General features: G+C 37.4%; 67 protein-coding genes and 1 pseudogene (2 of these 68 only partly in view). 13 read left to right on the top strand and 55 right to left on the bottom strand.

Annotation, left to right across the window (positions count from 1 at the left end):
* From CCC20_RS08930 to CCC20_RS08820, 23 genes are all read right to left on the bottom strand, one after another.
* Positions 1–818: the 5' portion of a phage portal protein gene (locus tag CCC20_RS08930; RefSeq protein ID WP_058692245.1), read on the bottom strand. Its footprint begins 565 nt before the window's first position; 818 of the gene's 1,383 nt are visible here — the first part of the coding sequence; its start codon is at positions 816–818; the stop codon falls past the left edge of the window.
* Between the two features lie 11 nt (positions 819–829).
* Complete coding sequence (gene terL / locus CCC20_RS08925; RefSeq protein WP_058692244.1) at positions 830–2,251, bottom strand: phage terminase large subunit; 1,422 nt, start codon at positions 2,249–2,251, stop codon at positions 830–832.
* Positions 2,241–2,654, bottom strand: a complete 414-nt coding sequence (locus tag CCC20_RS08920) for a terminase small subunit (RefSeq protein ID WP_058692243.1) — start codon at positions 2,652–2,654, stop codon at positions 2,241–2,243. Before CCC20_RS08920 ends, terL begins: the two co-directional genes overlap by 11 nt.
* A 391-nt stretch (positions 2,655–3,045) precedes the next feature.
* Positions 3,046–3,459, bottom strand: a complete 414-nt coding sequence (locus CCC20_RS08915) for a DUF722 domain-containing protein (protein ID WP_287180044.1) — start codon at positions 3,457–3,459, stop codon at positions 3,046–3,048.
* Positions 3,460–4,273: 814 nt separating this feature from the next.
* Positions 4,274–4,507 (bottom strand): hypothetical protein, encoded by a 234-nt coding sequence (locus CCC20_RS08910; RefSeq protein ID WP_117575070.1) that lies wholly within the window; start codon positions 4,505–4,507, stop codon positions 4,274–4,276.
* Positions 4,497–4,736, bottom strand: a complete 240-nt coding sequence (locus CCC20_RS08905) for a hypothetical protein (RefSeq protein ID WP_117567239.1) — start codon at positions 4,734–4,736, stop codon at positions 4,497–4,499. Before CCC20_RS08905 ends, CCC20_RS08910 begins: the two co-directional genes overlap by 11 nt.
* 8 nt (positions 4,737–4,744) lie before the next feature.
* Positions 4,745–5,140, bottom strand: coding sequence for a RusA family crossover junction endodeoxyribonuclease (locus CCC20_RS08900; RefSeq protein WP_287180039.1), 396 nt, complete (start codon positions 5,138–5,140; stop codon positions 4,745–4,747).
* Positions 5,133–5,306, bottom strand: a complete 174-nt coding sequence (locus CCC20_RS08895) for a hypothetical protein (RefSeq protein ID WP_195990910.1) — start codon at positions 5,304–5,306, stop codon at positions 5,133–5,135. The genes CCC20_RS08900 and CCC20_RS08895 overlap by 8 nt, the downstream gene beginning before the upstream one ends.
* 176 nt (positions 5,307–5,482) lie before the next feature.
* Positions 5,483–5,734: a crAss001_48 related protein gene (locus tag CCC20_RS08890; protein WP_287180036.1), complete on the bottom strand. Its 252-nt coding sequence runs from the start codon at positions 5,732–5,734 to the stop codon at positions 5,483–5,485.
* A gap of 2 nt (positions 5,735–5,736) precedes the next feature.
* Complete coding sequence (locus CCC20_RS08885; RefSeq protein ID WP_287180034.1) at positions 5,737–5,973, bottom strand: hypothetical protein; 237 nt, start codon at positions 5,971–5,973, stop codon at positions 5,737–5,739.
* Between the two features lie 319 nt (positions 5,974–6,292).
* Positions 6,293–8,551 (bottom strand): AAA family ATPase, encoded by a 2,259-nt coding sequence (locus tag CCC20_RS08880; RefSeq protein WP_287180032.1) that lies wholly within the window; start codon positions 8,549–8,551, stop codon positions 6,293–6,295.
* 16 nt (positions 8,552–8,567) lie between these two features.
* Positions 8,568–10,151, bottom strand: coding sequence for a DEAD/DEAH box helicase (locus tag CCC20_RS08875; protein WP_287180030.1), 1,584 nt, complete (start codon positions 10,149–10,151; stop codon positions 8,568–8,570).
* Position 10,152: 1 nt separating this feature from the next.
* Positions 10,153–10,776 carry a hypothetical protein gene (locus CCC20_RS08870; protein WP_077496289.1) on the bottom strand — a complete coding sequence of 208 codons (624 nt, stop codon included), beginning with the start codon at positions 10,774–10,776 and terminating at the stop codon, positions 10,153–10,155.
* A 13-nt stretch (positions 10,777–10,789) separates the two neighbouring features.
* Positions 10,790–11,371, bottom strand: coding sequence for a hypothetical protein (locus CCC20_RS08865; protein WP_287180027.1), 582 nt, complete (start codon positions 11,369–11,371; stop codon positions 10,790–10,792).
* A gap of 19 nt (positions 11,372–11,390) precedes the next feature.
* Complete coding sequence (locus CCC20_RS08860; RefSeq protein ID WP_117575056.1) at positions 11,391–12,122, bottom strand: hypothetical protein; 732 nt, start codon at positions 12,120–12,122, stop codon at positions 11,391–11,393.
* 2 nt (positions 12,123–12,124) lie between these two features.
* Positions 12,125–12,544 carry a hypothetical protein gene (locus CCC20_RS08855; protein WP_144356663.1) on the bottom strand — a complete coding sequence of 140 codons (420 nt, stop codon included), beginning with the start codon at positions 12,542–12,544 and terminating at the stop codon, positions 12,125–12,127.
* Between the two features lie 12 nt (positions 12,545–12,556).
* Complete coding sequence (locus CCC20_RS08850; protein ID WP_287180023.1) at positions 12,557–13,696, bottom strand: ATP-binding protein; 1,140 nt, start codon at positions 13,694–13,696, stop codon at positions 12,557–12,559.
* Complete coding sequence (locus tag CCC20_RS08845) at positions 13,696–14,031, bottom strand: hypothetical protein (protein WP_287180021.1); 336 nt, start codon at positions 14,029–14,031, stop codon at positions 13,696–13,698. The genes CCC20_RS08850 and CCC20_RS08845 overlap by 1 nt, the downstream gene beginning before the upstream one ends.
* A gap of 18 nt (positions 14,032–14,049) precedes the next feature.
* Positions 14,050–15,375, bottom strand: a complete 1,326-nt coding sequence (locus CCC20_RS08840) for an AAA family ATPase (protein ID WP_287180020.1) — start codon at positions 15,373–15,375, stop codon at positions 14,050–14,052.
* Complete coding sequence (locus CCC20_RS08835) at positions 15,356–15,598, bottom strand: hypothetical protein (protein ID WP_058692231.1); 243 nt, start codon at positions 15,596–15,598, stop codon at positions 15,356–15,358. The genes CCC20_RS08840 and CCC20_RS08835 overlap by 20 nt, the downstream gene beginning before the upstream one ends.
* The gene (locus CCC20_RS08830; RefSeq protein WP_058692230.1) at positions 15,595–15,813 is read right to left on the bottom strand and encodes a hypothetical protein; all 219 of its coding nucleotides are present in this window, start codon (positions 15,811–15,813) and stop codon (positions 15,595–15,597) included. Before CCC20_RS08830 ends, CCC20_RS08835 begins: the two co-directional genes overlap by 4 nt.
* A gap of 1 nt (position 15,814) precedes the next feature.
* Positions 15,815–15,967: a hypothetical protein gene (locus CCC20_RS08825; protein WP_162261893.1), complete on the bottom strand. Its 153-nt coding sequence runs from the start codon at positions 15,965–15,967 to the stop codon at positions 15,815–15,817.
* Positions 15,964–16,275 carry a hypothetical protein gene (locus CCC20_RS08820; RefSeq protein ID WP_058692229.1) on the bottom strand — a complete coding sequence of 104 codons (312 nt, stop codon included), beginning with the start codon at positions 16,273–16,275 and terminating at the stop codon, positions 15,964–15,966. Before CCC20_RS08820 ends, CCC20_RS08825 begins: the two co-directional genes overlap by 4 nt.
* A 158-nt stretch (positions 16,276–16,433) precedes the next feature.
* Here CCC20_RS08820 and CCC20_RS08815 point away from each other — a divergent pair, with 158 nt between their 5' ends.
* On the top strand, positions 16,434–16,685 hold the full coding sequence (locus tag CCC20_RS08815; RefSeq protein WP_058692228.1) for a hypothetical protein: 252 nt from the start codon (positions 16,434–16,436) through the stop codon (positions 16,683–16,685).
* Here the strand turns inward: CCC20_RS08815 and CCC20_RS08810 are convergent.
* Positions 16,646–17,113: a hypothetical protein gene (locus CCC20_RS08810; RefSeq protein ID WP_238374688.1), complete on the bottom strand. Its 468-nt coding sequence runs from the start codon at positions 17,111–17,113 to the stop codon at positions 16,646–16,648. The genes CCC20_RS08815 and CCC20_RS08810 overlap by 40 nt on opposite strands.
* Before the next feature lie 52 nt (positions 17,114–17,165).
* On the opposite strand from CCC20_RS08810, the gene CCC20_RS08805 reads away from it, so the two are divergent.
* Positions 17,166–17,711 (top strand): hypothetical protein, encoded by a 546-nt coding sequence (locus tag CCC20_RS08805; protein ID WP_058692227.1) that lies wholly within the window; start codon positions 17,166–17,168, stop codon positions 17,709–17,711.
* A gap of 174 nt (positions 17,712–17,885) precedes the next feature.
* On the opposite strand, the gene CCC20_RS08800 is transcribed toward CCC20_RS08805, so the two are convergent.
* The gene (locus CCC20_RS08800; protein WP_058692225.1) at positions 17,886–18,095 is read right to left on the bottom strand and encodes a MurR/RpiR family transcriptional regulator; all 210 of its coding nucleotides are present in this window, start codon (positions 18,093–18,095) and stop codon (positions 17,886–17,888) included.
* Positions 18,096–18,403: 308 nt separating this feature from the next.
* On the opposite strand from CCC20_RS08800, the gene CCC20_RS08795 reads away from it, so the two are divergent.
* The 5 genes from CCC20_RS08795 (at position 18,404) to CCC20_RS08775 (ending at position 22,857) form a co-directional block, all read left to right on the top strand.
* Complete coding sequence (locus tag CCC20_RS08795) at positions 18,404–18,784, top strand: helix-turn-helix domain-containing protein (protein WP_058692224.1); 381 nt, start codon at positions 18,404–18,406, stop codon at positions 18,782–18,784.
* A 9-nt stretch (positions 18,785–18,793) separates the two neighbouring features.
* Entirely contained in the window at positions 18,794–19,555 is a 762-nt protein-coding gene (locus tag CCC20_RS08790) for an ImmA/IrrE family metallo-endopeptidase (protein ID WP_144356668.1), read from the top strand.
* 55 nt (positions 19,556–19,610) lie between these two features.
* Positions 19,611–20,162 (top strand): hypothetical protein, encoded by a 552-nt coding sequence (locus tag CCC20_RS08785; protein WP_058692222.1) that lies wholly within the window; start codon positions 19,611–19,613, stop codon positions 20,160–20,162.
* Positions 20,163–20,187: 25 nt separating this feature from the next.
* Positions 20,188–21,585 carry an SNIPE associated domain-containing protein gene (locus tag CCC20_RS08780; protein WP_058692221.1) on the top strand — a complete coding sequence of 466 codons (1,398 nt, stop codon included), beginning with the start codon at positions 20,188–20,190 and terminating at the stop codon, positions 21,583–21,585.
* A 129-nt stretch (positions 21,586–21,714) separates the two neighbouring features.
* Entirely contained in the window at positions 21,715–22,857 is a 1,143-nt protein-coding gene (locus tag CCC20_RS08775; RefSeq protein WP_287180011.1) for a tyrosine-type recombinase/integrase, read from the top strand.
* An 87-nt stretch (positions 22,858–22,944) separates the two neighbouring features.
* On the opposite strand, the gene hbs is transcribed toward CCC20_RS08775, so the two are convergent.
* The 19 genes from hbs to argF all read right to left on the bottom strand — a co-directional run bounded on the left by hbs (position 22,945) and on the right by argF (position 39,234).
* Complete coding sequence (gene hbs, locus CCC20_RS08770) at positions 22,945–23,220, bottom strand: non-specific DNA-binding protein Hbs (RefSeq protein ID WP_003063767.1); 276 nt, start codon at positions 23,218–23,220, stop codon at positions 22,945–22,947.
* A 93-nt stretch (positions 23,221–23,313) separates the two neighbouring features.
* The gene (locus tag CCC20_RS08765; RefSeq protein ID WP_117479325.1) at positions 23,314–23,916 is read right to left on the bottom strand and encodes a YpmS family protein; all 603 of its coding nucleotides are present in this window, start codon (positions 23,914–23,916) and stop codon (positions 23,314–23,316) included.
* A complete protein-coding gene (locus CCC20_RS08760; RefSeq protein WP_003063748.1) occupies positions 23,885–24,733 on the bottom strand; it encodes an SGNH/GDSL hydrolase family protein in 849 nt (282 codons plus the stop codon). The genes CCC20_RS08765 and CCC20_RS08760 overlap by 32 nt, the downstream gene beginning before the upstream one ends.
* Positions 24,726–25,562, bottom strand: a complete 837-nt coding sequence (locus CCC20_RS08755; RefSeq protein WP_013851580.1) for a DegV family protein — start codon at positions 25,560–25,562, stop codon at positions 24,726–24,728. The genes CCC20_RS08760 and CCC20_RS08755 overlap by 8 nt, the downstream gene beginning before the upstream one ends.
* A gap of 137 nt (positions 25,563–25,699) precedes the next feature.
* Complete coding sequence (gene recN, locus CCC20_RS08750) at positions 25,700–27,358, bottom strand: DNA repair protein RecN (RefSeq protein WP_003063744.1); 1,659 nt, start codon at positions 27,356–27,358, stop codon at positions 25,700–25,702.
* A gap of 13 nt (positions 27,359–27,371) precedes the next feature.
* Positions 27,372–27,842 carry an arginine repressor gene (locus CCC20_RS08745; protein ID WP_003063742.1) on the bottom strand — a complete coding sequence of 157 codons (471 nt, stop codon included), beginning with the start codon at positions 27,840–27,842 and terminating at the stop codon, positions 27,372–27,374.
* Positions 27,829–28,653: a TlyA family RNA methyltransferase gene (locus CCC20_RS08740; RefSeq protein ID WP_003063741.1), complete on the bottom strand. Its 825-nt coding sequence runs from the start codon at positions 28,651–28,653 to the stop codon at positions 27,829–27,831. The genes CCC20_RS08745 and CCC20_RS08740 overlap by 14 nt, the downstream gene beginning before the upstream one ends.
* The gene (locus CCC20_RS08735) at positions 28,646–29,515 is read right to left on the bottom strand and encodes a polyprenyl synthetase family protein (RefSeq protein WP_058692787.1); all 870 of its coding nucleotides are present in this window, start codon (positions 29,513–29,515) and stop codon (positions 28,646–28,648) included. Before CCC20_RS08735 ends, CCC20_RS08740 begins: the two co-directional genes overlap by 8 nt.
* On the bottom strand, positions 29,515–29,730 hold the full coding sequence (locus tag CCC20_RS08730) for an exodeoxyribonuclease VII small subunit (protein WP_058692786.1): 216 nt from the start codon (positions 29,728–29,730) through the stop codon (positions 29,515–29,517). Before CCC20_RS08730 ends, CCC20_RS08735 begins: the two co-directional genes overlap by 1 nt.
* Positions 29,720–31,048 (bottom strand): exodeoxyribonuclease VII large subunit, encoded by a 1,329-nt coding sequence (xseA, locus tag CCC20_RS08725; RefSeq protein ID WP_058692785.1) that lies wholly within the window; start codon positions 31,046–31,048, stop codon positions 29,720–29,722. The genes CCC20_RS08730 and xseA overlap by 11 nt, the downstream gene beginning before the upstream one ends.
* A gap of 201 nt (positions 31,049–31,249) precedes the next feature.
* Positions 31,250–32,086 carry an NAD(P)H-hydrate dehydratase gene (locus CCC20_RS08720; RefSeq protein ID WP_003063733.1) on the bottom strand — a complete coding sequence of 279 codons (837 nt, stop codon included), beginning with the start codon at positions 32,084–32,086 and terminating at the stop codon, positions 31,250–31,252.
* Positions 32,083–32,937 (bottom strand): bifunctional methylenetetrahydrofolate dehydrogenase/methenyltetrahydrofolate cyclohydrolase, encoded by an 855-nt coding sequence (locus CCC20_RS08715; RefSeq protein ID WP_003063732.1) that lies wholly within the window; start codon positions 32,935–32,937, stop codon positions 32,083–32,085. The genes CCC20_RS08720 and CCC20_RS08715 overlap by 4 nt, the downstream gene beginning before the upstream one ends.
* Before the next feature lie 153 nt (positions 32,938–33,090).
* On the bottom strand, positions 33,091–33,231 hold the full coding sequence (locus CCC20_RS08710) for a FeoB-associated Cys-rich membrane protein (protein ID WP_003063731.1): 141 nt from the start codon (positions 33,229–33,231) through the stop codon (positions 33,091–33,093).
* A 4-nt stretch (positions 33,232–33,235) separates the two neighbouring features.
* The gene (feoB, locus tag CCC20_RS08705; RefSeq protein ID WP_058692784.1) at positions 33,236–35,374 is read right to left on the bottom strand and encodes a ferrous iron transport protein B; all 2,139 of its coding nucleotides are present in this window, start codon (positions 35,372–35,374) and stop codon (positions 33,236–33,238) included.
* Entirely contained in the window at positions 35,371–35,847 is a 477-nt protein-coding gene (locus CCC20_RS08700; RefSeq protein WP_013851576.1) for a ferrous iron transport protein A, read from the bottom strand. The genes feoB and CCC20_RS08700 overlap by 4 nt, the downstream gene beginning before the upstream one ends.
* A 366-nt stretch (positions 35,848–36,213) precedes the next feature.
* Positions 36,214–36,948, bottom strand: a complete 735-nt coding sequence (locus tag CCC20_RS08695) for an amino acid ABC transporter ATP-binding protein (RefSeq protein WP_003063728.1) — start codon at positions 36,946–36,948, stop codon at positions 36,214–36,216.
* A complete protein-coding gene (locus CCC20_RS08690; protein ID WP_003063727.1) occupies positions 36,948–37,634 on the bottom strand; it encodes an amino acid ABC transporter permease in 687 nt (228 codons plus the stop codon). The genes CCC20_RS08695 and CCC20_RS08690 overlap by 1 nt, the downstream gene beginning before the upstream one ends.
* Positions 37,635–37,888: 254 nt before the next feature.
* Positions 37,889–38,119, bottom strand: a complete 231-nt coding sequence (locus CCC20_RS08685) for a DUF1797 family protein (RefSeq protein ID WP_003063726.1) — start codon at positions 38,117–38,119, stop codon at positions 37,889–37,891.
* Between the two features lie 134 nt (positions 38,120–38,253).
* Positions 38,254–39,234: an ornithine carbamoyltransferase gene (gene argF / locus CCC20_RS08680; RefSeq protein WP_048791204.1), complete on the bottom strand. Its 981-nt coding sequence runs from the start codon at positions 39,232–39,234 to the stop codon at positions 38,254–38,256.
* Between the two features lie 418 nt (positions 39,235–39,652).
* Between argF and CCC20_RS08675 the strand changes: the two genes are divergently transcribed.
* The 6 genes and pseudogenes from CCC20_RS08675 to CCC20_RS08650 all read left to right on the top strand — a co-directional run.
* Positions 39,653–39,835, top strand: a complete 183-nt coding sequence (locus CCC20_RS08675) for a helix-turn-helix transcriptional regulator (protein ID WP_080543619.1) — start codon at positions 39,653–39,655, stop codon at positions 39,833–39,835.
* Positions 39,836–39,862: 27 nt separating this feature from the next.
* Positions 39,863–40,390 (top strand): DUF3278 domain-containing protein, encoded by a 528-nt coding sequence (locus tag CCC20_RS08670; protein WP_058692783.1) that lies wholly within the window; start codon positions 39,863–39,865, stop codon positions 40,388–40,390.
* Between the two features lie 141 nt (positions 40,391–40,531).
* Positions 40,532–42,820 carry an ATP-dependent Clp protease ATP-binding subunit gene (locus CCC20_RS08665; RefSeq protein WP_003063723.1) on the top strand — a complete coding sequence of 763 codons (2,289 nt, stop codon included), beginning with the start codon at positions 40,532–40,534 and terminating at the stop codon, positions 42,818–42,820.
* A 287-nt stretch (positions 42,821–43,107) separates the two neighbouring features.
* Positions 43,108–43,554, top strand: a complete 447-nt coding sequence (locus CCC20_RS08660) for an NUDIX hydrolase (RefSeq protein WP_058692782.1) — start codon at positions 43,108–43,110, stop codon at positions 43,552–43,554.
* A 71-nt stretch (positions 43,555–43,625) separates the two neighbouring features.
* The gene (locus tag CCC20_RS08655; protein ID WP_003063719.1) at positions 43,626–43,928 is read left to right on the top strand and encodes a DUF1827 family protein; all 303 of its coding nucleotides are present in this window, start codon (positions 43,626–43,628) and stop codon (positions 43,926–43,928) included.
* Between the two features lie 101 nt (positions 43,929–44,029).
* Positions 44,030–44,722, top strand: a pseudogene (locus CCC20_RS08650) (transposase); the annotation flags it as partial.
* A 59-nt stretch (positions 44,723–44,781) separates the two neighbouring features.
* Here CCC20_RS08650 and ileS read toward each other — a convergent pair.
* The 11 genes from ileS to murD form a co-directional block, all read right to left on the bottom strand.
* Complete coding sequence (ileS, locus tag CCC20_RS08645; protein ID WP_058692780.1) at positions 44,782–47,580, bottom strand: isoleucine--tRNA ligase; 2,799 nt, start codon at positions 47,578–47,580, stop codon at positions 44,782–44,784.
* Between the two features lie 310 nt (positions 47,581–47,890).
* A complete protein-coding gene (locus tag CCC20_RS08640; protein WP_003063713.1) occupies positions 47,891–48,658 on the bottom strand; it encodes a DivIVA domain-containing protein in 768 nt (255 codons plus the stop codon).
* 10 nt (positions 48,659–48,668) lie between these two features.
* Positions 48,669–49,460 (bottom strand): YlmH family RNA-binding protein, encoded by a 792-nt coding sequence (locus CCC20_RS08635; protein ID WP_058692779.1) that lies wholly within the window; start codon positions 49,458–49,460, stop codon positions 48,669–48,671.
* A gap of 1 nt (position 49,461) precedes the next feature.
* Positions 49,462–49,716, bottom strand: coding sequence for a YggT family protein (locus tag CCC20_RS08630; protein ID WP_003063710.1), 255 nt, complete (start codon positions 49,714–49,716; stop codon positions 49,462–49,464).
* 3 nt (positions 49,717–49,719) lie between these two features.
* Positions 49,720–50,328 (bottom strand): cell division protein SepF, encoded by a 609-nt coding sequence (locus tag CCC20_RS08625; RefSeq protein WP_003063709.1) that lies wholly within the window; start codon positions 50,326–50,328, stop codon positions 49,720–49,722.
* Positions 50,329–50,342: 14 nt separating this feature from the next.
* Positions 50,343–51,017 carry a YggS family pyridoxal phosphate-dependent enzyme gene (locus CCC20_RS08620; RefSeq protein ID WP_287179998.1) on the bottom strand — a complete coding sequence of 225 codons (675 nt, stop codon included), beginning with the start codon at positions 51,015–51,017 and terminating at the stop codon, positions 50,343–50,345.
* On the bottom strand, positions 51,017–52,339 hold the full coding sequence (gene ftsZ, locus CCC20_RS08615; RefSeq protein ID WP_003063705.1) for a cell division protein FtsZ: 1,323 nt from the start codon (positions 52,337–52,339) through the stop codon (positions 51,017–51,019). The genes CCC20_RS08620 and ftsZ overlap by 1 nt, the downstream gene beginning before the upstream one ends.
* A 20-nt stretch (positions 52,340–52,359) precedes the next feature.
* Entirely contained in the window at positions 52,360–53,727 is a 1,368-nt protein-coding gene (gene ftsA / locus CCC20_RS08610; RefSeq protein WP_003063703.1) for a cell division protein FtsA, read from the bottom strand.
* Positions 53,728–53,862: 135 nt separating this feature from the next.
* Positions 53,863–55,143, bottom strand: a complete 1,281-nt coding sequence (locus CCC20_RS08605) for a cell division protein FtsQ/DivIB (RefSeq protein WP_013851572.1) — start codon at positions 55,141–55,143, stop codon at positions 53,863–53,865.
* On the bottom strand, positions 55,144–56,220 hold the full coding sequence (locus CCC20_RS08600) for a UDP-N-acetylglucosamine--N-acetylmuramyl-(pentapeptide) pyrophosphoryl-undecaprenol N-acetylglucosamine transferase (RefSeq protein WP_048791229.1): 1,077 nt from the start codon (positions 56,218–56,220) through the stop codon (positions 55,144–55,146). It abuts the gene before it with no gap.
* A gap of 2 nt (positions 56,221–56,222) precedes the next feature.
* On the bottom strand, positions 56,223–57,113 hold the 3' portion of the coding sequence (gene murD / locus CCC20_RS08595) for a UDP-N-acetylmuramoyl-L-alanine--D-glutamate ligase (protein WP_013851570.1). The gene runs 465 nt beyond the window's last position; only the last 891 of its 1,356 coding nucleotides appear in the window; the start codon falls outside the window, past its right edge; it ends in the stop codon at positions 56,223–56,225.

Raw genomic sequence — 57,113 nt, 5'->3', positions numbered from 1 at the left:
CGTGCTTCCTCTGCACTATCTGCTAAACTAGCACCGTAAAGCACCAAAATAGAATTGATAGCTTGTTCTTTATCGTTCACACGATTAGCAGTCAATGAATTATAGGCATCAATCAAACCTAGCTGTTGCTCATAATCACCAATCATTAAACTATTGTTTCGATACTCAACGATAGGAATAGCGCCCATATGATGTTCTTCTGGTGCTGATGACTTATTATTAACGTCCTCAAAACCTCGCAAAGTCATCTGATAATGGTAATTTTCCGTTAAAACCTCTGCTTTGTATGTGGTATTTTGACTAACATCATCTATAATATCATAATAATAAACAGCAAATAGAGGACATTGTTCGATAGAGTCATCATAAACAATAAATGTATTTTCTGGCTCAAGACTTCGAACGCTTAACTCTACTTCATCTTCCTTTGCATAAATAAATTCATATGCACGACCATAAATAGCCATATTTAAAGCATTTTCGTTATCTACATGGTCCACATCTGCTTTATCAAACGCATTAAGCAACGGTTCAATATCTGCTTCTGACGTATTCGTGTATGTGATACTGTTACCCATGAAATACCCAGTTGACGTGTCGGCAATATCTTTAGCGTGATTAGCAACTGTTTTAAAGTTTGGTAAATTTGACCGTCGTTTATGATTTAAAATATCATGCTTTCCAAGGTAGTAATCTTTCAACGTTTTCAGCCGTTTGCTTTCTGAAGCATGAACGGTGATAAGTTTATAAATAATGTCAAGATTTAGGTTTTCTTCGTCGTATTTGCTACGAGAATAAATCAATGTATCGTCCTGCATGTGACTCCTTTCTATAAACCATAAGCTGACTTACGTCGAACTTTAGCTTTTGTTTTAATTTTGTTATTAATACTTTCAACAATACCTGTTAGAGCATCTGCTGCGTCATCATGTGCGTTTTTACCTTCACGTTGGTAAGACATCAGTTCCTGATAAAGTTCAGGCCATTTGTGACGCCAATTCTCTGGAAAGTAAATGTGTTCAATCGCCCATGTAGCATTTGTCAAAATACGAGCTTGTTTATTTTGCGATTGATGAAACCAATTAAAAAGCGTGTAATGGTTGTTGTATTGTGTTTTAGTTAACCTTTCAACATTACGGGCAAAACCACGACCACCATTATTACTTTCAATATCGCATGTATTGACTTCATGCTTCGCTAATTTTCTGGCAAGCAATGGTTCGGTGACTTCCATTGGCTCTTTAGTAAAGACAATATCAAGAATATAAGCTTCATTGTCAGATGTCACACCGTAAATATAACTTGATAGATAGTCGCTTCCTGTATCCGCTGTATCGGTATAAGCACTAATACGTTTGAATTTAGGTCTTGTATCATAAGTTTTAAATCCAGAATACAAACGACCTTTTAAGTCAATTGGTTCTTGCTGGTAGTTAGCAGAAGCTATGTCAGCTCCCATGGTTTTAGTCTTTTGAAAATAAGCTTGTTTACTTAGGACTTCATCACAAAGCATGGTATCTGTCGCTTCATCATAAGCTTTCATGCTGATATGCTTGACCTTGTAATCAGACTTAGGAAGTTCAATCAGCGCCTTACCTGCCAAATCTTGCGAATGCCAACGTGTCATGATAATAATAATTTTCCCACCTTCTTCAAGACGAGACAGCATAGTATTTGTGAACCACTCCCAATGCTTTTCCAGGACAGTAGCGTTGTTAGCTTCTTCAGCATTTTTGATAAGGTCATCAACGATAATAATATCAGCACCAAAACCAGTCGCTGTACCAGTTGGACTGGTAGCCAGATAATTGTTATAGCCACCCTCTAAACTCCACAAGTTCATAGCGGCATCACCATATTTGATATGCGTATCTGGAAAAATGTCATTAAACACAGTAACGTCTTTATCTGCTTTCGTTTCTTGAATAGCATTTCTGACATTCTTTGAAAACACAGTTGATAACGTTTCGTTGTATGAGCCAGTCATTATCTTTTTGTTATTGTCATTTCCAAGTAACCATTGAACAAACATGCCTGCCGTCCTTGATTTTCCGTGCCTTGGCGGTTCATTGATAACCAAAACGTTATGCTCATCATCACTTAAAAAGCCTTGCAAATCATTGCAAAGCTCAACTAAGTATTTACGAGACGGCTTATAGAAATCACTTGCCATTAGATGACAATAATAAAAGAAATCACGACGAGCTAACTCAAAACGTGCTTGCTGTTTGATTGCTGTTTTATCCATCATCAATCAACTTCCTTAACTCATCTGTTGTCAGTCCCTCAAATGGATTAGACTGGTTCACATCAGCCCTAACATTAAGCTGTTTAGGTTCTTCCATACCAGCGTAATCAAGTATCATTTTAGCGGCATTTAAACGTGCTTGAGGTGATGCATCAACGTCTTGCAAAATATCAATTGTTTTATCAACTGCAATAGATGCCAAACCCGAAAAGCGCCTTTTTAACATACTCTTTTGCGCTTCGATTAATTCATCAGCAAATGCTAAAATTTCAACGTTTTTCATATTGTTGTAAGCTTGTGTATCAGCTGATTTTTCTGAATAACCAGCATAACGTGCTGCTTGACCTTGCTTCATACCTAAAGCAATCCCTTCAGCAAATTTCTTTTGCAGTTTCGTTAACGTCAATTCATCACCCCCAATCTAAAATAAAAAGCCACACAAACGTGTGACTGTCAGAGGAATAGTGGGAACTGCACCCACATATCTAAAGTAAAAAATTTAGTGCACTATCTATTTGTGCTATATTCCAACAGTTTGCCCAAAAGGCTGTACAGGCAAACACCGATATACTCAACCTGGATTGTATACCGTTTTTCAGCTATCCGCTCACGGGATATTTTTCACTTCCATTTATTTTTCAATGACAGCCGACGTGGCTCAGCTCATTTCAGGACTGTAAACCATAACAAATAAGGACGAGAAAGACCCTCAATAATCCTCGTCCTTATCTTCAAAACCTTGATGATAACATAATATCGCATTTTAGGTGACAAAAATATCGTGTTTTTTGTCATTTTTACGAAAAACCATAAAAATCAGCAAAAATTTCTAAAATTCGTTGACGTTTTCGGTAAATTGTCTTGATTGACATGTGCATTTTACCAGCAATGGCGTCCCAGGTATTCACGCTACCTCTTGCCCAACGTAACCAGAAAATGCGTTCCATATCGTCGTCTAACATATTCAACGTATTCTCCACTGCGTGTTTCTGCGCATACAAACTATTTAATCGCTGGTCACTATCCCAACGCGCTATAGTCGTTTCTGTTGGTTTAGACACAACATTGGTACGTCCACCCCCCACATTTTCGTCTATATTTGGAACGTCACTAATTTCTAGCTTTCTCACAGCAATCTTATGGTCAATGCTCACATAATCAAACAATAGCTCATCAAGTGCTTTTAATTGTGAATTACTCAATTTTCCCACTACTTCACAGCTCCTTTATGATATAATATAAACGTCATTTATATATATCTTAGGTCCTTGCGTGTGCAGGGGCTTTTTGTGTTTCCACAAAACGGGCAGGCGCACGACCCAAACATTGAATTACCATGAGGAAATATAGCAGCGCCTTGCATAATAACTAACTAGCGATAATTAGCGTTAGATTGATTTAATACAGAAAGATTTTAAGGAGTTCCTCTTTTCTATTTTTGATTTCGCTATGTTGCTAGCAAGTAACCCGATAAACTTCACTAGCGAATATACTAATTTGTGTAAGAAGGAGTTTTTTTCACCTCACAAAACCATATAAAATATTTCGGGTTATGCCTATGCGTGAAATCGAATCACGCTCAAGACCATCATAGGCACCGAATGATTATTTTAAAAAATCTGGAAAATACAAAGGAGTTCTAGACTGTCGACTGGCAAACAGTCATCATTGAACCTACTTTCTTTTTTAATTTTTAGTTACCAGTCTAATAGCAAGAGTGAGAGTTGCACTCACTCATTCAGCTTAGAACTGCATTGCTACCGAATTACCACTAGAAATTAATTATTAATGGAGTCGCTCACTTAGTCCAGCTATCAAAACTAAGGTCATAGCTCATCTTTCTAAAAATTTTTAATGATGATAGCTGTTATGCCTATTTGAGGAATGACCCTCAAATAAGCTCACAAATTTTTAATAATGAATTTGACTGTTGCAATGATGCACCAAATACATAAAATTAAAAGAAATATAAGTGCTGTAATACACACTAAGCTGAATATTAATTGTATTACTAACCACATGAAATCAATCATTATTGCCTACTCCTTTCGCTTGTTTATCTAACCAGTCCCAGATTAAGTGAAACTGACCGTTAACCAATTCATCATTACCGTATTTCTCGCAGATAGCCACAATGGACTGATTAGCCCATTCCCAGTAAGCGAGACTTCCAAAACCAACTTCTTGTGATTTCATATTGCTAGCCATCATCCATGCTGTGACTTCATTTTGAAAGAAATCAATATAATCAATCTTCATGACGCATAACCTCTTTCATTCGCTTTTCAATACGCTCATCTGGCAATTTGGCTCGTGTTAGTAATTTTTGTACCTCATTTGGTGGCACATACAGCAATTTAGCAATCTCAAGATAGCTTTTAAGCTGCTTTTCTTTCGTCCACGCAATGAACGCATCTAAGGTTTCTAGCGCATTTTCTGTGTGGTGTTCTGAAAACGTCACAGCGTGTTTAGCTCTTAAGTTATTCATATGTTTACTCATAAGTTTTCCAACCTCACGTATATTCCAACTGTGTCAGCCCAAAACTTTTCGATTATCTCACTAGCCACTCTTGAATCATTGACATAGAATCCCGTTCTTTCCATGCAATCTTTTAGCAACTTAACAAGATTATCTGTATCAGGCTTTGTATGCTTGTACTGACCGTTAGTCGTACCTTTGATTTTTGGAAACAGCCATTTAGTCGTCAACCTCAACGGACCGTCTAGCGGTTCATCTGGTGCATATGGTGCTAACAATTCCATGAACATTGCCCGCGTTTCCATTAGTTGGTCTGGCTCATAGAATTGTGGCTTACCATGTATAACACGAACTTTCTTTTGCTGGTGAGTGACTGTTGGAATTTCTTTCATAGGTAAGAAAAATTCAATCATCAGATAGCTCCCTAGAAACTGCACCAAGTGTCGCACTGGCACTCATAAGCAATCCAAATGTGTAATCTGGATTAAGTGCCATTTCTTCAAAATCCTCTTCACATTTATCCAATAAACAATCAATTTTATTTTTTAGATTGTCAATAGCTTTTTTGTTTAATGTCATTTTGTCAACTTCTTTCTCTTAAAAAAACTTCATACATCGCCATTTCTTTTAGCTTATCGCCAATACATTGAATTTCAATCAATTCTCTATCAGTATATCCATCCAATTTTCTTGATTACTTTAACAAGCATTTCTCTTAGATCTTCAATTGGTATCCTTTGCATCTCAACTGCACCTCAATAATCTTCCTCGCTTCGGTTACTAACCAAGTCATAATCAAGGTCAATATTTTCAATTTCAGCACGTTGTTTCAAAATACTGAGATAAGTTTGCATAGTATAATATTGACTTTCAAGTAATGCCACTGGACAATTTAACTCAAAGTCTAATTCTCCATAAAGATGCTTATCTAATAATTTACCTAACCTTTCAGTGCGCTTTTTTAGTTCTTGATATTCAATAATCATTCTAAGTTTATAAATTTCCATTTTTACACCTCCCAATCTTTAACTCCAGACCATATTCCAGTTTCTGGATCATATTCAACATAACCTGCACTTTTTAGTTGTGAAAAAGTCCATTCTAACAAATTAGGTTGTTTCGCAATCCATTGAAGCACTTCTGAGTTTTCAGCAAAGTATTCTTCGTTAGGTAATTTATGATAAAGCGGAGGCATATATTTTCCGACTTCTAATTTCTTAGATCTTACTTTTTTATGTCTAGCCATTTTTACCTTCTTTACAATTTTTACGTTTCCATGTGCGCCTTTGTCAAAGTTTAGACAAAGGATAAAGGGGCAGAGCTTACAGCCCCTTTTCCTTTTCTCTTTGACTTTTGACGAAGGAAAAACAATCTATTACGACTTTTAAGTCTATTGCTTTTCTTTTTCCGAAAATAACATGTTTTTTTCGCGTTTTTTTCCTAGCTAGAAATACTTGAAAAAAACATTATTTTTCGTACTAGGAAATGAAAAAAACGTACTCTTTCACGTTGTTTTCAACATGTTTTTTTCTTTCTTTCGTAAAATGCAGTTTTTGAAAAAAACGTTATTTTTCATTTTTTTCTACATTAGCAACTTGATAAATTATTCCTTTTTGAGCGATAAAATCTTCATGTTCTTTCACATAATTCAGCACGGTTCTCTCTGTAGTGTCCAGATACTCAGCTAATTCTTTTTGAGTTACTGGAGTCGAACCGTCAGATAATGCACTATAAGCTGTTTCTAATTTTTCTTGTCTTTCTTTGAGTTTTTCTTTCTTAGACTTTCTACTATCCTTAGCTTTCTGCCATGCAGGTTTACTGTCTTCCAATTGAATATCTGCAAGAACACCTGTTGTATCCACAGAGTGAACTGGATAGCTGAACCACATATTGACTGGTGGGAACTTCGCAAATTCACGAAGCGTACCCTCAACACGCCACGCAGTAGAAATCTTGATAGATTCTTCGACTTGCTGGATTTCGTGCAAGTATGGCTTTCTGACCATGATGTCGTCAAGTGCTTTGTCAAAATGTTTACTCATCTGTGCGACACTTTGCAAGTCATCAAGTGTGATTTCATGCTGGTAATAGTCTAGGTTCTTTTCTTGGATAGCACGTTTAAACACGTCGCATTTCGCTTTGTCAGTACGTTGTTTAAACAGATTGTCGTTTAGTTCAAGTTCGACTAAGTCAATCAACGCGTCTGGATCACGAGCAAACACTCCCGAACCGCTAGCACGGTCCATTGATTTCTTGCCACCTTGAGCCCCTTTTGAATGGTGGTGACAGTAAATCACACTACAACCTAGCTCAGTTGCTACTTTGTCAAACTGATTGGTAAAGTGTGCCATTTGGTCTGCGCTGTTCTCATCCCCAGTCAGCACCTTATAAATCGGGTCAATGATGACCGCTTGATAATTTTTCTTAAGTGAACGTCTGATCAGCTTAGGTGCTAACTTATCCATTGGCACAGTCTTACCACGCAAATTCCAGACGTCGATATTTTGAACATTATTTGCTTGAAGTCCCATAGCGTCGTACACGTCTTTAAAACGGTGCAATGCTGACGGTCTATCAAGTTCCAGATTGACATATAAGACACGTCCTTGTTCACATTGCCAACCTAACCACTTGCTGCCCTCTGCAATCGCAATTGATAGCTCAATCAAGGCGAATGATTTTCCAGCTTTGGAAGGACCAGCGATAAGCATCTTATGTCCTTGACGCAACACGCCGTGAATCAATTCTGGTGCTAAGTCTGGCATGTCGTTCCAGCTGTCTAACAGTCCTTCAGGGTCTGGTAAGTCGTCGTTTAAATCTTCGACCCACTGATACCATTCATCATAATTTGCTTTACCAATGTTGGTGTCAATCAAAAATTGTTTGTGTCCGTTACGTGTGACACCTGGCATGCGTGATAGACGGCTAGGATTGCGGTTCTGCGTATCAATATCAAGCCCATTCTTCTTACAGATTTGATATATGTAATCAACACGTTTCCTGTACTCTTGATAATCACGCGCATCTACTTTCACGACTGCGTGCAATGATTTCTTACCAGAATGGACAAGCGTTGCAATTGGTAACTCTAACTCTTTAAACAGCGCATATTGCTTACCAATGTCTAATGTATCTGATTCGACTAGCGCATAGCGATAATCTGTGACGTTGTCGTTCTTAACGCCTTTCCCGTCAAGTGGATTGAAACGAATCCACGCACCTGCTTCTTCCTTATAATCACCAAAGACAGCTCCAATATCGTCAGGTGTTTTTTGCAACAATTGGATAAGCTCACCAGCTGTCCTATCAAAATTCCCTTGTGTTGGCTTATAAATCGTGCCATTGTCTGTTTCAATTGGATATGTCGCAGTCACGTAGCCGACTAGATCCGTTGAATCAAACAAGGTTTCTAGATATCTAATCAAATCTTGTGCAGGTTGCCAATTTAATGGCTCTCTGATTTCTTTGGATTCAATCCAGTTCTTATCAACGATTTGATAGTCACGGTCAATGGTATCTTCCCAATCCAGCTCATGGAAATCACCACGACCACTTGACGCAGGTTGCCAGCCATTATCCTTTGCTAGCTGCGTGATAGTAGCTCCTGTTACGACACTACCTGCTTCTTCGTTGAAAGTATCCCATTTTTTGAAACACTCTCCACGTTTATAACGTGTATCAGCTTGTGACCAGTTATCCCAGTCCATAGCGGTATAACCTTCGTGTTTCAAAGCCATACCAATTTGGCACCAAGTCGCATAATCTACCATGGCAGGATTGATATAATCCAGCAATGGTAGCAGTTCAAAATCTCTCTCTGCCATGTTTATCCTTTCTTATTTATTCTGGTTTAAATTCCGCTGGTCGAATACCACGAGGAACACGCCAACCGTTTGCAGCAATGCGATTGATTAGGCTACTTGCGCTGTCGAATGTCCACATACCAACATTTTTAAACCCGTAGCGTTCAAGCAAACGAATTTGTTTAGGTGTGGTTAGCCCTTCTGTTTGACGTTTCTTAAGTCGGTCTAACAGCTTGCTAGCCTTACCAAAATTGCCAATATCATCAGTAAAGATACCGAACTTCTCTAATGCTTTTAGTTGTTTGTCTGTTGGCGGTGTCATCTCAATGCCAAACGCTGGAACATAGTCCGCTAAGTCCTCGGCTTGGATAGACATTTCAAATTGTAGTGGGTCAACTAATCGACGTTTACGCTTGCGCATTTCTGACAATTGTTTTGCAAGTGCTTCTTCACGTTTAGCCACAACGTCCTTGCTAGCTGTTTCTTCAGCTTCCAGCAATTCAAATTGTTGGTTCGTCTGTTCAGCCATGTTTTCAACCATTTTCTTAGCCACTTCTGGGCTGTCAGTGATTAGATGTGCTGGTCGGCATAGTTCGTGGCGTTCTGTATGCCAAAGGAAATCCAGAATCAACAAATTCTCTTTACCTTCTGCTAAGCGCGTGCCACGTCCTACCATTTGACTATACAGCGCTCTAACCTTTGTCGGTCTAAGCACCACAACGCAGTCAACGCTCGGACAATCCCAGCCTTCAGTCAGTAACATTGAATTACACAAAACATTGTATTTACCTTCGTCAAAGTCAGCTAAAATTTCCGCACGGTCTTCTGACTCGCCATTCACTTCAGCAGCTTTAAAGCCCTTCTTGTTTAAAATGTCACGGAATTTCTTAGACGTCTTTACCAATGGTAAGAATACAACTGTTTTCCTGTCTGAACATTGCTTAACCATTTCATCTGCGATTTGTTCCAAATATGGATCTAACGCTGTTCCAACTTCGCTAGCCTTGAAATCACCCGCTTGTTGACTAACACTTGATAAATCCAACGTCAACGGGATAGTAACTGCTGTAATCTTTGATAAATAGCCAGATTTGATTGCGTCAACAATCGAATATTCATAAGCGAGACTATCGAAATATTCGCCTAGATTGCGACGATCAGATCTGTCAGCTGTAGCTGTAACTCCCAATACATCTGCGCAATCAAAGTAATTCATTACTTTTTGGTAACCATCAGCTAAAATATGGTGCGCTTCGTCTACAATAATGACATCCCAATAATCTTTTGGAAATTGTTCAAGTCGTTTATCTCTTTGAAGCGTTTGGACACTACCAACAGTTACACGATACCATGACCCTTGCGAAGTCTGCTCAGCTTTTTCGACCGAGGCACCAAGCCCAGTAACTTTTTTTAATTTATCTGCTGCTTGTTCTAGCAATTCCGAGCGGTGAGCTAAAATAAGAACACGTTTTCCTTGCCTAACCAATTCCTCGGTTAACTTAGTAAAGACTACGGTTTTCCCACACCCTGTTGGCAAAACTAATAACGTTCTTTTATGACCTTGCTCCCATTCTGACAAAATAGAGTCAATACTTTCTTGCTGATAGCTTCGTAATTCCATTTCACCAACTCCTTTGAGGTGTGTTGACGATTCTATCAATCGTCCAACCTCGCTCTACTCTGTGCTGTAATGCTGCATAAGATACCCCTAGCTTTCTGGCAAGTTCTGCCATTGTATAAGTTTTGCCTTCAAATGTAATCAAATGATTTTTACGAGTGTTGTTTGCTTGAATATAGTTATCTACCCACCTGCAATTAGAGGGTTCATAATTACCATTAACATCAATGCGGTCAATCGATAAGTTGTCGGCATATCCGTGTGATAATGACCATTCTCTGAATTTTGAATAATCCTGCCATTCGTCACAAATCTTTACCCCTCTATCACCATATCTTGCAAAATCTGGACGATTAGGATTATTACATCTTTGACGCATATTAAGCCATGTTTGGTATAAACGCTCCTTGTGTGAAAATCCATGTTTTACTTTTTTACATCCACAACTTACTGTGTGACCAGATAGTAAGGAATCTGATTTAACATGAATAGTTTTTCCGCATTTGCACTCGCAGACAAACTTAACAACAGGCTTACGACCGTTCCCGACATCTTCGGAACGGCGTAATACCCTTAGAAAACCAAAAGTCTGACCAGTTAAATCATTCTTTAATTTTCTTGTTTTCATTGTTAGCTACCTCTTAAAATTGCCCAGCTTGAAAACCTGCAGGTTGTTGTGGGGATTGTTGAGGTTGTGGTGTTGTTTGATAATTTTGTGCTGGTTGTTGATAAGTTGGCTGTTGCGGTTGTACGTTTGCGTTCAACACTTTTGTCCAATCAACGTCGTCAGCGTAAATCATGGCTCTAATATTGTCATATTCACGGTCGGCATATTGAGCAGTACCTTTACGTTTGTTTACTCGGCAAACACCTTTTGCGCCAATGACACTATTCCAATTCATACGAAGTGGTTCACCGTGTTTCTTTTGACCGATTGCGCCAAAGAACGCTGATAGCGTACCTTCTGTTGACGTGTGCAAGAATAAGTTGTGTGTTAATTGTGCAATACCTTCTGCTGTTTCAATTTGAAGGGTAAGTGTTGCTTTATTACATGCTGGAAGTTTTCCTGGCTTTTGTGGGTTTGGTGTGTGACGTCCACGTTCTAAGTTAGTGACTGTGAATTGGTAGTCACCAGGCGTGAGCTGTACGAATTCTTTTGGGTCTGTGGTAATTTCATCATCCCACCCTAATTCATGGTCAAAGTTATTGTTAAATTGTGTCATGTTAATTTCTCCTTTTTGATTAAGCTAAAATTGTAATATTGCCTTGCTCTGCAAGTTGTGCTTTCAAGTAGTTAGCAACGTTGTTGATTGCATCTAAGCGCCATTTACCACCATCTGCGCTAAATAGTGCCATTTCTGCATTTTTATCGATACGAAATACAAATTGGCTAGCTGGTTGTTCCACCTCTGCAAATGTGCGGTATGGACGTAGCATGACTGGGTTTGGTGCTTTAGCTTTTGCTAAGTTAGCTACTCCAGTTTTAACAGTCGTTGTTTGGCTAACACCGTTATCAACAATTTCTGAACCATTGTCAATTTTAAGCGCACTTGCAAAATTCAAAACAACGTCGCGGTCATCTGTATCTTCAAATTTAGATTGTAGGTAAACGTTGAAGTCAGTTGATGACATGTAGTAACCGTATTGAATACTTGGGATACGTGCTTCAACGCTAACAAGACGTGTACGTACTGCTTTTTCATCATCTTCAGTATAGACAGACACTTGAGTTGGACTTTCCACAATAACCATTAAACGTTGATAGCTAGTGTTGTTAAGTCCTGATTTAAGGTAGTCGACTAAACTATCAAGCGTGCATAATTCAAGTACATCTGGATAAAGTTTCGGTTCAAGCTCAACAAGATTAGCTTTTGAGTCATCATAGTAGTGTTTGTCATCAACTGTGATGATTTTTTCTTCACGGCTTGCTAACTCAACGCCGTATGCAATAGCTTCTTTAATGTTTTCTGACATAATTAATTACCTGCTTTCTGTTTATTAAAATCAATGACATCTTCATTAATGCCTTTTTCTAGCGCTTCGATTGGTTCGCCAATATCGGTACGCAAGACCGCTTCATTGTCGAAATAGGTTTGACCAGGAACGCTACTAAGCAATTCGTTAGCGTAGACCTTACCGTCTTTCTGACCAACAAGGACGGTTGTTGCTGCACCTTTTTGAGGTGCTAGTGTTGATTTCACTTCCATTGCTGTGCTGACAGTCTGACGACTTTCGTCAGCTTTCATTGTGAGCGTAATCGTTAACTTACGCGCTGGCTTGCTTTCAGTATTTGGATCAAGAATGTTGTCAAAGATTTTTTCAAGTTCTTTGTCTACTTTTTCTTGTAGACTCCCTTCACCGATAGCTGACAAGTCTAATTTAATTGTTTTATCCATTGTGATTCCTTTCTAAAATGGCAAGATACGATTATCTTTAATCATGCTAAACACTTGTTCCCAAGCGCCAATAAGAACACCGTCAATAAATCCTGGGTCATACATGATAACTGGCGTGTCTTCTGGATAGTAACCCTTTTGAGCAACTGCCTTTTGGACTTCAAGCTCTGTGACTTGATTTTGTATCATCAAATCACGCAGAGCTTGTGGCAAGGCTAAATTAGGCTCTTGGTAAGGTTGACGTTCTGGCGCAGGCTGCGTTAAGCTTTCAGGCGCTTGTGACGGTTGCTGTGGCGTTTCTTGCGCCTGTGGTTGAGCCTCTGGCGCTGGTTCAGCAGTTGGTGTTTGTTCCTGTGCTGGTGCTTGTGGAGCAGGTTCTGGCACTGGTTGTTGTGGTTGTGGTTGAGGTGTAGGCTGTGGTTGTACCGTTGCTTGATTAAAGATGTGTGCAATACCTGCATAATCAAACGTCATTTCCTCTGGTAAACCATGACGATTTTTAGCGTCCCAAGCTGGGTGGTGTTGCGTGTATAGAACACGTTGCCCACCAGTAGCCTTTTTCTTACCGTTATCGGCTGTCATGACGACTGTTTTATAATTGGCAAACAAAACCATATCAGCCCATTCTTTAACTAACGGTGCCGTCTGTGAACTTGTCTTTTTACCAAGTTTAAGTTCCCAACGGTCGTAAGACCCCATTTCGTCTGGCTGTTCAAATTTACGCATTTGAGCGTGCGCTGTTAACACAACGTTGATACCTAAATCGACCAATTCACCAAGTTGATTGAGCAAACGCCCCATTTCTTCCTTAGTGTATGTGTAGCCATTCCCCCAACCGAAATCCTCAATACCTTTCTTGCCATGTTGTGCGCAGACATCTGCAATGACTAAACTTTCTGCCCAGTCAATCGTATCAATGACAAGCGTCTTACAAACAGTTGGATTAGCTTTGACCCATGCAATTTCATTTTTTAGCATGGTATAGCTTGACGGTTTATTCAAGCGTGAAACGTCCATGTTGTCGGTTGATCCTTCGGTGTCAATAAATACTGCTCCTGGGAATTGTGATGCAAAGGTTGATTTACCAATACCTTCTGGACCATAGATGACTACTTTTTGGGCTCGTGCGCGTTTTCCTTTTGTGATTTGCATTAATCGTCACCCCCAAAAATATCATCAAGCGCATCAAATAGCATTTTAGCCTTGCTTTGATTGTCGGCCTTAATTTCTTCTGGTTCTTCACCGTCTAGTGTCGTGAGTGTATATTCAGTTTCAACTTTTAGTGGTTCTGCTTCAAATGCTTGCAACAAGCCTTCGTATTTTTCCTTATCTTCTTTGAAATTCTCTTCAGGAATAGAAAGCGCTGATTTAATTTCTTTGGTATAGTTAGCTGTAAATGCTAGAGCATCTTCATTGTTTTTATACGCGCTTAGAAAATAACCTTTTTCTTTGTTGCGAAATACGATAAATGTTTTAGTTTGTTTCATTGTTTTTTCTCCTATTTCTTAAAATTTGCCTGCTTGCCAGCCTTGGGCTTTGACTTTATCTAACTGCGCTCCAACTTCGCTAATTTGCTTATTTAGCGCTTTGTTTTCGATAGAGTAGCCGTCCTCGATAATTACAGCACACTCATCACCAGTTGACACTCTTGTGGCAATGGCTTGTAAGCTTTCTTGTTCTAACCAATTGCCGAACTGTTCAAGTGTGATTTGGTCCATTTGTTCTAGTTTGTCAATCAGAACAAAACCACATTCTGGTTTAAGCTTACGAACAATCGCAGTAGCCACCATAAGCTGTTGACTACCAGACATGTTATCCCATTCTTGACCTTGGTAAAGTAGCTTACCGTCGTTAACTGACAAGCCTTCAAGTGGCAAGTCTGCGTTGGTTAACAAGTCTGTTTTTTGTTGACGAACAGCTTCGATTTCGTTAGTCAATTGATTGTATTGTTCACGTTGTTGTTTAGCGTCGTCCTCAGCTTTATCTTTGTCAAGATTAGCGCGAACACGTCTGTTAGTTTCGTCAATACGCGCAATATTTTCTTCGATTTCAGCTGTTGACTCGTCGTGCAAATCCATAGCGTCAGTCTGTGCAATCTGTAAATCTTCCGTTAGCTGGTCCAATTGTTGTTCAGCCGCTCTAAGCTTCTTTTTTAGTTCATCAACTTCTTGTTGTTTGAAGTCGTAGTTTTGTTGAATGACTGTCACGTTTTGACGCTTACGAGCATTCTCACCATTCTTAGCTAAGATAGCTTGCTGTTGTTGGATAAGCTCGGAAATGCTAACCAGTTCTTTCGGTGCATCTGGATAGTATGGCTGTTCTTTGGCGAACTTTTCTTTTTGGTCAGCAATCACACCAACTGCGTGGCGTTGATTATAGATTTCCTTTTCTTTTAGCTCCAATTCAGCTAGCTGGTCACTAACACCAATGATTTGTAAAAGCGTGTTAGCCTTGTCTTTTGGCGTGCTGTCCATGAATTTAGGAAGATTGATAGCTAACTCTTCCACGAAGCTATCTAACAGCTGTTGCCCTGCTTTTTGGCCATTTGGGTCAACTACTTTAAGCGCACTATTCTTACCTTTACGTTCCACAATCAGCCCATTTGAAAGTGTCACTTTAAGCGTAGGCGGTACCATTGACCCTTCACGCTCTGCTTTACTTGGCTTGTATTTGTTACCACCAAGAGCCCAAGCAATACTATCCAGAACACTTGTTTTACCTTGGTTATTATTCCCACCAATTACAGTTAAACCAGTTGCAGATGGTTCAATTTTAACTGCTTTGATGCGCTTGACGTTTTCGATTTCAAGTTTATTGATTGTCACCATCAAAATCCTCACTTCCAATCCTGAATGTATTAACTTCTACCGTTTTAGTCTCTGTGATAATTTCACTGTTTTCTAAAGCGAAGCCAAGCAGTGCATTCGTGACACTTGTCAATGTATAACCACATTTGTCTGCAATTTCAGCGATTTCATTGTAAATATCAATATCACACCCAATACGACCATATCCATTTTGTTGAGCTCCTAATTTTTGTTTTGCCAATCTCATTTTGTCATAACCTTTCTAATTTCTAGTTGGTCAACTTCATCAAGTTGATTGATACATTTATCAAGCGTTGATGGCAAGATATAGCCCTCAGCAATGATAATGTCGAGTAAATTTGCTTTTGCGACTGTCGCAAAGTAATGTTTTGTCAGTTCGTTGTTTAGACGTTTGTTTTCGTCTTTCAAGAACTCATTTTCGTTAATAACTTCTTGTATCATGTCAACCTCTTTGAATGTATCGTGTCATAGCATTTTGCGCTTTAATAACATTGTCGTAACGTTTTGCTTTTGTTTCCCAACTTTCAAACACGAATTCTGGTTGAGTAGTTTCTTGTTTGTTAGGTTTTGTAAAAATCCAGTTAAATAATGTCATAATAAAACCTCTGCTTCTAATTTCATGTTTTTTAGCATTTCTGCTAATGTTTCTTTTTTACTCAAATATCGGTTACGTGATTTCCATTTAACAAATAGCTCAAATCCTTTGTAATTGATAAAAACTATTCGATGTGTAGGATTGTCGATGTATTTCCTAAACTCTGGATGCTCACGCATTTCGGCTGCCCACTGTTTGGCAACGCTCTTGCTCAAACCTTCCCAACGTTGCATCAAGTGATCATAATCGCCCCATTCAGCATCTTCGTTGATTCCGACAGCCTTGTAAGTTATTTCGACTTTCGGCATAGCGTGCTCCTTTTAAATGTGATATAATCTAGTTAAGTTTATTTTTGTTAGTGACTGATTGCCGTCAGTCGCTTTTTTGTGTCCAAAATACATGCACCGTCCTTTCTATAGTTAAGTCCTTTCCGTGATATAATATTTTTGGAAAGGAGGTGAAAGTTATGCCCAAAATTAAAGTAACGTTTGCTGATGGTTCAACTATTATTTTTCACGAAGAACAAGGTTTTCAAACTATTGTAAAAAGAGATAATGAAACTTCATTAGGTGAATTCTTTTCACTTTGGAACCACATTCGAGAAGGATTAATTCCAAGTTTTACTACATTGCTTGTAAATAGTTCATTTTTTTATGATGTTGAAAATCCATCAGTTGTTTACTCTTCTTCAGCTGTAGTTAAAGTTGAAGAATTATAATTAATCTTGCTATTCAATGCTTGACTTGCGATTTCAGCTTGAATAGCTTTTTTAATAGCCTGACCATGTTCAGTTAAACTTGCATTTTGTCCGACTAATAGAATGGCTTCCTGATAAGTTTCAGATTGAACCAATGCTTGTGTAGCTTTGACTTTAACTAAGTCTTCCACTTCTTTTGCTAAATTTTCCATAGGCTTTTGCTCCTTTCCTATGATTGATGTTTTTTGAAGTCGGCTTGACAGTTGACCAGCATCAATGGATGCAGTGGCTATATTTCCACTTCGTATATCTTTTTCATTGATTCTCATTAATAAATCAATATCATTAAGTCGTTGAATTGCTTTTTGTAATTCTTCGGCTTTTTTTAGAGCTACTTCTGTTGCTGTTATAAACTCAGCTAGATTTGTAATTTCTACGTTAAGTTTCATGTGTTATCCTTTCTAAATTTGATATAATGGGAATAAAAAATGGAGGTAAAATATGCTTTACTACGCAACTATCATAGTTATAATCGCTCTTTTTTGTTATTTAGAATACTCTGATAAAAAATCAGATTATCTACAGGTCAAAGAACTTTCTGAACATTTTGACAAATGGATAAGAACCGACTCTGAAACTGTTAAACCAAGCAATGCTGTCTTCACAAGGTTATATAAGAAGCGCTATGGTAAAGAAAGTTTTGCCAAAAATATTGTTCAACGAAATGCTAATGTAATTGCTACTAATCAGATAGATGTCATCGCTAGTTTTCCTAGTCTTAATCAGAACATTTTAGGAGACCAAATTGTACTTTTAGATAATTTAAAGTCATACTACGAACTTCAATTTCAAGATGTTCACTCTCTACGCCATTTCATTCACTTTGTTCTTTCCCTTCCACTCCAATTACTTAAATACCTTGGAATTAGCGAAGAGAAGACCTCTAGCAAACTATTTCAGATTATTTTTTGGTTAGTTGGACTTTTTCTTCCTCCACTAAAAGAATTGTTACTTGAATTTATTGACTTTATACTTACTAAGAAATAAAGTCCATTCTACAAACCAGTCACGAATGCTATAAATTAATATAACCGTCATGATGAATTTAAACACAAGCCATAGCCAACCACTTGAAAAGCAATACAACAGAATCGTAATAACTGCCCACACTATCAAACTAGCGCCATCTTCAGCTAGTTTTTCTTTTTGTTCGTTCATACATTACCCCTCAAATTCTTCCCAAGGTTCACGAATGCCAAGTTTTTTTGATACTAGTAATTTAAAACTATCGCTACCATAACCTTCTTTCAAAAGCCTTGTAATCATTGCCGAAGAAACACCACACACTTGTGCCAAATCACTTTTCGACCAACCTTTTTGTGACATTTTTTCTTGGACAAGAGTAATCCATTTTTGATGTTGTAAACTCATGTTTGCTCCTTTCTAAAAAATATATAGTGTAAATCAAAAGAATTAGTAAATAATTTTATAAAATTCTTGACAAACTTTTATACTATGGTGTAAAATAAATCCATAAAGAAAACACTTGATAAAACGTTATTAAATCAATCTTTTACGCTCGCCAAAGCTATATTGAATTTTGATAAGTTTTAACAAGTTACTTTACTAACTCTTTAACTTACAAAAACTATTTTATATTATAGTGTAAAATAAGTCAAGAGATTTTTACACTTTTTTATAAATATTTTTTGTCATCCTTAAGAAAGGCTGATATATCAATGTTTTCAACATTTGAAAAAATAAAGGAATTATCTAAAAAGCAAGGTGTAAGTTTACAAAAAGTTGCTGAAGATTTAGGTTTTAGTGTAAATTACCTATACACTTTAAAAGAAAAAACTCCAAAATCTGACCGTCTACAAGAAATCGCTGATTACTTTAATGTTTCTACTGATTATCTCTTGGGACGTACAGACAATCCTACAATTGCTTCCAACAAAAATAACGATCTTATAACCTCTCAGGAACAGCAAGCTCTTGTTATGTTTCGTAAAGAAACTGCAAATATGACTGACATGGAAAAAGAACGTTTTAACAATGCTCTTTCAGGGCTAATGCAGACTGCTCGTAGCCTTATCGAAGATGATTCAAACTGGAAGTAGGTGTTTTATTTGGAATATCGTTTTATCGATTCTGCAGATTACTACCTTTATCAGCAGAAAGCTAATTACTTCTTAAATGAAGTTAGCCGCTATTTTAATTTATCATTTACAGAAATCACTAGCAAACATGTTATTGATTACTTTGAAAGAAAATACAATATTTTATTTGTTTTTCTTGATGTTGATCAATACGAAGAATACTTTAGAGATATTGGCGGACGTCAAGCTACTAGAGAAGATATAAAATATAAAGGTATAGTCAATAACTGCAAAATAAAATTTGTACCTAAAGAATTTTGCGACCCTTTATCTGGTGTAACCATGACTTATGATTGTTCAGACAGATATGTTGTCTATATTAATCAAAGACCTATCTTAGGTAGAGTTATGTTTTCAATTCTACATGAGTTAAGTCACATTTTTGCTCATTTTGAAGGTAATAAAAAGCAGCGTATGTATGCTTCTATGATGTCTAACGTGTCTAACATTTCTACTGGAAATTATCCAAAAGAATTGCAGCCAATCGAAGATGAAGCAAACACACTAGCTTCTCTGTTCTTGCTAAATGATGAAAGACTAAAAAATAGTATTTTAAATGGTAAAAATTTCAATGACTTAATCAGAGAAAATTATATGTCTGGTGCAGCAATCATGAACCGTTTAAAGAATTTTTTAGTCTATAACTACTGCATTCCTATCCAAGAAGCAGTTCAAATAGTATTGGATTATCGAAATGGTTACAATTCCACAATTCAATCAATTGTATTTTGATAAAACGATAACACTAATAGAACATACTAAAAGTTAATACAGGAGGAAAAAGAAAATGGGATTTTTAGACAATAACAGTTATAAACGTACTGATAAAATCGGACCTTTAGAAATTGATAGAGCTAACAAGGTATATCGAATCCACGGAGCAAATAAAGCTAAAGGTTCAAGTCTTGTCGGTGGTACAGCTAAAACCATTGGTAAAGCGGGCTTGGCAATGGGAACTGGTGGCTTATCACTTATCCCTAGTATGGTTAAGAAATCAAAAAACGATACTGACTGGTACTCATTTGAAGAGTTAGTATCTTATGATTTAATCATTAACGACCAAGCCGTTGTGTCTGGTGGTGTTGGTCAAGCGCTTGTTGCTGGAGCTGTATTCGGTGGCTTGGGCGCAATTGCTGGCGGTATTACTGCTAAGCGAAAAACAACAACTAAAATCTTAAACATGACCATTCGTGTTACTTCAAACGACTTTAGCAAACCTGTTGTCTTTATCGACCTTCTTAGAAAACCTGTAAAAAACACGTCTAAAGAATATAAAGAAGCAATTGAAAATGCTCAACGTATTATTGGAGCTTTAGATGTTATTGCGCATAATGCTTAAAATCTGCAAATAGGAGAGAAAAGTAATGGAGAAAAGTAAACTGCCCTTTTATTATAGAAATTGGTTTTGGATTGTACTGTTTTTATTAGGACCAGCAACATATTACATTACAACTATTGCTGCGGTTGTTTTAATGTTAGCTAAAGACGAAGAGCTGCCGTCTTTATCAAAAGAAGATTATGCAAAATATAAAGAAACTATTGAACGTCAAGATGAGTCAATTGTTATTGTAAAAAATGCTAAGACCGAAGCTAAAGGGCTTATTGATGACGCAAGTAATAAGGCTAAGCAAATTATAAGTGATGCGAATAGCAAAAAGGAAAAATTGGATGGCGAAATCGCAACTCTAAATAAAGAGAAAGAAAAAATTGATTTACTTTTATCAGAAAGTGCAGATGAAGCGTTATTCAAAGAGACTACCGTTGATTTTAGCGACAATATTTCAGCAAACGAAATAAAAAACGAACTATCACTTGAAAAACTTAATGAAAAAGAGTTAATAAAGAACGATAAAGCCGTTACAAAATATGATAAATCTAGCACTAAAACTATGCTAAACAAACAAACTAAGCAATTGTTGCGCGCTTTTAATTCGGAAGCAGACTACTATATTTCCAACGTTACAATCCGAAATGTGGATAATTATAGAAATAAGCTTGCCAAATCCTTTGAAACTTTAAACAGTCTTTTTAAGATTGATGGAGTTCAATTAAATCAAAAATTGCTTACATCTAAACTAAAGCAGTTAGATATTATTTATAAGTATCAAAAGCAACTTGATAATGAAAGAGAATTACTAAAAGCTCAAAAAGAAGAGATTCGTGAACAACAAAAAGTTGAAAAAGAAATTCAAAATGCTAAACGTAAACTCGAAAAAGAAGAAAGACAATTTAATAATGAACTTTCTAAATTAATGAAGTATCTCAGTTCTGCTAAAAATGAAGTTGAACAAAATATCTATGCAGATAAAATCAAGGAACTTGAAGAAAAAATTAAGATTCTTGAAAAAGATAAACAAAACGTTCTTGATAGAGAATCAAATACTCGTGCAGGATATGTTTATATCATTTCAAATATCGGCTCGTTCGGCAAAAACGTTTATAAAATTGGTATGACTCGCCGTTTAGAACCAATGGATAGGATTTCAGAGTTATCTAGTGCTTCTGTTCCATTCCCTTTTGATGTCCATGCACTTATCTTCAGTGAAGATGCACCAGCTTTAGAAAATACTTTGCATAACTACTTTAGAAAACAAGAGGTTAATAAAGTAAATCAACGCAAGGAGTTCTTTAAAGTTGATTTAGAAGAAATTAAAAAATTAGTTCATAAAGAATATAATAATACTGTTCACTTTACGGATTTAGCCGCTGCTGAACAATATTTTGAGACTTTAAAAATTGAACAACAAGAACTAGCAAATTAGTAAACAAAAAATCCCTACACTCCCTGTCGCCAAACTTAGAGTGTAAGGAATAATTGGTAGTATAGTAAAAGCCTGCATGCGGTAGGTCCTTTACTATACCCATTTTAACAAAAAAGTGAGGTAAAAACAATGTTTGTCGAAAAACACAAAAGCGGAAAAGTCAATTTTGGGGAACGTTACAAAAATCCATACACAGGCAAATGGCAAAAAGTCACTATCTTAATGGACAGAGACACCCCAAGGACAAGAAAGCAAGCTCAAAAGATACTTCAAACTAAAATAGCGAAAAAAATAAGCACGCTAGAATCCTCTGAAATGTCGTTTACAGAGCTTTTCGATAGTTGGTGGGCATTTCATAAACAAGAACTAAAACGCTCTTCTATCGCTTCGCTGAAGGGAAATATCAAAGAAATCAGAGACACTTTTGGGATTGACGTCAAAGTCACCAATATCGACCCCAAATACGTCCAGAATTACTTAGATAATTTGAAGGGATCTAGGAATAAGAAAGAACGCACAAAAACATTACTCAACCAAGCCTTTGATTATGCTATGACGTTAAACATTACCCAAGACAATCCTGCCAGACGTGCCAAACTACCTAGAGTTAAAAAAACCTTAGAAGACTGGAAAAAAATCGAACAAAAATATCTTGAAGAAAATGAAATTCAACCATTTTTAAAAGAATTTAGACGAAGACCTAACACATATAGACTTGCTTTATTAGCCGAATTTATTAGTTTGAATGGTGGACGAATAAGTGAAATTGTTAGTATAGAACCTGCGAACATCAACTTTGAAACCAGAATTCTTCAACTACACGGGACATATGATCATACAGATGGATATCAAAATGGTGAAAAAACTTCTCCTAAAACACCTGCATCCTATCGTGAAACGTTTATGACAAAACGAGAAATGGAAATCATCAAAGAATTTCAATTCATGAACGAGATTGAAAAGAATACTAACCATCGTTTTAAAGATATGGGATATATTTTTACCACTAAAAACGGAGTTCCGATTCAAACTAACTCATTTAATGAAGCAGCTAAGAAAGCAAACCTAAGACTTGAAAGACCAATACCAAAAGAGATTACTAGTCACATCTTTAGGCATACTCTCGTTAGTCGTTTAGCAGAAAACGGAACTCCTTTAAAAGCAATCATGGAACGAGTGGGACACTCTGATGCTAAAACTACTATTCAAATTTACACTCACGTAACCAAAAAAATGAAAACAGATGTAACAAATATACTTGAAAAATACTGATTTTTGTTCCAAATTTGTCCCACAACACTAAAAAAAGTCTACCATACAAGTTGTAACACTTGATATGATAGGCTTTTTAAATGTAAATTATTTTACAGCATCTTTAAGTGCTTTACCAGCTTTGAACGCAGGTACTTTTGAAGCTGCAATTTCAATTTCTTCACCAGTTTGTGGGTTACGACCTTTACGAGCTGCGCGTTCGCGAACTTCAAAGTTACCAAAACCGATTAATTGAACTTTTTCGCCTTCAGAAAGGAAGCTTTCGATTGCTGAGAATACTGCATCTACAGCTACTGCTGAATCTTTTTTAGTAAGCTCAGTTGCTTCTGCAACTTTAGCGATTAAATCTTGTTTGTTAGCCATTTAACAAATCCTCCAATTAATTTCTAAGCGTTAACACTTTAACACGTTCTATGATACCCAAAAATAGCTTTTAGGTCAAGTATTAAACGTCTTTTAGTCGTTTTTCTTGTAAATATCAAAATTGAATTGATTACCTACAAGATCAATAGTAGTGGCCTTCAAATAAAGGTCTGCACCATTTTTTAGATTTTGAATATTAATATTGATCGCTGACTCGTTCGGTAAAACTTTAACAAAACTTGGCAATTTATAGCTTGATTTTATATATTTTAAAACCTCTGATTCAGGCAAGGAAAGTGTACCAACTGAAAATGATGTAATTTTAAGCTGAACCGCACCAGAATCAAGACGGCTAGGTTGAAAATAAATATAAAGTGGCACTTTAGAGCCTAAAAGGGTATATGTCCCTTCAAACATAATCGCTGATGATGTAGCATAGACGGTATAGGACATTTGGTCTGTCTGATAATCCTCCAGATAAGCAGCAACAGTGTCGTTTAATTGCTCACGATTTGTTGAAAAAGTCCCAACTTTAACGCTATCCGTTTTTTTAGAACTACCGCTCTCAACCGCTGGTTCTCTCACTTGAATCAAACGACTAGCAACAACGCCCACAAACGCAATATTTATAGACAAAATGAGAAGAAATCCCCATTTCCACCAATTAATCTTCTTTCCATTCTTCTTTAGTTTCACTGATTTTCTCCATTGTTACATCTGACATGATTTGGTAACCAATATTATTTGGGTGAAAATGGTCACCGCTAAAAAGGACATCATTAATCACGGTTGTCTGGTCACCAGAAGTTGAAACAATCCCTTCTTCACCATTAATTCCCTTATATAAGTCATCGTTGATAGGTACAAAATAGACATTGGCATACTCTTCGGTGACACTTTCAGTAGCGTTATTCCAATTATCGACGATTTCTTGCATTTCCGTCATATCAGGGAAATTGAGGTAGAATGGATTGTAAATGCCCAAAATATAAATTGGCAAATCTTCATTCTCTGCACGCGCTAATTCAATAATCTGACGCAAGCGTTTTTGATAAGATTTGGCAGGTTTGGTAAAAGTAGAAACAGACAAACTCGTTAAATTCTTTCGAATAACTGCCATGACATCATTTCCACCAACGGTTAGGGTCATCATATCTGCCTTAACCAATGATTTTTGAATGTCTGTCTTTTCTTGCATCCGCTGCAAAATTTGCTTGCTGGTATTTCCAGAAACACCGTAATTACTATCAGTAACTTGATAGTCATAAGTATCTGTTAAACTTTGCGCCAGCAAAGGAACAAAACCACCTTGGTTAGTAGTGTCACCGACTCCTTCCGTCAACGAATCACCAATCGCCACATAATGAAACGGTGTCGCTTCTTGTGCCAAAAAATCTTTCTTTGTTAGCTCTGTATCAGATTTTGGAATCAGCACACTAAAAATGACAATAAACAGAAGAAGGCTTGCTAAAAAGAAAGCAAACCCAGTTAAAATATTCTTTTTCTTACTCATAACGTACCATTACCGCAAAGGCATTTTCACCAGTGTGTGTTTGGATAATTGAACCTGTTTCAAGAACAGCAATCGGAGCTCCTAACACTTGTAACTTTTCCTTAAATCCATTTGCCATATCAGCCGTACCACAGTAAGAAATACCAATTTCTGCTACTTTTTTACCTTTAGCGTATTCAATAAAATTGTCTAGCCACTTATTGAATGTTTTAAGGCCACGTCCTTTAATAATCGGATTTAATTCACAATCAACCATTTCCATAACAACTTTAATGTTAAGGAGTGAGCTAATAAGACCAGTCACACGTCCGATACGTCCACCTTTTACCAAATTTTCAAGCGTTGATACACCAATAAAAAGTTCAGATTTTTGACGAACCTCTTCAATTTTAGCAATAACTTCTTCTAAACTACCACCTTCCTGAGCCAATTTTGCAGCTTGAACTACTTGGAATTTTTGACATTGGTCTGTAAAGGTTGAGTCAATAACAGTAACATCAGCACCTGCTAAATTAGCCCCTTGACGCGCTGCTTCAACTGTCCCTGAAAGCGTGTGTGTGATATGAATGGAAACAATATGATCAGCACCATTTTTCATCAAGTTTTCATAAACTTCTGCAAAAACGCCTACTGGTGGCTGACTTGTTTTTGGCAATTCCTTACTGTTTCGCATCATGTTAAGGAATTTTCCTTCTTCTTTCAAATCACTATCTGAATACACGACACCATCAATCATGACCGATAGTGGGATAACGGTAATATCATATTTTTCAACCAATTCAGGTTCAATAGTTAAAGAGGAATCCGTAACAATTTTAATTTTACTCATTTTCTATCCTATCATACTTTCGATACTTGTATCTAAATTTTATTCTAACATTAATTATACCAAATTTTTAAAACTTAGGGGACATTTTATCAGAGAAAGTCTAATTGCGCAAAAAAGAAGCCTTGCAGCTTCACTTTTTACTTCTTCAATAGTTCGCGAGCTTGTTCGCGTGCCATTTCAGTAATATCGCTACCAGCAAGCATTTTAGCGATTTCTTCTACTCGTTCTTCTTCGGTCAACAAGCGAACCGTTGAAACAGTCGTATTTTCATCACTGCGTTTTTCGATAAAGAACTGATAATCAGCAATGGCAATCACTTGTGGTAAATGAGATATTGCCAAGACTTGTCCGTTACTTCCGATTTTATAGATTTTTTGGGCAATAGCTTGCGCAACGCGACCAGATACACCAGTATCCACTTCGTCAAAGACGATACTTGTTTTGTCCTCTTTACGTGAAAATGCTGATTTGATAGCCAACATTAAACGAGAAATTTCACCACCAGACGCAACCTTAACGAGTGGTTTAAAGCCTTCACCAGGGTTCGTTGAAATGTAAAATTCAACAGTTTCATTTCCATCACGGTTGAATTTTCCTTTGGTGAATTGGACTTGAAAATCAGCCTTTTCCATGTACAAATCAGCTAACTCTTGCTTGATTTCAGCTTCCAAATTTTTAGCCAAGGCATGGCGTTCTTGACTGAGTTCTTCAGCAGCAACAATCAATTCTTTTTCCAAGCGTTTAAGGGCTTTTTCCATGTCATCAGATGACTCATCATTTCCAGTCAAAAGATTGTATTCCTTGGTGATATTATCATAATACTCTAAAACATCATCAACACTACCGCCATATTTGCGTGTAATGCTATAAATCACCTCTAGGCGCGCTTCGATTTGTTGCAAGCTTCCCGCATCAAAATCAAGGTCATCAATGACATCACCTAGGTGTTTCGTGACTTCTTCTAGGATATAATAAGCCTCTGAAACGTTAGCTGACATTTCTTTATAGTCAGCATCAAATTCTTCGAGCGTCATCAAATCATTCATGGCTGAACGAATGTTAGATAGACTTGAAAATTCTTCGTCATCAAGCATGACATAAGCATTGGTCAACGTATCTGCAATGTTTTTATGATTAAGCAATTTATCACGTTTTTGATTGAGTACCTGGTCCTCACCAGATTTCAAGGCTGCCGCTTCAATCTCTGCTATCTGAAATTCTAACATTTCAATACGCGCTTTATGCTCTTGTTCATTTTTTTGCTTGGTCACGACACGCTTACGCAATTGACGATAGCTTTCAAAAAGCTCTTGGTAATGTTTTTTGACATCAGCAAACTGTTCATTACCAAATTCATCCAACATCCGAATGTGCATATTGGGCTTCATCAACTCTTCTTGGTCATGTTGTCCATGAATATCAACCAGATACTGCCCAACGGCACGTAACGTTGTCAGATTCACCATTTGTCCGTTGATACGACCGATAGAACGACCATTTTGCAGAATGTCACGGCGAATAATCAATTCTTCTGTCACATCAATGCCATTTTCTTCCAAAATCTGTGTGAGCGCAGGATTTTCACCAACCGAAAAAAGCCCTTCAATTTCAGCCTTGTTAGCCCCATGACGAATAACGTCAAGACTAGCCCGCGCCCCCAACATGAGGTTCATGGCATCAATAATAATCGACTTCCCCGCTCCAGTTTCCCCTGTCAAAACCGTCATGCCATTTTCAAAAGTAAGCGAGATTTCTTCGATAATGGCAAAATTTTTAATGGAAATTTCTAAAAGCATTGGGTGACCTCCCTTAGTTACAGTCTTTCATCCATTTAAGCACTTCTTGGCGAATTGCTGCTGCTCCTTCAGCTGTTTTGGTAACGACTAATAAACTATCATCGTCAGCAAGGATACTGAAAATCACATCTTTAAAATCTTCCAACAAGAAACGTTTAATCAAACGGCTATTTCCTGGATTCACATCAAGATTAATCATGTTTTCAAGCCCTGCTGTTTCTTCTGAAATCGCAAGAACTGTGCTTTTAATTGGCACAGAAACTTGACCAACTTTTTTTGTCTTGTCTTTTGAAAGCCCATAAATATAAGGACCCTCAGGTGAAGGTACTTTGATGATACCAATTTCATTCATGTCACGTGAAACAGTAGCTTGCGTTAATGTCAAACCTTCTGCTTCAAGCAATTTTAGCAAATCATGCTGTGTCTCAACAGCATTTTCAGCAACAATTCTTTTGATTAATTCTAAACGTTCACTCTTTTTCATCTTTAAATTCCTTATGTGCCTTTTCTACAATTTCTGGAATCATGGCAGTAACTAAATCTTGAGCGTCAGCTGATTTTTCCAAATAAACCAGAAATTCAATGTTACCATGTCCACCTTGAATCGGTGAAAAATCAAGTCCTTTAACTATAAATCCGTAATTTAGAGCAAAATCTGTCACATTTTCCAAAACTTTTTGATGAACAGCTTTATCACGAACAATTCCATTTTTACCAATCTGCTCACGTCCTGCTTCGAATTGTGGTTTGATAAGAGCCACAACTTGACCATTATCAGCCAAAATATTGTGAAGCGCTGGCAAAATCAAATTCAAAGAGATAAAGCTAACGTCGATACTAGCAAAAGTTGGTTGACCTTCTGTAAAATCCGCCAATTCTGCATAGCGGAAATTATACTGCTCCATGCTACGAACACGTTCATCCTGACGAAGTTTCCAAACCAATTGATTGGTACCAACATCAACCGCATAGACAAGTTTTGCACCATTTTGAAGCATCACATCGGTAAAACCACCTGTTGAAGCACCGATGTCGATTGTCGTTTGTCCGTCAACAGAAATCTCAAAAACTTGTAAAGCTTTTTCCAGTTTCAGCCCACCACGGCTAACGTATTTTAATTTTTCACCTTTAAGCTTTAGCTCCGTCCCATCGTCAATCTTCTCACCTGGTTTGTCATACCGCTCACCATTAATCACATTGACAACCAAACCTGCCATAACACCACGTTTTGCTTGTTCACGCGTTTCAAAAAGCCCTTGTTTATAGGCAAGCACATCAACTCTTTCCTTAGGCATTTAGTCGCAACCTTTCTATCATTTTAGTGATTTTTTCTGCATTAAACGCTTGTGTTTCCGAAAGTTTTTGGAAAATAGCTAGCGCTTGGTCAATTGATCGATTCAAGATGTCATACGATTTTTCTAAACCAAGCAAGCTTGGATAAGTCGCCTTATCAGCAAGTAAATCTTTTTTCGGCGTTTTTCCAATTTCTTCAAACGTTGCTGTCACATCTAAAATATCATCACGAACTTGGAAAGCTAACCCAACCAAGCTACCAGCTTCGCGCAATGACTTTAAGTCATTAGCTGCTAAATTCGCAACAATTCCTGCCGCCACAACTGGAAAAGTCAACAATTTCCCTGTTTTATTTGTATGAATCAATTGCAATTCTGAAAGATTAAGCTTGCGCTCTTCGCCTTTCATATCAAGCATTTGTCCGCCAACCATGCCATAAGTGCCTGAAGCTTGTGATAATTCTGCAATCAAACGAACTTTGATATCAGCTGATAGCGCAGTATCTGCCACCAAACCAAATGGATCTAAAAAGAGGCTATCTCCTGCTAAAATCGCCGTTGCTTCATCAAATTTTTTGTGGTTAGTCAAACGTCCACGACGATAATCATCATCGTCCATTGCTGGCAAATCATCATGAATCAGACTACCTGTATGAATCATTTCAAGCGCAGCTGCCACTTCAAAATGACCTTCTGTCAACTCGATCCCAAAACCTTCCAGAATTTCTAAGAAAATCAAGGGACGGATACGTTTTCCGCCTGCCTCCACAGAATAAAGAATCGCTTCAATTAAATCTGGCGAAACAACATCTGACTGTGCATAATAACGTCGAATTGCCTGATTGATTTCATTTAATTTATCCATTAGGCATCCATTTCCGTTTCTGTTCCGTCAGCTTGCATCACTTTGACAAGTGTTTTTTCAGCAGATTTTAACGTTTTTTGAAGCTCTTTTGATAACACCATACCTTTTTGAAATTCTGCGATAGCATCTTCCAAAGCAACATCACCATTTTCAAGTTTGGTAACAATAGCTTCTAAATCTTGTAAATTTTCTTCAAATGTTTTTTTATTTGGCATCTTTTACCTCCACTTCAAGCTGACCATCTCTTAGTCGAACAGTCAATTGGTCGCCTACTGCCACATCTGTCACGCTTGAGATAATTTCTTCGTTTTTTTGTACCATAGCATAGCCTCTGGCAATAATTCGACTAGTATCCAAAGACAGCAAAGCATCTTGTGCCTTTTCAAATCGTGCTAACTTACTATCATATTGACTCGTCATATTAGATATTAAAAGGCGTTGAAAAGCTTCTAAACGCTCTTGATAACGTCGAATATTACTTCCTAAATCAACAGCCAAAAGACGTTGATTTAGCAGTTGTTGCCGTTGACTAGCCTGATTAAATTGAGTTTGCATAGTGTTCATCAATTGAGTCGTCAAGCGATCCAATTTTTGAACATAACCGTCGTATAATCGCTCAGGTTGTCTAAAAATAACGGATTTTGCTAGTTTATCCAAACGTTCTTGTTTTTGCTTAATCATGCGCAAACTAGCTTGATAAGCCCTATTTTGGCGCTCCGCAATCCAAGAAATAATATCAGCTTTCGTTACTGGCGTTGCTAATTCAGCGGCTGCTGTTGGTGTTGCCGCTCTACGGTCAGCCACATAATCCGCCAAAGTCGTATCAGTTTCATGTCCGACACTTGAAATAACTGGCAAACGTGATTCAAAAATAGCTTGAACAACGATTTCCTCATTGAACGCCCAGAGATCCTCAATCGAACCTCCCCCACGACCAATAATCAAAAGGTCAAGGTCATCTCGCTCATTGGCTTTAGCAATATTTGCAGCTACTTCCTGACTAGCGCCTTCACCTTGAACTTTTGTTGGAAAAAGAAGAATTTCAACCCCTGGAAAACGTCGTGAAACGGTCGTGATAATATCACGAATGACCGCTCCGCTTGGACTGGTAACAACACCAATTTTCTTAACAAATTGTGGTAATTGACGCTTATGTCGCTCATCAAAATAACCAGCCTCTGCTAATTTTTTCTTCAATTGTTCAAACTGAATCGCTAAGGCACCAATCCCATCTGGCTCAGCTTTTTCAATAATAATCGAATAAGAACCACTTGGCTCATAAAGTTGGACACGACCAACAACATTGATTTTCATGCCTTCTTCCAGCTCAAAACCAAGTTTTTTAAAGGTTCCTGCCCACATCGTTGATTGGATGACAGCATTTTCATCTTTCAAAGAAAAATATTGATGCGTTGGACGACGACGAAAATTGGAGACCTGACCTGTCAAATAAACCCGCTCCAAATAAGGGTCACGATCAAATTTTAATTTAAGGTATTTAGTCAAACTCGAGACACTTAAATAATCCGACATAGCAGACTCCTTTCCATAAAATTCCGTACATTAGACAATTTTTGCATATCAAAGTAATTATATCAAAAAAACTAAAATATTGATACAATGCGTTATCTCGCCCCACTCCTCACTTTCTTTTTTAAGATTTTTGGATTTTAAAAAAACTATCCAGTGGATAGTTTCAGACTGAAGACAATGTTAATATTGTGTTTTAGCGATTTATCTCTCCGAGAATTCTTTCATGATACGGGGGAGTTCTGCGCTAATTGTCGTTGGTAAAACAACATAGACTTGGTCGCTGAGTTGGTCAGCGATATAGGAATGTAGGTACGTTGCTGTGGCAACACTGTTCAAGAGATTATCTTTAAACTGGGCGACAAAGCCTGCAATCATGCCACAAAGCGTATCTCCCATACCACCTGTCGCTTGGTAAGGACCGCCAACAGTTAGCTCGCCGACTTGATTTCCTTGAATGATTTTAGTCTGATGACTTTTAGCCACTAAAACGGTCTGTTCTGGAAATTCTTGCAGAGCTGCTTTGGTGTTTTCGATTGTCTGGTTCGAAATAGCGATTCCTGATAATCTTTCCCATTCTTTTTGATGTGGTGTCAATATGAGATGATTCGTTTTGACTGTGATTGGCTTAGCTTTTGCCAATAAATTCAAAGCGGAGCCGTCAATAATCAAAATCTGGTGTTCAGAAATATGCTCCAAAACCATTTGAAACACAACTTCTGCTTTGCTATTTTCCCCTAAACCAGGACCAATCAAAACGACATCAGCCTTGGTCAAATTTTCATAAAATAGCTCCTTATCATCACAATCAAAAGCCATAGCTTCTGGAAGATGACTGTGAAGAGCTGCGATATTATCACACTCAGTCGCCACAGTCACTAGTCCAGCACCGCTTTTAACCGTGGCTAAAGCGCTCATGATAATCGCTCCACCATAAGGATAAAATCCACCAATTAAAAGAACACGACCGTATGTTCCTTTGTGAGAATGTGGCTGGCGCTTTGTAATCACTTGATGTGCCAATAATTCATCAATAATCATGCTTTCACACTTCTAAGGGCAGATTGATATGTTTGTTCCATAAGCATTGTAATGGTCATTGGACCAACGCCACCAGGTACTGGTGTGATAAAACTTGCGAGTGGTTCAACTTCGTCAAATTTAACATCTCCAATGAGCTTACCATTGTCATCACGGTTCATACCGACATCAATAACCACTGCCCCTTCTTTCACAAATTCTTTGGTTACAAAATGTCCTTGACCGATTGCCACGATTAAAACATCAGCTTGTTTTGTCACGCGCGCCAAATGACGTGTACGAGAATGCGCCAAGGTAACCGTTGCATTTTTGTCCAGTAATAGCTGCGCCATTGGTTTTCCGACAATATTTGAACGCCCAATGATGACAGCTGTTTTACCTTCTAAATCAATGTCATACTCACGAAGCAATTCCATAATGCCAGCTGGCGTACACGGTACCATGACAGGACGTCCATTCCAAAGGTGTCCTGTGTTGATTGGGTGGAAACCATCTACGTCTTTTTTAGGGTCAATTGCTAGAATCACACGCTTATCATTAATGTGTGCAGGAAGTGGCAATTGCACCAAAATACCATGGAAACGGTCATCCTCGTTATATTGTGCAATCACTTGAATCAATTCTTCTTCACTGATTGATTCTGAAAGGCGAACAGTTTCACTTAAAAATCCTGCTTTCTTAGCAGAACGTTCTTTATTTCGGACATAAACTTGACTAGCTGGATCATCACCAACAAGAATAACGACCAAACCAGGCACAACGCCCGTCTCAGCTTTTAATTTTTCAACTTTTTCAACTAATTCAGTCTGTTTTTTGACAGCTAAGGCTTTTCCATCTATAATTGTTGCCATATCATTCTCCAAAATTGTATTTCTTCCATTATACCAGAAAACAGCACTATATTCTATTTTCTTATTTTCAGAAAATTCTTTAAAATGTTATTAATGCTATCTTTTATAACTATAAAAAAGCTTGCCCACATGAGCAAGCTCTCTCTTGTTAGTTTACTTTGCTGTTTTATGCATTTCATCTTTGACTGGGCAGTTACAATCACAATCACCACAAGATCCTTTTCCTTTGATGAAACTACGAAAGCCCATAAACACCGCAAATGCAATAATTGCAGCAATAATAATCGTTGACATAGTATTATTCTCCAGCTATTTCTAGATTATCTAAAGTAATCACTTTTTCTTTAACTTGTCTTGGTTTTCTAACGATAAAGTAAATAATAGCAATCAACAAGATAACGGCTACAATCGTCCAGAATGTGATGCCTTTACCATAGAAAACAACAAGCCCAAGTTGATAGATAATCAAACTAACCACATAAGCAAGTCCTGTTTGGAAGCCAATTGCACCAATTGTCCACTTCGCATCTCCCATTTCACGTTTGATAGCACCCATTGCGGCAAAACATGGCGCACAGAGCAGATTAAATGTCAAGAATGAATAAGCTGCTAGTGATGTGTAATCCAATTGCAAAGCATGATACAAACCACTAGTTGTGCTGTCATTATACAAGACACCGAATGTTCCAACAACGGCTTCTTTGGCTGCAAGCCCTGTCGCAGCTGCAACAGTAGCTTTCCAGTCACCAAAACCAAGTGGTTGGAAAATCCAAGCAATTGCTCTACCAAGAGCAGCAAGGATTGAATACTCCGTATCAACAGCTTGGAAAGCAAAATCATAAGATGACATAAACCAGATAATAACCGTCAAACTGAAAATGATGGTACCAGCACGTTTTACAAAGCTCATGGCTTTACCAAAGGCATAACGTAATACTGACCACACTTTTGGCATATGATAAGCTGGCAATTCCATGATAAATGGACTAACATAGCTTCCAAGGAAACTTGTTTTTTTAAGCGCAATCCCTGATAAAATAATTGTCAAGAAACCTATAAAATATGTAGATGGCGCAACAAATGGATTATCTGGGAAAAATGCTCCCGCAATCAAAGCGATAATTTCCAATTTAGCCGAACATGGCATGAACGTTGCTGTCATAATAGTAATACGACGGTCACGTTCGTTTTCAATGGTACGACTCGCCATAATCGCAGGCACACCACATCCTGTCGCAATCAACATCGGAATGAAAGATTTTCCTGACAACCCAAAGCGTCGGAACACACGGTCCATGACAAAGGCAATACGGCTCATGTAACCAATATCTTCTAAAATACCCAAACAGATAAATAGAACAAAGATTTGTGGCAAGAAACCAAGAACCGTACCAACCCCTGCAACGATTCCGTCAATAATCAATGATTCTAACCAACCAGATACGTGCAAGTAATCAAGACCAGCTTGTACCCAATTTGGCACCAAATCACCAAAGAGAACATCATTCACCCAGTCTGTCCACATTGTTCCGACTGTTTGAATAGATAGGTAATAAACCAAGAACATAACTATCGCAAAAATCGGCAATGCCAAAATACGGTTTGTCACGACACGGTCGATTTTATCTGAAATCGTCATCTTGAAATTACTATCTTGGTTTTGTGCCATTTTAGCCACACGTTCGATAAATTCATAACGTTCATTGACAACGATAGATTCAGAATCCTCTGTGAAAATGTCTTCTGTGATTTTAATCACTTCATTGATTTCACCTTTTTGGAATTCTGACAATTCTACTTCATTTTGAACCAAGGCATCACGTTCAAAAAATTTAATAGCATAAAAACGTGCAGAACATTCTGGAACAATATCACCTAAGATATCAATAATTTGTTTCAAAGTCGCTTCAAATTTATCACTATAAGTAGGATATTGAATGGTATCAACGGTTTCTTTAGTGGTATATGCTGCTTTTTTGATAACTTTATCAACACCTGTATTCTTAATAGCACTAGTAGAAACGACTGGAACACCAAGTTGATAAGAAAGTTTATCGATATTAATCGTTTTTCCTTGACCTTTGAGGGCATCGCTCATATTAAGCGCAACGGTCACAGGAATACCTGTTTCAATCAACTGCGTTGTCAAATAAAGGTTACGTTCCAAGTTTGTCGAATCAACAACATTAAGAATGCTATCCGCATGATTACTCAATAAATAGTCACGTGCCACTTTTTCTTCTGGCGTATAAGGTGACATTGAGTAAATCCCTGGTAAGTCTTGCACTTTCCAATCACTGTGCCTTTTAACGGTACCACTTTTTCGTTCAACAGTAACACCAGGCCAGTTACCAACACGTTGACTTGTTCCAGTCAATAAATTAAAGAGACTTGTTTTCCCACTATTTGGATTCCCAATTAAGGCTATCTCTGTCATTTTTTCTCCTTACTATCTACTTTCACAACACTAATCATCTGCGCTTCTGATTTACGTAAGGTTAACTCGTAACCACGTAAACTAATTTCGATAGGGTCTCCTAATGGCGCTACTTTACGAAGATAAACTTTGGTATGGCGTGTTAATCCCATATCCATAAGGCGACGTTTTGCTTCATTAATAGCATAAATACCATCCACATAAGCAAATTCTCCAACTTTCAACTCTGAAAGAGGCAAAGTTTCAAGTTCTCCTTCTTCTTCAGTAACGTCAACATGATTTAAAATTGACTGATCAAATGCCAAACGGCTTGATTTAAGCATGACAATTGCACTCGTTGGCGTTTTTGAAACAACTTTTAACGAAGCACCAACTTTTAACCCTAAGTTTGATAAATGTCGAACACTTTCATCAGGTAAATCAATGCCAACGACTGCGTAGGGAATATCAATTTTAGCATTTTGCAAAATCAAAATTCTTGACCTCCTCGTAATTTTTTGATAAAATAATCGACCTTCTACTCGGTTCATTATATCATAAAAATAGGACAATTTTTCTATAAAAATTAATTTTTTATTTAATTATTCAATTAATTGTAATAATTCTAAATAATAACTTTATCTATTTAGAATCATTATAATATATGTTTTCAATCTTGTTTCATTCATTTACAATTTTTAAAAATAATTAAAATACAAAAATTAAGCATGCTTAATATAAAAACTATCATTCATTTATCTCTAATTAAATATTTATTTTTTACATATATTAAACTTCTTCCAGAACAAGAAAAAACTCAGCTGAGTTTATGTACTCAACCGAGGTTATTTTTTATTCTATTATAAAACTTTACTCAAGAAATCTTTTGTACGAGCTTCTTTGGTTTGTTCGAAGACTTCTTCGGGCGTTCCTTGTTCAACAATGACACCTCCGTCCATGAAGATAACACGATCAGCCACTTCACGTGCAAATCCCATTTCATGGGTAACAATCGCCATTGTCATTCCTGATTTTGCTAAATCTTGCATAACACCAAGTACTTCACCAACCATTTCTGGGTCAAGCGCTGATGTTGGTTCATCAAAGAGCAGTACATCTGGATCCATAGCAAGTCCACGCGCAATTGCGATACGTTGCTGTTGACCACCTGACAAACTAGCTGGATAAACGTCTGATTTGTCGCGAAGCCCAACTTTATCTAATAAATCATAAGCTTTTGCTTCTGCTTCTGCTTTAGAGATACCCTTTGTTTTAGTTGGTGATAATGTGATATTCTCAAGTACCGTCATATTTGGGAAGAGATTGAACTGTTGGAAAACCATTCCCATTTTTTCACGCATCTTGAAAATATCATTTTTCTTATCTGTAATATCAACACCCTCAAAAGTAATCATACCTTTTGTCGGTGTTTCAAGTAAGTTCATTGTACGAAGAAATGTTGATTTTCCTGACCCTGAAGGTCCAATGATAACAACCACTTCACCAGATTTAATATCAAGGTCAATACCTTTTAACACTTCATTTTTTCCGAAATATTTATGAAGTCCTTTAATTGAAATAAGCATTTCTGACATTAGTTGCTACCTCCATTTCCCATGCGTTTTTCAAGTCGTTTCACTAAGAATGACATCACAGTTGTCACCATGAGGTAGTAGAATGCAGCAAATAACAATGGTGTGATGGGCAAATACGTTGCTGTTACGACCGATTGGGCACCATTCCACAATTCCATAACTCCGATAGTTTGAAGAAGTGAACTATCTTTGATAATGGTAATAAATTCATTACCAAGTGCTGGTAAGATATTTTTGAGGGCTTGCGGCAAAATGACATAACGCATTGCATTGACTGGGCGAATACCAAGCGAATACGCCGCTTCAAGCTGTCCTTTTGGTACTGCTTCGATACCAGCACGGACGATTTCAGAAATATAAGCTCCGCTATTTAACGAAATAATAATGATACCTGGAAGCAAACGTGAAAAATCAAGGTCAAGAACACCAAAGCCAACGATTGGCGCATTATTAAAGTGCATCCAAGCAAAGGCAATCATGATTTGAACAACCATCGGAGTCCCACGAAAGACCCAAACGTAAAAACTAGCAATCCAATTTAAAACTTTTATATTTGTACGTTTAACTAAAGCAACCAAGATACCAATGATTGTCCCAAAGAAAACAACACATGCTGAAATCATAATGGTTACAAGGACACCATAGTTAAAATAAGCCCAATATTTTGGCAAAAATGAAAAGTCCATTTATTTCTCCTATAAACAATAATCAATTAATTATAACACAGATTGAATAAAAATACCAATAATTCATTTTTCTGGAAACAGACGTAAATACTTGATATAACAGCATTTCTATCATTATTAATAAACAAAAAAATAAAAAGCTCGCAATTTGCGAACTTTTTGCAATTCAAAATAGCAATATAAGAAAACGTTGAAACCACACTTAAGCAGGGCTTTACCAAAACCTTATACTCTGTCCTGAATTTTTCTTTATTTTAGTAAAGAAGGTCATAAATTTCCATTGCGATTAAATCGATGCTATCAAATGAGTAAGACTCACGCGCTTCAACATCACGCAAAGTGAAAACTGGACCATTTTCAGGGTCATTACTGAATGACACTTCTGCCACAACGACACCATCACGTTCAAAATTACGTTTTAGATTACTACTATCAGTTGTCATTAACTCAAGACGATTGATAATTCTCACCAAATGTGATTCCATGACTATTCTCCTCTTCGTTTATTGTCCATACTATTTTAACATAATTTCCTACAAACAAACAACAAAGGAATGTATTTTCTTTCTTTTATCTAAAATTCCTGTCAAAAGTGCCATTTTTCAGCGATTATTGTCCTTTAAATTGCTTTTAGTGAATTGTACATAATCGCTTTGATAGAATGCATACGGTTTTCAGCTTCTTGAAAAATGATTGAACTGTATTTTTGAAAAATCTCATCGGTAATTTCAAGTTCAGCAAGACCATATTTGTCATAAATTTCTTGACCAATTTCGGTATTAAGGTCATGGAAAGCTGGTAAGCAATGCATGACAATCACATCAGGATTTTCAGTTTTCGCTAATAGTTCTGCATTGATTTGGTAAGGCAATAAGAGGTCAATACGTTCTTTGAAATCAACTTTTTCTCCCATTGATACCCAAACATCAGTGTAAAGCATATCAACACCTTTAACCGCAGCAAGGTCATCTGTAATGGTTAATTCAGCACCATTGTTGTATTTTTGAGCAACTTCAATAATTTCAGCTTCAGGTTGCAAGCTGGCTGGCGCAATAATTTTAACATTGACACCAAGAATTGCCGAAGTCACAAGCAAAGAATTTGCCATATTATTACGCCCATCACCGACATAAGCAATCGTCAAGCCTTCTAATTTTCCAAAAACTTCTTTTAAGGTCATAAAATCAGCAATCATTTGTGTTGGATGCCAAGTATCTGTCAAACCATTCCAGACTGGCACACCAGAATACTCAGCCAAGGCTTCAACATCTTCTTGTTTGAAACCACGGTACTCAATCCCGTCAAACATCGAACCAAGAACTTTTGCCGTATCAATGACTGATTCCTTTTTACCAAGTTGAATCTCGCTACTACCAAGATAAGTCACGTTCATGCCCAAATCTTGCCCAGCCACCGTGAAAGCTGAACGTGTTCGTGTACTTGTCTTTTCAAAAATAAGAGCAATGTTCAACCCCTCTAAATATTTATGAGGAATTTTTTTCTTTTTCAACTCTTTAAATTTCAATCCTAAATCAATCAGTTCAACCAGTTCTTCCTTAGTAAAATCAATCTCTTTCAAAAATGAATCATTAATAGCCATACACTCGTCCATCCTTTTTCTTTGAATAATATACCTAATTTTAGCATAATTATACATTTTGTCAAGGAGATTTTGAATAAAAAATCATCTCCCCCAAAATACCACCACATTTGCCATTTATATTTGACATGTCATATATAAACACATACAAACAAACTTTTCTCTTGAAAAACGTAATAGCTATTTTATCAATGGATTATTTGCGAGCGAAGTGAGCAAACAAGAGGTTGCAAATAAATCTGATAAGGTCAGCATCATTCGTAAGAAATTTTTGTGAATCTAAAATAAGAACTGCCAGTCAATCACTGCAATCTTTAGAAATTTCTTGGGTTCCTTCAATAGCCCACTAGACTATTGAACCTGCCGTCGGCTCAAACCATCCAGTGGATAGTTTGAGGTCTGAGCCTAGAAATAAAAAATCAAGGAACTTAAGAAAAGTAACAAAAAAATTTTTGCTAAAAAACAAATAGGTGTTACCCGCCAAACGGTTAACCTCATCGAAAATAATAAGTATAGTCCGTCATTTGAACTTTGTATCACATTAGTGGAGGCGTTGCAAACTAATCTCAACACACTTTTTTGGGAAACTAGACATTTATAATTTTGGGAATTTTAAAGGAAAATCATTATGAAAACGAAGAAAATATCACTTTGGTTAAAATTTATTAAACGTTTCTACGGAATTAATGGCAAATTAGACGAATATCGCGAACAAGAAGTTAATCGTATCAGCAATAAACTGTTTATCGGTCTTTTTTTCTTTGAGTTATTCTTTTCTGCTATTATTTTACTCATCAACCAGACAATAGCGGCCACTGCTGTCCTCTATATTAATCTCTTCGGCCTCATTTTTGTTATTCCTATTATTCTTCTTGTTATGTTGACCAATCGTGATTTGCAAACATCATTGGAAATCCCTAAAAATGAAGTCGAACAGACACGGCAGAATGCTCGCAAAAAGGGCTGGTTAGTTGATGGAATTTTTGCACTATTCATGCTCGTTTTTAACGCTTTTAGCAAATGGCAAGAGGGAAAAAATCCTTTGGAACTCTTCACAAATCCTCTCAGACTTATCGCAATCACCCTCGGTGGGGTAATTTGGGGCGCTGCTATGGGGTCTATGACAGCCAGTCAAATTGACCCTGAGAAAGCATAGCACTCTTAGCGTAAGAGTGCTAATTTTTTAATGCTTTTTACTTGATTTCTATTAACCTAGTGCTATAATAGAATCATGAACTTTGACTATCTTTGACCTTTATTGTCAATGTCAAGCCGTTACGAAAGGAGGGTATTATATATGCTCTGTCAAAATTGTCATTTAAACGAATCAACAATTCATCTCTATACAAATGTCAATGGTCAGCAAAAGCAAATTGATTTGTGCCAAAATTGCTATCAAATCATGAAAACTGACCCTAACAATACTATTTTAGGTGGTTTAGGAAATGCACAAACTTCTTCCACACAAAATCAATCTACTGGTATGAATCCTTTTGATGATTTCTTCAGTAATTTAAATAATTTCCACGCATTCGGTGGACAAGATTTCCAAAATACGCCTCCAACACAATCAGGTGGTGGAAATAACGGCGGCAATAATAACAATTATCGTCCAAACGGCGCAGCTAGCCAACAGCAACAACAAAAAGGTTTGCTAGAAGAATTTGGTATCAACGTTACTGATATTGCTCGTCGCGGTGACATCGACCCTGTCATTGGACGTGATGCCGAAATCATTCGTGTGATTGAAATTCTTAACCGTCGTACCAAAAATAATCCTGTTCTTATTGGTGAACCAGGGGTTGGTAAAACAGCCGTTGTTGAAGGATTAGCTCAAAAAATCGTAGATGGTAACGTTCCACAAAAACTTCAAAATAAACAGGTTATTCGTCTTGATGTCGTTAGCCTTGTGCAAGGAACAGGTATTCGTGGTCAATTTGAAGAACGTATGCAAAAACTCATGGAAGAAATCCGTGAACGCAAGGACGTTATTCTCTTCATTGACGAAATTCACGAAATTGTCGGTGCTGGTTCTGCAGGCGACGGCAACATGGACGCTGGTAATATTTTAAAACCAGCACTTGCTCGTGGTGAACTTCAATTAGTTGGTGCTACGACACTCAATGAATACCGCATTATTGAAAAAGATGCAGCACTTGAACGCCGTATGCAACCTGTCAAAGTTGATGAACCAAGCGTGGAAGAAACGATTACGATTCTTCGTGGTATTCAAAAGAAATACGAAGATTATCATCATGTCAAATACAGCGATGATGCAATTGAAGCTGCCGCAAATCTTTCTAACCGTTACATTCAGGATCGCTTCCTCCCAGATAAAGCCATTGATTTGCTAGACGAAGCTGGTTCTAAAATGAATTTAACCCTTAACTTTGTTGACCCACAAGAAATCGACAAGCGTTTAGTGGAAGCTGAAAACCTAAAAACACAAGCTACTCGCGAAGAAGATTATGAACGCGCAGCTTATTTCCGTGACCAAATCGCTAAATACAAGGAAATGCAACAACAAACAATCAACGAAGACGATATCCCAGTCATTACTGAAAAGACTATCGAAGCTATCGTTGAAGAAAAAACTAACATTCCTGTTGGTGATTTGAAAGAAAAGGAACAATCACAATTAATTAATCTTGCTGATGATTTGAAAACACACGTCATTGGTCAAGATGATGCCGTTGACAAGATTGCCAAAGCTATTCGCCGTAATCGTGTCGGTCTTGGTACCCCAAATCGTCCAATCGGTTCGTTCCTCTTTGTTGGACCAACTGGTGTTGGTAAAACAGAACTTTCTAAACAATTAGCGATTGAACTTTTCGGCTCAGCTGACAGTATGATTCGTTTCGATATGTCTGAATACATGGAAAAACATGCGGTCGCTAAACTTGTCGGAGCGCCTCCAGGATACGTTGGTTACGAAGAAGCTGGTCAATTGACAGAAAAAGTTCGCCGTAATCCATACTCACTCATCCTTCTTGACGAAGTTGAAAAAGCGCATCCTGATGTTATGCATATGTTCTTGCAAGTTCTTGATGACGGTCGTTTGACTGACGGTCAAGGTCGTACAGTAAGCTTCAAAGATACTATTATTATCATGACTTCTAATGCTGGTACTGGTAAAACAGAAGCTTCAGTTGGTTTCGGTGCTGCTCGTGAAGGACGTACAAATTCTGTTCTTGGTGAACTTAGCAACTACTTCAGTCCTGAATTCATGAACCGTTTCGACGGTATTATCGAATTTAAGGCTCTTAGCAAAGACAATCTTCTCCAAATTGTTAACCTTATGCTTGACGATGTCAATAAACGCCTAGCAACTAACGATATTCACCTCGAAGTTTCTGATAAAGTAAAAGAAAAATTAGTTGACCTTGGCTACGATCCTAAAATGGGTGCTCGTCCATTACGTCGTACTATCCAAGATCACATTGAAGATGCCATTACAGACTTCTATCTTGAAAACCCAAGCGAAAAAGATTTGAAAGCTGTTATGACAAGTAATGGTAAAATTATCATCAAATCTGCTAAAAAAATTGAAAAAGAAGAAACAACCGTTTCAGCAGAATCAGAATAATGAAACTCTAAATAGTTTGGGACGACAATAGTTCCAAACTATTTCTTTCTTTGCTTCAAATGACTTTACTAGTGACAGCTCATCAACAAGACTTGATGATATTCCAGATTTCCACAACATTCTCTGCTCTGCTGTTTTTATAACGGCAAATTGTCATAAAAAAATCAAAATATTCCGATAATTTTATAGAAAAAAGTTCATTTTTTTAGTATAATGTCACCAACAGACACTCGTACTAATTATTTTGGTCTCCACTATTTCTATCATATTTTTCATAGGAGAATATCATGACAAATCCAACTTTCGGTGAAAAACTTACAACTGTTGATTACAAAGCACGCTATGGTGTTTATGCCATTATTCCAAATGCTGATAAAAACCAGATTATCCTAGTTCAAGCACCTAATGGTTCTTGGTTTCTTCCTGGTGGAGAAATCGAAGCTGGTGAAGACCATTTTTCAGCTTTAAAACGTGAACTCATTGAAGAATTGGGCTTTTCGGCTGAGCTAGGTTATTACTATGGACAGGCAGATGAGTATTTTTACTCTCGCCACCGTGATACCTATTTTTATAATCCCGCTTATATCTACGAAGTGACACATTTTGAAGAAATTGATAATCCTTTGGAAGACTTCAACAACCTCTCTTGGTTTTCAATTGATGAAGCTATCGACAAATTAAAACGTGGTAGCCACAAGTGGGGGGTTGAATCTTGGAAAAAAAATCATCACTAATATCTCTTATTCTACTTTTTCACTCAAAATAGTGTTATAATAGGGGTAGAAAATCACACAGGAGGAGATATATGAGGTTAATCAACACAACAAGTAGTCATTCTGAGCTGGTTCGTAATCAGTTGCGAAATACGGATACAAAGCTCGTCGAGACCTATTCTGCAGGAAATACTGATGTTATTTTCACACAAGCGCCAAAACACTACGAGCTATTGATCTCAAACAAATATCGCGCTATTAAAGATAGTGAAATTGAAGCAATTCGTGAATTTTTCCTCAAACGTAAAATCGATAAATCAATCGTTCAACTAGACCAATTAAAAACCTTGCACACAGCAAATCTAATTGAAATTTCATTCCCAACAGCTCACTAATCAGGTCTCCACAACCTGATTTTTTATTTGCTTTAGTATACAAAAAGTCCCATATGACTTCAAATTTAAAGCGATGAAACAATAAATAGAAAGAATCATATCTTGATAACAGACGACAAGCAATCATTCGTAATTACTTTTTTAAATACTCAAAAGAGGCTCGGGAAAGGGTGAAAGTCGCTACGATGGACATGTCTGGTAACTACAGTCCTTTACTTAAACACCTTCACTCTCCAATTTTACTCTCGGTCTAAAAGTTTTCATATTGTTCAGCACATGAACAGAGCGCTAAAACAGACACGTATCCAAATAATGAAACAATTTGAGAAGAAATCTCTTGAATACCGTGTCCTAAAATATTACTGGAAGCTCATTCAAAAGGATAGTCGAAAATTATCGCCTCATACTTTTTACTCAAAGACTTTCAGAGAAACGTTAACGCTTAAAGGATGTTTAGAAAAGATTTTTAAACATGTGCCGCAACTTAAACACTACTACAACCTTTATCAATTACTCCTTTTTCACTTACAAGAAAAGAATACCGAACAATTCTTTGGATTAATTTAGGAAGCTTTACCTCAACTCAATCACTCTTTAAAAACAGCACTAACAACTTTTATTCACTATAAGGAATACATTACCAACACCAAACTTAAAGCAACCAACAAACTCATCAAAAATATTAAATACAACGCTTTTGGTTATAGGAACTTTGACAACTTAAAAAAAGCGCATTTACCTCGCTTTGAACAGCAAAAAAAGCGAGAACAACACTTGTTCTCGCTAGAGCTTAACTTTGTCACCCACTACAGTTGACAAAGAGCCGTTTTTGTATTTGTTAAGCAGTGTTATGTTATTTTGCTTTAACTTCAAATCCTTCTGCTACTACTTCTGGGAAGTTTGCTTCAACGATTTCATCACAGTGGTCACAAATGGTAACACCGTATGAACGTTCTTTAACTGTTGGGTCAACACGACGGCAACGGTCACAAACTTGTCCTTCAGCATGAGCAACTGTGAACGCAACATCATCAAAAGCTACTGCGTCAGCAGGTGCTGATTCATCAGTAACAGTTAATTGAGATACAATCAACAATTGAGCAACGTTACTATCAAGTGCTGTAAGAAGAGTCTTCACTTCTTCGCTAGCATAAATTGTCAAATGAGCTTCCAATGATTTACCAATGATTTTAGCATTACGAGCTTCTTCCAAAGCTTTTTGAGCTTGGTTACGAAGTGTCATGAAGGCATCCCATTCTTCAAGAATATTCTCTTGCCCTGCAAAGACTTCAGCATCTGGTAATTCAGACAATTGAACAAATTCTTCTGGTTCGAATTCAAGGTATGACCAAATTTCTTCAGCTGTGTGAGGAAGAATTGGTGTCAATAATTTAGTGATTTTAACCAAAATATCGTAGAAGACTGTTTGCATTTGACGGCGAGCAAGGCTATCTGCTGCTTCAATGTAAACAACGTCTTTAGCAAAATCAAGATAGAATGCTGATAAATCAACTGTGATGAAGTTCACGACAGCTTTGTAAATCGCCATGAAGTCATAGGCTTCGTAAGCTTTGCGGATTGTTGCTACCAATTGGTTGAATTTAACAGTCATGTATTTATCAACTGCACGCAAGTTTTCGTAAGCAACTGCATCTGTATTTGGATTGAAATCTGCTGTATTGGCAATCAAGAAACGAAGTGTGTTACGGATTTTACGGTAAGTTTCTGATGTTTGTTTCAAAATATCCATTGATATACGAACATCGTTGCTAGAATCAACACTAGTTACCCAAAGACGTAAAATTTCAGCACCGAATTGTTTTTCAACATCACTTGGAAGGATTGTATTTCCGAGTGATTTAGACATTTTTTCACCTTTACCATCAAGGACGAAACCTTGAGAAAGCACAGCTTTATAAGGAGCATGTCCGTTAACAGCAACTGAAGTGATTAATGATGAGTTGAACCAACCACGGTATTGGTCAGAACCTTCAAGATAAAGGTCAGCTGGATATTCTAAACCTTCGCGAGCATTCATAACACCATTCCATGAAGAACCTGAGTCAAACCATACATCCATGATATCAGTTTCTTTAGTGAATTCACCATTTGGTGAACCTGGATGAGTGAATCCTTCTGGAAGAAGGTCTTTAGCTTCACGTTGCCACCAAACGATTGAACCATATTCAACAAATAAATCAGCAACATGGTCAGTTACTTCTTTCGTCATGATAGCTGTACCATCTTCAGCGTAGAAGATTGGAAGTGGCACACCCCATGCACGTTGGCGTGAGATAACCCAGTCACCACGGTCACGAATCATGTTGTAAAGACGTGTACGACCCCATTCTGGATAGAATGTTGTGCGATCAATTTCATCAAGAATATCTTGACGGAATTTAGAAACTGATGCAAACCATTGTGGTACAGCACGCCAGATAATTGGTTTCTTAGTGCGCCAGTCAAATGGATATGAGTGAGTGATGACTTCACTAGCAAGCAAAAGGTCACCAAGTTTTTCAGTAACAGTTGGAACAACTTTATCATAGAATTGACCTTGGAAATCTGGACCAGCATTTTCCATCATGATACCACGTTCGTCAACAGTAACAGCAACTTCAAGATTGTATTTAACACCAACATTGTAGTCATCTTCACCAAAACCAGGGGCAGTATGGACAACACCTGTACCTGAATCAAGTGTAACGTGGTCACCTAAGATAACAAGTTCATCTACTTCTGTATCCCATGGATGTTCTGTAACGATGTATTCGAGTTCAGTACCTTTATGTTTAGCGAGGACTTCAAATGATTCCCAACCAAATTTTTCAGCTAAGCTATCCAAAAGTCCTTCTGCAACAACGAATTTACGGTCATCATTAGCTGGTTTCACAACAACGTAATCCATATCAGGACCAACAGTCAAACCACGTGAAGCTGTTACTGTAAATGGTGTTGTTGTCCAAACAACAATATAAGTATCAGTATCAAGCACACCTTTACCATCTTTAACTTTATTAGCATAGTAAAGTGATGTTGAATCAATATCATGATATTCAATTTCTGCTTCAGCAAGTGCTGATTCAGATGACCATGACCAGTAAACAGGTTTTGCACCACGGTAGATGTAACCTTTATCAGCCATTGCACCAAAGACACGAATTTGAGCAGCTTCATATTCAGGAATTAATGTGATGTATGGATTTTCCCAATCAGCAGATACCCCAAGACGTTTGAAATCTTCACGTTGTTTATCAACTTGGCTAAGTGCGTATTCACGACACATTTCAAGGTATTCAGTCAAAGGAATTTCTTTACGTTTCACACCTTTTTTAGCCAACACTTGTTCAATTGGAAGTCCGTGTGTGTCCCAACCAGGAATATAAGGGGCACGGAAACCAGACATTGATTTTGAACGTACAATAATGTCTTTCGAAATTTTATTCATAGCATGACCAACGTGAATGTTTCCGTTAGCGTACGGAGGTCCATCGTGGAGATTGAAAGAAGGTTTGCCTTCATTTAATTGTTGACGTTTAGCATAGACATCTGCTTCTTCCCATTCTTTTTGCCAATTTGGCTCTTTGTTTGGGAGTCCAGCACGCATTGGGAACGCAGTTTTCCCAAGATTAAGCGTATCTTTTAGTTTCATGACTACTCCTTATAAATAATAATATTTAACTATCATTGACATTGCCAATAACAGAAAATGACCTAACATATAAATGGTTAAACAAAAAAGCCTTCGTCTCAAAAAGGACGAAAGCTCGTGGTACCACCTTAGTTTAGAAATTTAGTCTTTAAAATCTAAATTTCCCTCTTTAACTCGTAAGGTGAGTTTGCCCTTTTACCCTACTTGATTCAGGTAAAAATGTTAGAAAAGGATAATTGATACCCAAGTGATTGCAGGTCTCACACCATCGCCTGCTCGCTGTAAATATTGACTATCAACCGTGTTTTTCTTATTCTTCGATATTTAATTTAAATGTTTGTGTTTCGTTAAGATTGATTTCAGAATCTGCTTCGCTGTCATCTACAATAGCAATTTTTTGTGTTTCTTCAAGGTGTTTGTTTCCTGCTTCAACACGGCGTTGCAATTCTTTCATTTCTTCTGGTGTAAATTGACGTGTTGCATCCATTGACAATTCATCATCAGTTTCTGGAACTTCTTCTTCCAAAACTTTTTCAACAACTTCACGGAAAGCAGCATCTGAGTTTTGAAGGTAAACAGCTGTTGGCTGCAACAATTCTGTCCATTCTGGTGAATTTGTTAAACCAAGCTGTCCTTCGATAGCCGCTACCAAACGTTGATGGAAAACACGTGTTTGACGTTTCAAATCTTCTGTTTCTACAGCAACACGTTTAGCTTCGTCAGTTGCATCACGTAAAATTTGATTAGCTTTTGATTTAGCCTCATCAATAAGATGTTGTGCATCATAGTTAGCTTTGCTAACAAGGTTAGCAGCTTCATCGTTAGCAGATGTTTTAACTTTTTCAGCTGTTTCTTGTGCAAGGATAACAGATTGACTCAATGATTCTTTCATTTCATCGAAGTAAGCTAATTTATCTTCTAAATCTTTGATTCTGTTTTCTTGTTCATGATTACGACGAACCAAGTCTTCATAATCATCTACAACAATATCAAGAAATTCATTAACTTCTTCTTCGTCGTAACCACGAAATTTTAATTTAAATGTTTTATCTTTAATATCAAGTGCTGTAAGTGCCATTGATTTCTCCTTATTTATGTATCATCTTATCTACGGTCAATTTACATTTTCCATTTTTAGTGAGACCATTTTCACTTAAAATAGAAAAGCGACCAAATCCTCTAACACTAATCAAATCTCCAACTTGAAGCATTTCTGAGGCTCTATCAACTATTTGATAGTTAAGTTTTACTTTATCAGTTTCTATCAACTGCACTGCTTGACTTCTTGAAAGCTTCAAAACTGTTGCAAGAACTTTATCCATGCGCATACTAGAAACTATGATGTCCAGTTGTCGACTATCTTTCTCACCTGCAATTAACTGTTCCAGAGGAATTTCTTTTAGTGAAACGCTAGCCTTAGCAATTTTAGTCACATCAGCTCTAAAGTAATCAGCCATATTTTGCGTTACCAAAAGCTGCGCATAACCGGATTCAACTAAAATATCTCCGATAACTGTTCGTTTAATCCCAAGCTTATGAAGTAAAGTTCCCATAATCTGAGAATGTGTCAGCTGATTAAATTTTGAATTGTAATTCACCTCAAGCAAAGTTAATTCAAAATCCTCAGGATTAAACTCATAATAGTCAGGTGCCACAATAAGTCGAGCGTATTCAGCTGGATAATAATCACTCGAAACAAAATAGTGCAATCCTCGATTGCCAATAACGCTTCTTGCGATATCAACTTGGCGAGGATTTAGAAAATCTGTTAAAGCATATGCATAAGTTACTTCGACACGACGAGCAAGGTCATCAATCTTTTCAATAAAATCATACTCACCTGGTCGAAAATGCTGATATAAATCCTTTTGCATCGCCATATTACGCAAAAATCATGATAAGAATACGACTTAAAACGTTTAGCGCAATTACTACGGCCAAAATTGTAAAGTCTAATCCCATGAATTGAAGATTAAAACGACGAAAAGGTCTAATAACTGGTTCAACCAGTTGCCCCATGGCTCTTCCAAACCAAGTATTGTAAGCTCCTGGGAACCATGAAAGCAAAGCATACGCAAATAACAGATAAGAGTAAAACTGAATTAGTCTTAATAGTACAATTAATACAAAAATCATATATTAGCGTCTCTTCATGTCAAAGTCAAAACCGATGTCTTGCCCGTTATTTGGAACAGCAAGTTCTTCAACATTAACAATAACGTTAGAAGGTGTCAATAAGTACATTGAACTACCAACTTTTTGAAGACTTCCATAAAGAACTTTACTTGCACCATCAATAAAGTCAAGGCAACGGCGTGCTTGTGCATCAAGCATGTACTGGAAATCAATTAATACACATTCGTTAACAATCAAAAGGTCAACAATTTCTTGAGCATCCTCATATTTACGAGGAAATTTCAAAGCAATTGTCGTTGTCGCTTGATTAGCACGTACTTGCATTTGTTCTTCACGACGTTGATTTATTGAACGAACAGGTTGATTTTCTTCAACTGCTCGTCTTTGTTGAGGCTGTTGTGGACGTTGACGAGCTGCTCCACCACCTTGAATTTGCTGAGTTCTAACATTTTGAACTGGTTCAGCACGTCTTTGGGCTTGTTGTGGTACTGCTTCTGCTTGCTGTTGAACATGTGGGCGCTGAGCCTCTTCTTCAACAGTTTCTTCAACATCACTTACCTCATCAGTGTCGAAATAAGAAATTAGTTTGTCAAATTTATCTTTAAATGCCATCTTTTGTTCTCCCGTTATTTAAAGAATGATGTTCCAATTCTGACAAAAGTCGCTCCATTGCGAATCGCAATTTTGTAATCACCACTCATCCCCACACTTAATTCCGTAAAAGGCATATGAGGTAATTGGCGAGCTTGTAACTCTTGTCTAAGTTGGTTTGCTTTTCCAAAAATTTCTTCAATCTCACTTTCAGAAGCTTCTTTCGGAGCCATTGTCATCAAGCCCACGATTTCCACTTTATCAAATTCAGAGATTGCGGTTAAAGCTTCGTCAATTTCCGAAACTTTAAAACCGTGTTTGCTCTCTTCCTCTGAAATATTAACCTGTAAGAAACATTTGATAGTATGCTCTGCTCGTTTCTGAATCTCTGAAGCAAGTTTGACAGAATCCAAAGCATGGAAATAATCAACAAAGTTAATCACATTTTTAACTTTTCGACGTTGCAAACTTCCAATTAAATGCCAAGTCAACTTTCTATCTTTTAAGGCTTCATATTTATCAAGAAACATATCGACTCTATTTTCACCAATATGTTCAATACCTGTGTCAATAAGACGAGCAGCAACACCACTATCAACATACTTCGTCACGGCAATAATATTGACACTTTCTTTAGAACGATTGGCTTGTTGCGTAGCCTGCGCAACTTGTTCAAAAACAAGGTCTTTATTTTTTTTAAAATCTGTCATTAACGATTTTTAAAGAATGGTGGTGTTTCTAGTTCATCATCCGCATCATCATTGGCTGTAAATGTTGACATTGTCAATTTACTATCTAATTCACCTTCTGTTGGACGTGCAATGTTATCACGGCGAAGATCCCAGTTACCAAATGAATTTTCTTTTTGTTGAGATTGATTAGCCGCTGGCTGTTGCGAAGTTGGCATAGCATGGCTTTCACCCATATCATAGTCAAAACTTGAACGACGTTCAAATGTTGTTTGATTTGGTTGTTGTGTACGCTCTGAAGCGTATTGAGCACCTGCTGCTTGTTGTGCATTAGCTTGAGTAAATGAACGAGTTGGTTGTTGGAATCCTGCTGCTTGCTCAGCACGGTCTTGACGAACACCTGTTGCAACAACTGTTACGCGGATTTCATCTTTCATCGTATCATCAATAGATGTACCAAGCCAGATATTAACACCTTTACCTGCTGCTTGACTAATGATTTCAGAAGCTTCTTCTGCTTCTGTAAGAGTCATATCAAGACCACCAGTAACGTTAACGATTACATCTTGCGCACCATCAATTGTAGTTTCAAGAAGTGGTGAAAAGATTGCTTTACGAGCAGCTTCTGTAATACGTTCTTCACCGGAACCAATACCAATCCCCATAAGGGCGTTACCTTTGTTCGCCATAACTGTTTTAACATCGGCAAAGTCAAGGTTGATAAGACCAGGGCTTGTAATCAAATCAGTGATACCTTGGACACCTTGACGAAGGACATTATCAGCTTCGCTAAGTGCTTCAAGAAGAGGTGTTTTCTTATCAACGATTTCAAGAAGGTTATTATTTGAAATGATAAGCAATGTATCTACTTGTTCACGAAGTTCTGCAATTCCTTCTGCTGCAAAGTTACCACGCTTGTTTCCTTCGAAACCAAATGGACGTGTTACAACAGCAACAGTAAGAGCGCCTAGGCTTTTAGCAATACGTGCGATAACTGGTGCAGCACCTGTACCAGAACCACCGCCCATACCAGCAGTGATAAAGACCATATCAGCCCCTGTAAGAGCTTCTGTCAAAACCTCTTCACTTTCTTCCGCAGCCTTACGACCTACTTCAGGCTGTCCTCCAGCACCAAGTCCACGAGTCAATTTAGGGCCTAACTGAATAACAGTTTCAGCTTTTGAAGAGCTCAATGCTTGGATATCAGTGTTTGCTGCGATAAATTCAACACCAGCAACACCCTCATCAATCATACGGTTAATAGCGTTACCTCCGCCACCACCGACACCAATAACTTTAATAACTGCACCTTGTACTGATGCTGTGTCAAATGAAAATGCCATTTTTATTCCTCACTTATTGTTTAGTCAAACATACTTCCAAAAATACCACGAACACGCTCACCAAGTTTTGGTCTTGATTCTTCTTGTTTTTGAACTGGTGGAACCTGAGTAGGTTGCGATACTAGGTTATCATTTGCCGGCACAACTAAATCATTATTATAGACCACTCGAGGTCGTACTTGCGGCTGTGGTTCAAAATCGACTGGTTTGCGTCGAAGAAGTTCTTCACCAGAAACTGCTCGTTGCGCGATCACATCCACTTCACTCATTGTCCCAACATATTCAACAAGACTGATGACGTTAGCAAACATTGGATTACGGATACCAACTTGATTTGGGACATGTAGTTTAACGGTTGTTCCAAAAATTTCTTGAGCAACTTCAACCACACCTGGCATGATTGCGCCACCACCAACAAGAACAATACCACCTGGTAAGTCAAGCAAACGTCCACGTTCTAAATCTTGTTTAACACGATCTAGAATGTGGCGTACACGCGCAGAAATAATTTCTGACAAGTAACGCTCGCTAACTGAGATAGGTGTATCACTACCAACAACATCAACTTGGACCGTTTCTGATAAACTTGCTTCCTCTAGGTTAGCTTGTCCAAAGTTAAACTTAAGGGCTTCAGCAATCTGTATAGATGTTTTCAAAACTTTTGAAATATCTTTGGTTATATATTCACCACCCTCTGGGTAAATGTTAGTGTATTGCAATTCTTGTGCACGCATAGAAGCAACGGTTGTTTGACCGCCACCTAAATCAATCACAGTAGCACCGAATTCGCGTTCACCTTCGTTAAGAACTGATTTTGCCATAGCAAGCGGTGTGATGATTATATTTTCAACACTAATACCTGCACGTTCAACTGTTTTACGAAGATTATGTAAGATAGTACTTGGTCCTGTATAAATCAAACCACGCATTTCTAAGCGAATCCCCATCATACCACGTGGATCACGAATTCCTTGGAAACCATCAACGATAAATTCTTCAGGAATCAATGAGATTACTTCACGCTCTGGAGTAATACTTTTTGTTAATGCTGATTTAACAACACTATCAACATCTTCATCTTTAATTTCTTTTGATTCACTAGGTACTGGAATCATCCCTTGGGTGGGTTCGATCTGAAGCAAATTAGCTGGAAGACCTACATTAATCTTATCAATTGTCATTCCCGCTTTTTCTTCTGCTTGCTCAACCGCTTTTTTAATCGCTTCCGCAGCAGCCTCAATATCTATAATAATCCCATCTTTTACTCCCGTACTGGGAACATTACTCACACCAATCACGTTCATTTCACCAGAAACAAATTCTGCTACTAGAACCTTAATCGAGCTTGTTCCTATATCCAAACCTGTAAAAAAGCCATTTCTAGCCATTCACTCGACCTCACTATCTTTCCAATCATTTACTATTCTAAAATCTGTATAAAATCAGAATTATTCAGAAAATATTATATCATAAAAAAACGTAAAATGTTATCATTTTACGTTTTTTGTTATAGAAACTTAATTTTATTGTTGACCAACCTGCATACCAGACGTTATATTATTCGGATTTTCCTCTGTAGTAGAATTATTATCGCTGGCACCATCTACTGCAAATGTTTCTGTTGATACTTCTGTATCACTTGATTCTGTCTGAGTTTCCTCACTAGATTCTGTTGTTGATTCGGTATCACTAGAATCTGTATTTTCACCACTTGATTCTGAGCTAGAACTTTCTTTTTCAGCGGCAGCTTCGGACTCAATAGTTTCTGTCGTTGTATAAATACCGACTTCCATATCAACAATGCTGGTTTCTGTCAGATTTCCCTTAATTTTCGTGTAGTAAGGTAATTTCTCAACAATTTCTGACAATGGTACACGAACGGTATTGCCATCATGCATTTCCAAAAGAAGTAAATCAGCTGTCGTCGAAGAATTCGCAGAGCTAACAATTTGAATTTGACTAACTAAATCTTTATCCAGTTTTGAAAAAGCTTTTATCAATTTTTGAATATCACTTTCAGAAGAAAGATTGATAGTCAGGAAAGTATCAGGCAATTCAGACGCTCCAACAACATCAAGGCGAGTTCCGTTTTCAAGAATTGGTTGGTAGCCATCATCCGTCTGAGCATAAGCCACAATATCATATTCTTTCACTTTTATCGTGAATTTATTCGGAAAATGATAAATGATTTTAGCTTCTTTGATCATTTTATCGTTTTTCAAAATGCTTTTTTCATACGCTGAATGGTTAAAAATCAGCGAGAAGAAATAATCTGAGCTTTTTATGCCTGACGCAGTCAAAACAGCATCAGACGTTGTTGTTGATGTTCCCGAAACTGTGACTGTTTTTTGCTTGCTAAGAGGCGTTACCAAAAAGAGCGATATTAGCAAAACTGCACCAGCAACAATAAGAACAGGATAAGCACGACGTCTTGCTTTTTGAAGAGGCGTCAGTTCCGTTTGCTCTTTTTTCTTTTTTTCTTTTCTGGCTTTTTTAGCTTGTTTTGCTTTTTGTTTTTTCTCTTTTTTTAAAACGAGTTCTTGTTCGTCAGCATCACCGTTGGTTGTTGCTTTGTCAGCTTTCTTTTCAGACTGGGAGTCTTTTTCTTCCTCATCGTCAGCTTCTTTTTTAGCATGCGGCGTGCGTTCTAAACGTAATTTTTCTTGACGTTTCTTTTTCTCAGCTTCTTCAGCTTCTTTTTTCTTAAGAAATTCAATATTGCGTTTTTGCCATTCTGTCAGCGCAAGCTTTTCGTCATTTTGAGTTTTAGATTCTTTTTTATCTTGCTCTTTCTCTTTTGTCATTTACATTCCTTTTGCGGTTTTAGAGATGTCCTGCGTGATGAGATGATAAAATTCATCCTGTGATTTGATTTCGTTTGAAGTCGCCATTGCTGTTTGATAACTATCTTCATGAGCAAAAAGTTGAGCTAATTCTTCTTCAAGATTAGTAAAGGTTAATTTTTCTTCAGCAAGCTGACGAGCATAGCCTTTTTTCTCAAAATAAGCTGCATTTTCTAATTGGTCACCACGACTGGCTTCTTTTCCAAGAGGAACAATCAAGTGCAATTTGTGCATTGCAACCAATTCAAAGATAGTATTTGAACCACCTCGTGTCACAACCACATCAGCCATATCCATCAAAGGTTGATAAAGGTCTGTGACGTAGTCAACACGATAGAGGTTTTGACTTAAACCATTCAAACGTTTATCCCCTGAAATGTTGATAACATTGAAATGCTCGATTAATTCAGGAGTATTAGTAATGAAATCATTAAAAACACGTGCCCCAGCAGAACCACCAATAAACAAAAGTGTTTTCAAATTAGGGTCAAAATGATTTTTTATCTCTTCAATTTTACTGTCATCATAGTCAACTTTACTGCCGACTTTTGTAATCGCTCCAACATGTTTTGCTTTTGCTAAGCCTTCAGCTTGTTCAAAAGTTGTGTACATTGTTGTCGCAAATTTATAGGCGATTTTATTTGCCAAGCCCATAGACAAATCAGATTCATGAACAAATACAGGAACGCCTAACGTCTTAGTAGCAATGACTGGTGGAACTGACACAAATCCTCCTTTTGAAAAGAGGGCTTGTGGTCGAACTTTAGCAATGATTGCCAACGATTGTAGAATTCCAAATGATACTTTGAAAACATCAAGCATGTTTTGCCACGAGAAATAACGTCTTAATTTTCCTGTTGCAATGGAATGGAAAGTCACATCAAGACCTGATTTGGTGATTTGTTCATGCTCAATGCCATTTTTGTCACCAATGTAATGAACTTCCCAACCGTCTTTGATAAATTTTGGGATAAGAATAAGGTTCAACGTTACATGCCCAACGGTTCCACCGCCAGTAAAGACTATTTTCTTAGCCATGTTTATTCTCCTTTAATTGCTTCAAAGGTTGCAATAAATTCGTCACCACGAACTTCAAAGCTCTTATACATATCCCAACTAGCATTAGCAGGGCTTAAGAGAACAACATCACCAGCTTCAGCTTTGTCATAAGCAATACGAGCAGCGTCTGCAACGTCTTTGGCATCAACATATGGAACATTTGCTTTGTCAGCTGCACGTTTGACACGCGGAGCTGATTCACCAAGGATAACTATTAATTTAACCCCAGTAATATCTGGAACAAGTTCGTCAAATTCATTTCCACGGTCAAGACCACCAGCGATTAAAATCACTTTTGAATTATCAAAGCCTGAAAGGGCTTTTTGAGTTGCTAAAATATTAGTTGATTTTGAATCGTTGTAGAATTTAACACCATTAATCTCACCAAGTGCTTGAAGACGATGTTTTACGCCACCAAAATGAGTCAAGGTTTCTTTGATAGCATCATTTGCGATTCCTGATAATTTTGCTACGGCAATAGTTGCCAAAGCATTTTCTACATTATGGCTACCTGGCACACCGATTTCTGAAGCTTTCATGATAGCTTCACCTTTGAAATACAACGTATCACCGTCTAAGTAAGCACCGTCAACTTTTTTAGTTGTAGAAAATGGAACGACTTGGGCAGCTGTTTTTTGTGCTAATTCTTTTGCCAAATCTTGATTGAAATTAAGCACGACGAAATCATCAGCAGTCATATTCTTTTGAATGTTCCATTTTGCTGCAACATACTCTTCAAAAGTTCCATGATAGTCAATGTGAGTTGGCATAAGGTTAGTAATAATAGCGATATGTGGGTGGAAAGTATCTGTTCCCATTAATTGGAAAGAAGACAATTCCATAACCAAAATGTCTTTATCTGTTGCTGTTTG

It is taken from the genome of Streptococcus sp. LMAG:39 (genome assembly GCF_008680485.1).
GTDB lineage: Bacteria > Bacillota > Bacilli > Lactobacillales > Streptococcaceae > Streptococcus > Streptococcus pasteurianus.
The sequence above is the reverse complement of the archived record's forward strand: the minus strand, read 5'-3'. Positions and strand labels throughout refer to the sequence as shown.

Bases quoted from the DNA above. Each gene is read 5' to 3' on its own strand.
- terL (WP_058692244.1), bottom strand. From the start codon at position 2,251: ATGATGGATAAAACAGCAATCAAACAGCAAGCACGTTTTGAGTTAGCT.
- CCC20_RS08910 (WP_117575070.1), bottom strand. From the start codon at position 4,507: ATGAAGATTGATTATATTGATTTCTTTCAAAATGAAGTCACAGCATGG.
- CCC20_RS08905 (WP_117567239.1), bottom strand. From the start codon at position 4,736: ATGAATAACTTAAGAGCTAAACACGCTGTGACGTTTTCAGAACACCAC.
- CCC20_RS08900 (WP_287180039.1), bottom strand. From the start codon at position 5,140: ATGATTGAATTTTTCTTACCTATGAAAGAAATTCCAACAGTCACTCAC.
- CCC20_RS08895 (WP_195990910.1), bottom strand. From the start codon at position 5,306: ATGACATTAAACAAAAAAGCTATTGACAATCTAAAAAATAAAATTGAT.
- CCC20_RS08890 (WP_287180036.1), bottom strand. From the start codon at position 5,734: ATGGAAATTTATAAACTTAGAATGATTATTGAATATCAAGAACTAAAA.
- CCC20_RS08885 (WP_287180034.1), bottom strand. From the start codon at position 5,973: ATGGCTAGACATAAAAAAGTAAGATCTAAGAAATTAGAAGTCGGAAAA.
- CCC20_RS08880 (WP_287180032.1), bottom strand. From the start codon at position 8,551: ATGGCAGAGAGAGATTTTGAACTGCTACCATTGCTGGATTATATCAAT.
- CCC20_RS08875 (WP_287180030.1), bottom strand. From the start codon at position 10,151: ATGGAATTACGAAGCTATCAGCAAGAAAGTATTGACTCTATTTTGTCA.
- CCC20_RS08870 (WP_077496289.1), bottom strand. From the start codon at position 10,776: ATGAAAACAAGAAAATTAAAGAATGATTTAACTGGTCAGACTTTTGGT.
- CCC20_RS08865 (WP_287180027.1), bottom strand. From the start codon at position 11,371: ATGACACAATTTAACAATAACTTTGACCATGAATTAGGGTGGGATGAT.
- CCC20_RS08860 (WP_117575056.1), bottom strand. From the start codon at position 12,122: ATGTCAGAAAACATTAAAGAAGCTATTGCATACGGCGTTGAGTTAGCA.
- CCC20_RS08855 (WP_144356663.1), bottom strand. From the start codon at position 12,544: ATGGATAAAACAATTAAATTAGACTTGTCAGCTATCGGTGAAGGGAGT.
- CCC20_RS08850 (WP_287180023.1), bottom strand. From the start codon at position 13,696: ATGCAAATCACAAAAGGAAAACGCGCACGAGCCCAAAAAGTAGTCATC.
- CCC20_RS08845 (WP_287180021.1), bottom strand. From the start codon at position 14,031: ATGAAACAAACTAAAACATTTATCGTATTTCGCAACAAAGAAAAAGGT.
- CCC20_RS08835 (WP_058692231.1), bottom strand. From the start codon at position 15,598: ATGAGATTGGCAAAACAAAAATTAGGAGCTCAACAAAATGGATATGGT.
- CCC20_RS08830 (WP_058692230.1), bottom strand. From the start codon at position 15,813: ATGATACAAGAAGTTATTAACGAAAATGAGTTCTTGAAAGACGAAAAC.
- CCC20_RS08825 (WP_162261893.1), bottom strand. From the start codon at position 15,967: ATGACATTATTTAACTGGATTTTTACAAAACCTAACAAACAAGAAACT.
- CCC20_RS08820 (WP_058692229.1), bottom strand. From the start codon at position 16,275: ATGCCGAAAGTCGAAATAACTTACAAGGCTGTCGGAATCAACGAAGAT.
- CCC20_RS08815 (WP_058692228.1), top strand. From the start codon at position 16,434: ATGCCCAAAATTAAAGTAACGTTTGCTGATGGTTCAACTATTATTTTT.
- CCC20_RS08810 (WP_238374688.1), bottom strand. From the start codon at position 17,113: ATGAAACTTAACGTAGAAATTACAAATCTAGCTGAGTTTATAACAGCA.
- CCC20_RS08805 (WP_058692227.1), top strand. From the start codon at position 17,166: ATGCTTTACTACGCAACTATCATAGTTATAATCGCTCTTTTTTGTTAT.
- CCC20_RS08800 (WP_058692225.1), bottom strand. From the start codon at position 18,095: ATGAGTTTACAACATCAAAAATGGATTACTCTTGTCCAAGAAAAAATG.
- CCC20_RS08795 (WP_058692224.1), top strand. From the start codon at position 18,404: ATGTTTTCAACATTTGAAAAAATAAAGGAATTATCTAAAAAGCAAGGT.
- CCC20_RS08785 (WP_058692222.1), top strand. From the start codon at position 19,611: ATGGGATTTTTAGACAATAACAGTTATAAACGTACTGATAAAATCGGA.
- CCC20_RS08780 (WP_058692221.1), top strand. From the start codon at position 20,188: ATGGAGAAAAGTAAACTGCCCTTTTATTATAGAAATTGGTTTTGGATT.
- CCC20_RS08775 (WP_287180011.1), top strand. From the start codon at position 21,715: ATGTTTGTCGAAAAACACAAAAGCGGAAAAGTCAATTTTGGGGAACGT.
- hbs (WP_003063767.1), bottom strand. From the start codon at position 23,220: ATGGCTAACAAACAAGATTTAATCGCTAAAGTTGCAGAAGCAACTGAG.
- CCC20_RS08760 (WP_003063748.1), bottom strand. From the start codon at position 24,733: ATGAGTAAGAAAAAGAATATTTTAACTGGGTTTGCTTTCTTTTTAGCA.
- CCC20_RS08755 (WP_013851580.1), bottom strand. From the start codon at position 25,562: ATGAGTAAAATTAAAATTGTTACGGATTCCTCTTTAACTATTGAACCT.
- recN (WP_003063744.1), bottom strand. From the start codon at position 27,358: ATGCTTTTAGAAATTTCCATTAAAAATTTTGCCATTATCGAAGAAATC.
- CCC20_RS08745 (WP_003063742.1), bottom strand. From the start codon at position 27,842: ATGAAAAAGAGTGAACGTTTAGAATTAATCAAAAGAATTGTTGCTGAA.
- CCC20_RS08740 (WP_003063741.1), bottom strand. From the start codon at position 28,653: ATGCCTAAGGAAAGAGTTGATGTGCTTGCCTATAAACAAGGGCTTTTT.
- CCC20_RS08735 (WP_058692787.1), bottom strand. From the start codon at position 29,515: ATGGATAAATTAAATGAAATCAATCAGGCAATTCGACGTTATTATGCA.
- CCC20_RS08730 (WP_058692786.1), bottom strand. From the start codon at position 29,730: ATGCCAAATAAAAAAACATTTGAAGAAAATTTACAAGATTTAGAAGCT.
- xseA (WP_058692785.1), bottom strand. From the start codon at position 31,048: ATGTCGGATTATTTAAGTGTCTCGAGTTTGACTAAATACCTTAAATTA.
- CCC20_RS08720 (WP_003063733.1), bottom strand. From the start codon at position 32,086: ATGATTATTGATGAATTATTGGCACATCAAGTGATTACAAAGCGCCAG.
- CCC20_RS08715 (WP_003063732.1), bottom strand. From the start codon at position 32,937: ATGGCAACAATTATAGATGGAAAAGCCTTAGCTGTCAAAAAACAGACT.
- CCC20_RS08710 (WP_003063731.1), bottom strand. From the start codon at position 33,231: ATGTCAACGATTATTATTGCTGCAATTATTGCATTTGCGGTGTTTATG.
- feoB (WP_058692784.1), bottom strand. From the start codon at position 35,374: ATGACAGAGATAGCCTTAATTGGGAATCCAAATAGTGGGAAAACAAGT.
- CCC20_RS08695 (WP_003063728.1), bottom strand. From the start codon at position 36,948: ATGTCAGAAATGCTTATTTCAATTAAAGGACTTCATAAATATTTCGGA.
- CCC20_RS08690 (WP_003063727.1), bottom strand. From the start codon at position 37,634: ATGGACTTTTCATTTTTGCCAAAATATTGGGCTTATTTTAACTATGGT.
- CCC20_RS08685 (WP_003063726.1), bottom strand. From the start codon at position 38,119: ATGGAATCACATTTGGTGAGAATTATCAATCGTCTTGAGTTAATGACA.
- argF (WP_048791204.1), bottom strand. From the start codon at position 39,234: ATGGCTATTAATGATTCATTTTTGAAAGAGATTGATTTTACTAAGGAA.
- CCC20_RS08670 (WP_058692783.1), top strand. From the start codon at position 39,863: ATGAAAACGAAGAAAATATCACTTTGGTTAAAATTTATTAAACGTTTC.
- CCC20_RS08665 (WP_003063723.1), top strand. From the start codon at position 40,532: ATGCTCTGTCAAAATTGTCATTTAAACGAATCAACAATTCATCTCTAT.
- CCC20_RS08660 (WP_058692782.1), top strand. From the start codon at position 43,108: ATGACAAATCCAACTTTCGGTGAAAAACTTACAACTGTTGATTACAAA.
- CCC20_RS08655 (WP_003063719.1), top strand. From the start codon at position 43,626: ATGAGGTTAATCAACACAACAAGTAGTCATTCTGAGCTGGTTCGTAAT.
- ileS (WP_058692780.1), bottom strand. From the start codon at position 47,580: ATGAAACTAAAAGATACGCTTAATCTTGGGAAAACTGCGTTCCCAATG.
- CCC20_RS08640 (WP_003063713.1), bottom strand. From the start codon at position 48,658: ATGGCACTTACAGCACTTGATATTAAAGATAAAACATTTAAATTAAAA.
- CCC20_RS08635 (WP_058692779.1), bottom strand. From the start codon at position 49,460: ATGGCGATGCAAAAGGATTTATATCAGCATTTTCGACCAGGTGAGTAT.
- CCC20_RS08630 (WP_003063710.1), bottom strand. From the start codon at position 49,716: ATGATTTTTGTATTAATTGTACTATTAAGACTAATTCAGTTTTACTCT.
- CCC20_RS08625 (WP_003063709.1), bottom strand. From the start codon at position 50,328: ATGGCATTTAAAGATAAATTTGACAAACTAATTTCTTATTTCGACACT.
- CCC20_RS08620 (WP_287179998.1), bottom strand. From the start codon at position 51,017: ATGACAGATTTTAAAAAAAATAAAGACCTTGTTTTTGAACAAGTTGCG.
- ftsZ (WP_003063705.1), bottom strand. From the start codon at position 52,339: ATGGCATTTTCATTTGACACAGCATCAGTACAAGGTGCAGTTATTAAA.
- ftsA (WP_003063703.1), bottom strand. From the start codon at position 53,727: ATGGCTAGAAATGGCTTTTTTACAGGTTTGGATATAGGAACAAGCTCG.
- CCC20_RS08605 (WP_013851572.1), bottom strand. From the start codon at position 55,143: ATGACAAAAGAGAAAGAGCAAGATAAAAAAGAATCTAAAACTCAAAAT.
- CCC20_RS08600 (WP_048791229.1), bottom strand. From the start codon at position 56,220: ATGGCTAAGAAAATAGTCTTTACTGGCGGTGGAACCGTTGGGCATGTA.